The following is a 56,615-nucleotide window of genomic DNA, read 5'->3' as shown; positions in this document are numbered from 1 at the left end:
ACGTGCTACGACCCCACGATCCACCAAACCAACAGCAAGACCAGAAACACGGACAGCGCACCCCAGCCTGCCTAGAGGTTGACTCAGGGAACTCATGCCTCCTCCCTGTGGAGGTGCGTGAGCTTGTCCGGGTTGGCCACGACGTAGATGCCGGACACCCGCTCGCCGTCCGGTGTCAGGTCCAGGACCAGCACGGCGTACGGCTCCTCGTCCTGGAACAGCACCGCCGCGTCGTCGCCGTTGACGCGCCGGTAGCGCAGGTCCAGGTTGCCTCCGCCCGCACCGCCCCGGCGTGCGAACGAGTCGAAGAGCCGGACCGCCTTGTCCCGGCCGTGCACGGGGCGCAGCCCGGCCCGCTTCCGTTTTCCGCCGGCGTCCGTCCACACCGTCACGTCCGGCGCGAGGATCTCCATCAGCGCGGCGATGTCGCCGCCCACCGCGGCCCGCACGAACCGCTCGGTCGCCTCTCGCCGCACCCGCGGATGAGCCTCGTACAGCGGCCGGCGCGCGTGCACATGCTCCCGGGCACGATGCGCCAGCTGCCGTACCGCCGCCGGGCTGCGGTCGATGATCTCCGCGATCTCCGCGTGCGGGTACCCGAACACCTCGTGCAGCACGAACACCGCGCGCTCCAGCGGCGTCAACGACTCCAGGACGACCAGCATCGCCAGCGAAACGGACTCGGTGCGCAGGGCCGGGTCGTCGGCGCCGGCCCCCTCGCCGTCCGCGACCAGCGGCTCGGGCAGCCACGGGCCGACGTACGTCTCCTGGCGGCGGCTGATCGCGGCCCGCCGGGCCAGCGCGTGGTTCACCGCGATCCGCACGAGGTACGCCCGCGGGTTGGTGATGCCGTCCAGCGGTGCGCCCCCGCCGCGCGCCGTCCACGACAGCCAGGTCTCCTGCAGGACGTCCTCGGTGTCGGCGACGCTGCCGAGCATGTTGTAGACGACGCCGAACATCAGCTCACGGTGCCGGACGAAGACGCCGGTCGCCTCGTCGGTGACGGATGCGGGGATGTCGGACATACGGGGGCCTCCCAGTGCGCGCTCACTACTGCGAGGCCTGGTGGGGGCAGGAGTGTGACATCCCCCGATCGAATGTGACCTACGTCTCGGGGATTCCGTGTGAGCGGACCGGTGCTCGCGAGAGCGTTCCGCACTCCCTCGGTACCGTCGTACATCACACTTGACCTGCGGGTATTTACGGTTAAGTACCCGAGCGGTACCGTGAGGGCATGCCAGCTCTCAACGTGGAGTTCAGCGACCGCGAGCTAGAGGACCTGCGGCAGATCGCCAAGGAACGCGGTACGTCGATGAAGGCGCTCGTGCGCGAGGCCGCCGCGGCCGACATAGCCCGGCACCGGGCGCTGCAGGAGGGCGCCGAGGCGTTCCGCCGGTTCTTCGCGTCGCACGCGGACGAGTTCGCGGCCGCCTTTCCCGACGACGAGCCGCCCGCCAAGGGCGAGGGACGGGCCGCCTGACCGATGGCACCTGTCATTCATATCGACGTGCCCTGGCTGCTCCAGCGTCACGAAGAGGTCCTGCCGGACCAGCCCACGATCAACGACTTCTCCGCGTTGGTCGCCGCCGTCGCCCGCCATCGCGTGGATCCGCCCCGCCTGGGTGTCGACTCCGACCCGGCCTGGCGGGCCGCCGCGCTGCTGCACACCCTCGCCCTGCTCAAGCCGCTTCCCTCGGCCAACGCGCGCTTCGCCTGTGCCTCCGCGGTGGCCTACATGTTCGTCAGCGGCGTCGGCATCGACCCGCCCTACGGCGCCCTCGTCGATCTCGCCCGCGACCTGATCTCCGGCAAGGTCGACGTGTACAGCGCGGCAGACCGGCTGCGCTCCTGGCAGATCTGAGGCCCGACGGCGCTCCGGCGCGTGCGTGCGTTTCACATGGGGCGCATGGAATGCCGAAACGTGGTGCGGCTACGGCGTGTTGCCGTCGTATCTGACCTTCTTTCAATGGGCCGGATGTTGCCCAAGTGCCTTGTTGGCCACGAGCGTGCTGTGCAAGGGTGAACTACCCGTGGGGGGTGGGAAAAGACCGGGGCTCATTCGTGCCGTGGAGAACCGGGACGGATGGACGTTGGTGAATTCGCGCTCCCCACGCTCGCGCCGAAAAGGTACACACCAGACCGCTCCTCCTTTTCGGCACCAGGCCTTCTGAGTCACATGCGCGTGGGAAGGATTCCGTTCAGTGCTCACCCCCCACCCCCCTCGCCCCCCTTACCCGCCGCCCGGCGGAGTTCCCGAGGAATCCGACGAAGGTCTCGCCGCACGGCTGCGGGGCCGTACGGACTCCGAGGCCGCTCCGTCCGTCGCGCTGCTCATGGCGCGGCACTGGCAACCCGGTCGCGAATACGCGGTGATCTGTCTCGCCGCTCCGTCGGCTGTCGCCGACATGGTCACCGCCGCCGCCTTCCACCAGGTCCTCGACCGTCTGGCGCTGGGCGAACCCGCCGTCGCGCTGCGGCCCCGGCTGCTCGTCGCCGTCCGGGACACGGTCCGGCAGTGGTCGTCCGAGGGCCGAATAGCGGGCGTTCTGCCGGAACTGGCGAAACCCGCCGGTGGTCGCGGTATGCGTACGGCGAAGTCGATGACGCCCGAAAATCGAAAGCTCGCCGATCGGTCGTTCCAGGCGCTTCCGGGACTTGCCCGCTGCCTGCTCTGGCATACCGAGGTCGAGGCCGAGCCGCTAAGCGTCCCGGCCGGTCTGTTGGGCATGGATGCCGTTACCGCGTCGGCCGCTCTCGAACAGGCGCGTGATAAATTCCGCGAAGGTTGTGTACATGCCCATCGGGAACTCGCGCCGACGAAGGATTGCCGGTTCTACAACCGCCTCCTCGACGTCCCGATTCGCCGGGGCGGGGCCCTTCTGCCGGATGTCCAGCAGCATCTGACGGAGTGCCGCTACTGCCGTAACGCCGCCGAACAACTGAGTCATTTCGAGGGCGGGTTGGGCGTGCTGATCGCCGAGGCGGTGCTCGGGTGGGGCGCGCGCCGCTATCTGGACACCCGTCCGGGCCGTGCGCGGTCCGACGGGCCCCGCACGCGCGGCTCCGCCCGGCACGGCGCCGGACGACGACGCCTCCTGTCGCGCATCCCCGTGCAGGTCCGCAGACCCGCCGGCGGACCGCGCTCCTCGCGGACGCTGCTGACGGGCGTGGGGCTGGCTTCCGCCGGGCTGATCGCCGCCATGCTCGCCGCCGGTCTGCTGTCGGACGACGACGGGGTCGACCCGGCCGCCTCGGCCACCGGTGGCGGCACCGAAACCCAGGTGCCGCCCGCGGTTTCCTCCGCACCGCCCGGCACCGCCCAGCTCCCCACCGCACCGCTTCAGTCCAGGCTGCGCAATGCCGACGCGGAGCTGTGCCTCGACATCCGGGGCGAGCCGAAGGCCGGGGCCGGGACCGAGCTGGCCGAGTGCTCGGCCGACGACACCCAGCAGTGGTCGTACGAGAAGGACGGCCTGCTGCGCAGTGTGGCGGACCCCGAACTGTGCCTCGACTCGCACGCCGACGCCGGTGTGGTGATCCTCGGGGAGTGTGCCGACGACGACGCGAAGCGGGCCGACGACGTGCGCTACGACCTCACCGTGCAGGGCGAGTTGCTGCCCCGCTGGGACGACCAGCTCGCCCTCGCGGCCACCACACCTGACGCGGGCGCCGACATCGTCGTCAAGGTCCGCGACGGCTCTGACGCGCAGCGCTGGCTCACCGATCCGGTGTCGTCGGCGAGCCCGGGCTCGTTGTCGAGCGGGGAGACCGGGACGCCGGCGGCGCGGGCCGTGGGGTTGGATCGGGAGGAGACGTAGGCGTGGACCGGGACCGGCAGGCGGCTTGGCTCGTGGGTGGCTTGTCCGGGACCGGCCCGCATCGGCCTAGTTCACGACATCCCGTGGTGCTCCGCCCGACAGGAAGGCGGTCACGTTCTCGACCGCGGCCAGCGCGATCCGGACCAGGGTCTCGCGGGTGACGCCACCGGCGTGCGGGGAGAGCACCACGTTCGGGGCGCGGAGGAGGCGCAGGGCCGGGGTGGGTGGTTCGGGGTCGAAGACGTCGATGCCCGCTCCGGCCAGGGCGCCCTTCTCCAGCGCGTCCGCGAGGGCGTCCTGGTCGATCAGGGCGCCTCGCGCGGTGTTGATCACGAACGCCGCCGGCTTGAGCAGCGCCAGCCGTTCGGCGTTCAGCAGATGCCGGGTATCGTCGGTGAGCGGGGTGTGCAGGGAGATGTAGTCGGCGGCGCTCAGCAGTTCGTCGAGCGGCACGTGTCGGGCGCCGCCGTACTCGGCCTCCGTCTCCGGCGGCAGCCGGTGTCGTCCGGCGTAGACGACGCTCATGTCGAAGGCGACCGCGCGGCGGGCGACCTGCCGTCCGATCTGGCCCAGGCCGATGATGCCGAGCGTCTTGCCGCACAGCTCGGTCAGCGAGTGCTGGAGACGGGGGAGTGCCCAGTCGGCCTCGACGAGCGCGGTGTGGGCGGGGACGAGTTGCTTGGCCATGGCGAGCATGAGCGCGAAGGTCTGCTCGGCCACGTTCTGTGCCTCGGCGCCGCTGGAGCCGATGTTGCACACCCGCACTCCGCGCTCGCGTGCCGCGTCCACGTCGACGTAGTCGAATCCGTGGCTGGCGCACTGCACCAGCTCCAACTCTGGTGCTCCGGTGAGGTGTTCGGCGGTCACGGGCGCGAGCGCGGTGATGACGACGTGGGCGGAGCGCAGGGCGGCCGGGTCCTCGTCGACCGCCTCGACGACGGTGACGTTCGCGCCCTCGGGAAAGAGGGTGGCCAGTCCGGCTCCGATGCCACGGCCGCCCACGTGGGGCGAGATGACGGCGAGGACGTTCTTCGGGGTGGTCATGCGGATTCCTCGATGAGGTCGGCGGGCCCGATCGTGGCAGGGGTGGCGTGCCCGGACAGGGCGAGGGTGAGGTCGAGTTCGGCGAGCAGACAGCGGATGACGTGCTCGACACCCGCCTGCCCGTCGAGGCCGAGCCCATAGGCGTACGGCCGTCCGACGAGTACCGCCCGCGCGCCGAGGGCGAGCGCCTTGAAGACGTCGTCCCCGGTACGGATCCCGCTGTCGAACAGCACCGTCAGCCGGTCGCCGACCGCCTCCACGACCCGGGGCAGGGCGTCGGCCGCCCCGATGGATCCGGCGACCTGGCGGCCGCCGTGATTGGAGACGACGACCCCGTCCATCCCGGCGTCGGCGGCCGCGCGGGCGTCGTCCGGGTGCAGGATGCCCTTCAGGACGATCGGGCCGTCCCAGTTCTCCCGCAGGAACGCCAGGTCGGGCCAGGTCTTGGCGGGGTCCGCGAACATGCCGACGAAGTGCATGACGGCCGCGTTCGGATCCTCGTGCACCGGCTTGGCCAGACCGGCCTGGAAGGCCGGGTCGGAGAAGTAGTTGGCGGTCCCCACGCCGTGCAGGAACGGCAGATAGGCCTTGTCGAGGTCGCGTGGCCGCCAGGCCAGCATCGGCGTGTCCAGCGTGACGACGAGCGCGGTGAACCCGGCCGCCTTCGCCCGGCGCAGGAAACTCCGGGCCACCTCCGGGTCCTTGGGCCAGTACAGCTGGAACCAGCGCTCGGCGTCCCCCATCGCCTCCGCGACCTGCTCCATGGGTGTGCTGGACGCCGACGACAGGATGAACGGCACGCCCTGCGCGGCGGCGGCTCGGGCGGCGGCGCACTCGGCGTCCGGGTGCATGATCGACAGCACTCCGACCGGCGCCAGTGCCAGGGGAGCGGGCAGGGGGCGGCCCAGCACCTCCACGGACAGATCCCGTTCGTGCACGTCCCGCAGCATGCGCGGCACGATCCGGCGTCGCCCGAGGGCCGCCCGGTTGGCGCGGGCGGTGCTGCCGTCGCCCGCGCTGCCCGCCACATAGCCGACGGGACCGGGACCGAGGCGCTGCTCGGTCAGCTCCTCCAGCCGGGTCAGATCGGTGGGGAGGCGGGGTACGGCGCCCGACATCCCGTTCAGGTAGATCTCGTACTGGAAGTCCGCCCAGTGCTTGCCCATGCGTACGCCCCGCCTCTCGTCACTGAGAACGCGCTGTACGCCGACCATACCGACCGGTAGGCGGGGCAGTGGATCAGAGGGCGGTCGCCGACTCGTGCAGGATGCCGGCCAGTTCGCGAGGCTGGGAGAACATCGGCCAGTGGCCGGTGTCCATGTTCACCAACTCCCAGCGGTCGCTCTTGAGCAGTTCTGCCGCGGCGCCCCATGGTTCCTCGCCGTCGAGGAGGCACTTGACGTAAGTGCCCGGGAGCTCGCTCAACGGGCGTGGTACGACCGCCGGTTCGGTGAGTGTGGCGCCCGGGTGCGGGGTGCAGCCGTCGACGATGCGGGCGATCTGCTCGTCCGTCAGCCCCTGGCCCGAGAAGTCGGCCGCGGTCGGCCGCGGCCAGATGCCTCCGTGCGCCTCGATCGCCGCCCGCACCTCGTCGCTCGGCCAGCCGGACAGGAACGTCTCACCGTCGACGGCGACGTTGGCGTCGACCAGCACCACGTGCCGCAGCCGATCACCGATCCCCTCGGCCGCCTGCCCGACGGGCACGCCCGCGTAACTGTGCCCGACGAGGACGACGTCCCGCAGACCGAGGCGTTCGACCTCCCCCACGATGTCCCGGACATGGGTCTGCTGTCCGGCCGGAACGCCCTGTTTCTCGGCGAGGCCGGACAGCGTGAGCGGATGGACGTCATGCCCGGCCGCGCGCAGTTCGGCGGCCACCTCGTCCCACGCCCACGCCCCGAGCCAAGCACCTGCCACCAGTACGAAGTTGGTCATGCCCGCAACGTAGCGGACGGGTCTGACAACGGCTCCCCGTCGGCCTTCGCGCCCGGGCCGGTGATCGGCGGCACCGGCACCTCGACGGTACGCGCCAGCCGCGCGCCCTCGGGCCCGTACACCGCCCGCGGCTCGGGGAACAGCCGCAGCAGCGCCAGGAACAGCACGGCGGCGACGACCAGGGACAGCGGCAGGCTGATGTCCACGCCGGCGGCGAGATCGCCCAGCGGGCCGACGAACTGGCCCGGGATGTTGGTGAACAGCACGCCGATCAGCGCCGCCACCCACCAGGCGGTCATACCCCGCCAGTTCCAGCCGTGAGCGAACCAGTATCGGCCGCCGCGCTGACGGCGGTTGAAGACCTGGAGGGCGTCGGGGTCGTACCAGCCGCGCCGGGTCCAGTAGCCCAGCATCATCACCACCATCCACGGCGTGGTGCACGTGATGATCACGGTGGCGAAGGTCGAGATCGACCGCACCAGGTCGAGCCCGAACCGCCCGATGAAGATGAACGCGATCGACAGCCCGCCGACCAGCAGCGTCGCCCGCACCCGCGACAGCCGGGGGAACACCGACGAGAAGTCGAGCCCGGTCCCGTACAGCGCCGTCGTGCCCGTCGCCATGCCGCCGATCAGCGCCAGCAGACACACCGGCAGGAAGTACCAGCCCGGCGAGATCGCCAGCAGCCCGCCCACGAAGTCGGGGGCGGCCGGATCGACGTACTCGGGCACCTTCGTGGCGATGATGCTCGCGGTCGCCAGGCCGAACACGAACGGCAGCAGCGTCGCGATCTGCGACAGGAACGCGGCGCCGATCACCTTGCGGCGCGGTGTGCTCGCCGGGATGTAGCGCGACCAGTCCCCGAGGAACGCCCCGAACGAGACGGGGTTGGACAGCACGATCAGGGCCGCCCCGATGAACGACGGCCAGAACAGCGACCGGGTCGCCGCGTCCGCGGAGTCCGTGAAGACACCCGCGTACGACGGATCGAAGTCGCCGGCGAACGCGATCGCGCCGAGCAGGAACAGCAGGCCGGCCGACGGCACGGCGACCTTGTTGACGAACAGCATGAGACGGAAGCCGTAGACACAGACCGCGAGGACCAGGCCGGCGAACAGGGCGTACGCGACGACGTACGAGAGGTTGCCGCGGGTCAGACCGAAGAGCCGGTGCGCGCCGCCGACCAGGGCGTCGCCCGAGCTCCACACCGAGATCGAGAAGAACGCGACGGCCGTCAGCAGGGAGAGGAAGGAGCCGACGACGCGGCCGTGCACTCCGAGGTGCGCGGAGGACGAGACGGCGTTGTTGGTGCCGTTGACCGGGCCGAACACCGCCATCGGGCAGAGGATCAGCGCGCCCATGACGACCCCGAGCAGCGTGGCCGCGAGGCCCTGCCAGAAGGAGAGGCCGAACAGGATCGGGAAGGCGCCGAGGACACAGGTGGAGAAGGTGTTGGCGCCGCCGAAGGCGAGGCGGAAGAGATCGAGCGGGGTCGCGGTGCGCTCGGCGTCGGGGATGCGGTCGACGCCGTGGGTCTCCACCTCGGTCAAGGAGGGAGCGGGGGAGGAGACGGGGGAGAGGCGTTGGGGCTCGGGGGACACAGGGGCTCCAGCGGGGGCGGGGCGGTGGAGCGCGTTGTGGCGCGGCGGGGGTGACGGCCGGTGCCTGCCGCTGGGGTGTGCGGGCAGCGCGGATGCCGTCCTCTCGGGGATCTGCAGACGGTATGGCGGGGCGCACGATCCGCACCAGAGGACGGTTCATCCACCTTCGGTGCCCTGAGTGGACGAAACCTCCATCACTCATGGTCCGTGGGCGAGTCCTCCGGCTCCGCGTCCGGTCCCTGTGCCCGCACCCGCTGGACGTTCTCCAGGGACTCGCACAGCTCGGTGAGCCAGTCGTCCGTGTGCCGCTGGACCAGGCGTACGCACCAGGCGAGGGCGTCGCTGCGGCTGCGGGCGACCCCGCCGGCGATCAGGGTGTCGAGGACCTGGCGCTCGGGCTGACGCAGCCGGGTCATCACCGGTGCGGCGATGTGGGTGAACAGGGCGCGCTCACCGTCGCACTCCACACCCCAGGACACTTTCCGGCGGAACCTGTGCTCCGCGTCCCGGGCCACCCCGATCCGGGTCTCCCGGGTGCGCTCCCGGAACTCCTGGATCCGGCCCTCCACGGCCGCCTCCCGCTCGGCGGCCGAGGCGTCCTCGGCCAGGTGGGGAGCGGGGATGCGGCCGATCACGGTGATCTCCTCGCGGTCGACCGTCACCTCGGTCAGTTCCTCGAAGAGGTCGTCCGGCAGGCGACCGGCGAACCAGCCGCGCAGCTTCTCTCGTTGGTCGCTGGTAATCATGTAATCACGATTACTCCGCTGCTTCATGAACACAAGGGCCGGGCCGCGAGTCAGCCGAGAGCTCAATCGGAGGGCCCAACCGGAATGTTTCAGGCCTATTAATCAGCGTGCGCAATCCGGCCACTCGGCGAGTTGGAACGATCAAGAACCGCCAAGTTTCGGCGTTGGAACGTTCGAAGTCCGTTACTTCACGCCACTGATTCAATACGCAAGGTTACTGAAACCCGTGGTGTCGATGTGAGTTTCGGCGGCGGACTCGGCAGACTCCCGCTCGTCGCTCCGGCACCGATCGCGCCGGAGCCGGCACACCCTCATCTCGAGCGGAAGGATGCACACAATGCGGAACACCGCGCGCTGGGCAGCGACCCTCGGCCTTACGGCCACCGCCGTCTGCGGACCCCTCACCGGATCCGCCCTGGCCGGCCAGGACGCCGCCCCCGCCTCGCTCTACGCCCCCTCGGCCCTGGTGCTCACCCTGGCCCACGGCGACAGCGCCACCATGACCACGCCGGTGCGCGCGGTCACCCTGAGCTGTTCCCCGACGGCCTCCGGCACGCACCCGGACGCCATGTCGGCCTGTGGTGAACTGCGGGGTGTGGGCGGGGACTTCGATGCGCTGAGAGCCAGGGAGGGCGTGCTGTGCACCAAGCAGTACGACCCCGTGATCGTCACGGTCGACGGCGTCTGGCAGGGCAAGCGCGTCTCCTATGAGCGCACCTTCTCCAACGAGTGCGTGAAGGGCTCCTACGGGACGAGCCTCTTCGCGTTCTAAGGGACCGGGATCGCACGGCCCCGTGCAGTTCGGCACAGACGCGCGGATGGGGAGTGTGCGTCCTGCCGTGGGGCCCCCGCGATCTCGCACCGGGGGTCGGCCGGGCGGAGTGGGGCCGCCCGGTCGACACCTCGGAACACTACGGAGTATCACCGTCTTCCCCCGGGACACCGGACAAGGGTGCGAAGCGGCCCAGTAGACCCGCACCGCGCAGCAGCCGCAGTATCCGCGGCGCGTCGGAGACGATCCGGAGGCGACCGCCCCGCTCTCTGACCCGCGTTTCGGCCCGGCACAGTACGCGCAGTCCCGAGCAGTCGAAGAAGTCCACCCACCGCAGATCGACGAGCACGTCCGGCTCGGGCCGCGCCGTCGCCGCGTCCAGATGCTCGGCGACGAACACCGCGGTCGCCAGATCGATCTCGCCCACGACCTCGACCACGGTGAACGGACCGCATCTGCGGGTGCGGGCATGGGCGTTCGCCGGGGGCGGCACGCGGCGGAGGGGATCCGCGGCCAGGTCCTCGGTCGGATAGGGGGCGCGGTCGTCGGCGTCCGGCGTCATGTCCGCTCCACCTCGGCAGGGGGGCATTTGATCCGGGTAGTTACCCGGTGATGAGGGTGGGCATCCCCGCCGCGCCGCGCGCAAGATCTGGTTCACTCGACTTGGTGAATTTTGCCCAAGAAGATTGACCCTTCACCCCTTTCGTCTCTCGCTGGTTTGTCCGGCCGGCCGGCACTCGGTCCCGCGGATGTGACGTTTCCCATTGCGCCGCCCGTCCGGCCCCGTGAGTCTCTCCTGGAACAAGCGTCCGAAGAACTGTTATCAGCGGCTCATCGATCGATCTCCCATGCGGATGGACAGCTTCGTTCGGCGTCGAGGACAGGGAAGTTTTTGATGGGTACAGAGCGCACGACGGAACTGGCGGCACTGGTCACCGCGGCCCGAAGCGGTGACCAGGAGGCTCAGGACGCCCTGGTCGGTGCGTACCTCCCGCTGGTCTACAACATCGTGGGAAGGGCTCTGAACGGCTCCGTCGACGTCGACGACGTCGTGCAGGAAACCATGCTGCGCGCCCTCGACGCGCTCGGCGGGCTGCGCACTCCCGAGAGCTTCCGCTCCTGGCTCGTGGCGATCGCGATGAACCAGGTGCGGGCCCACTGGCAGGACCGCCAGTCGGCCCCCGGCGCCGTCGAGGAGGCCGAGCGGCTCGCGGATCCGGGCGCCGACTTCGTGGACCTGACCATGGTGCGCCTGCAGTTGTCCGGCCAGCGCCAGGAGACCGCACGTGCGACACGCTGGCTGGAGCCCGACGACCGAGGACTGCTGTCCCTCTGGTGGCTGGAGTGCGCCGGCCAGCTGACCCGGGCCGAGGTCGCGGCCGCTCTACAACTGTCACCGCAGCACACGGCGGTAAGGGTGCAGCGGATGAAGGCGCAGCTGGAGGCGGCCCGCGTCGTGGTGCGGGCCCTCGACTCCCGGCCCCGATGCCAGGAACTGCAAGGCCTGCTGGCCTCCTGGGACGGCCGGCCCTCGGCGCTGTGGCGCAAGCGAATAGCCAGGCATGCCCGTGATTGCGTGCAATGTTCCGGTTTGTGGGCCGGGTTGATGCCTGCCGAGGGGCTCCTGGCCGGTCTCGCACTGGTCGCCGCGGCGCCCGCGCTGCTGGACAGGGTGCTGTCCGCCGCCGACGATATGGCCGTCGTCGGCTCGGCCTCCCGGCTGAACTCGTCCGCGGGCCACACCGGATCGGGCCGGAACGCCGGGCACCGTGCCGCGGGTGGCCGGGCGGCCTCCCGCAGCGAGGCCCGTCGGCGTCGGCGCTTCCGGCGCCGGGCCATCGGAGGCGCCGTCGTGGCGGCCTGCGTCGCGAGCGGCGGCCTCTGGTACCTCGACAGGGACCCCGGTAGCGGGACCGGGGAGCCGACCGCCGCGTCGGCCGCCGGCGCCCCCGAAGTGGACCTTTCGGACGTCAGCCCCATCGAGACCTCCCCGTCGCCGTCCAAGTCTCCGTCGCCGTCCGCGTCGCCGACGAAGAAGCCGCGCCCTTCCAAGAGCCCCAAACCCACAAAGAAGGCCTCGCCGACTCCACGGCCGACCCCCAAGCCGACCCGGACCGCGTCCAGCACGCCGCAGTCGCAGCCGGTCCCGACCGACACCGTCGGGCAGGTGGTCGCGCTGGTGAACAAGGAGCGGTCGGCCGCCGGGTGCGGCCCGCTCGCCGAGGACGCACTGCTGAACAAGGCCGCGCAGGGCCACTCCGAGGACATGGCCGCCCGCGGCTTCTTCGACCACACCAACCCGGACGGCGAGGACCCCGGACAGCGGATCACCGAAGCGGGCTACCGCTGGTCCACCTACGGGGAGAACATCGCCCAGGGCCAGCAGACGCCGGAGGCGGTGATGGAGTCCTGGATGAACAGCCCCGGCCACCGCGCCAACATTCTCAACTGCTCGTTCAAGGACATCGGCGTGGGCATCCACGACGGCTCCGGCGGCCCCTGGTGGACGCAGAACTTCGGCGCCAAGCTCTGACGTCGCGGTCGGCTCCGTGCCCGGGCTTGGACGTCTGAGTGTGATCAGTTCGCCGCGGCGGGGGCGCAGCTGCTGCCCGCTGTCGGGAGTCTCAGCTCCGTGAGGTAGTCGTCCACGGCATCACGTGTGCAGTCGCTGCGCCCGTAGAGGCTGTGTCCGGCGCCCTCGTAGGGGAGCAGGACGGTCGTCCCGCGGGTCTGCCGGTGGACGTTGGCCGCCCACGCGAAATGATTCGCCGGGTCGTGCCGCGAATGCAGCATGAGGATCTTGGGCGCCTGGGTGATGCGCAGGCGGTGCTGCGGGTTGTTCACCTCGTCGGGCCAGCCGACGCAGCCGGCCACCGCGTCGTGCACGCGAGGCGTCCCGCGCATGTGCGGTGCGGCCCGTAGTTCGGCCTGGGTCAGCCTGGCGTACTGCGCGTAGTTCTTCGGCCGGATGCGCCAGTCCTGACAGAAGACCGCGTGGAACGGTTGCGCCGTCGTCGGCGGACCCGCCTGCTGGGATTCCTCCGGGCTCGGCCGCTCGTTCGGCTTCTGCGCGTCGAGACCGGCCACATAGGTGGCCAGTTCGTCCCAGTTCGGGCCGTAGTACGTCTTGAAGGCGAACAGGGTGATGTCGTTCGCGGTGAGAGTCAGTCCCGGCCTCTCGGGGTCGTCTATCTCCCCCCGGTCCGCGCGCGCCAGCAAGCCGTCCCACACGGCGGTCACGTCCCGGCCGTGCAGTGCGCAGGAGCTCGTGCGGTCGCACCACTTCACGAACTGGTGGAACGAGTCCTCGGCGGTTTCCGCGGAGGAGACGAGGAACTCCCGCGTACCGAGGCTGTGGTCGATGTTCGCGGTGAGGGCCATGGACCGGATCCGGTCGCCGTACTCCTCCGCGTACTGCTCGCCGATCAGCGTGCCGTAGGAGTGGCCGAAGTAGTTGATCTTCTCCTCGCCCAGCGCCTCGCGCAGCGCGTCCATGTCGTGGACCACGCTCAGGGTGTCGGCGTGGTCGAAGAGGGGACCGGTGTGCCGACGGCAGTCCTCGCGCAGCGCGCGGTTGTACTCGGCGAGCCGCTCGAACTGCCCTTGGTCGCGGGGGTAGGCCGACGGCCGTTGGGCCAGCAGTTTCGTGGAGCACCGCACCGGATTGCTGCCCCCCACACCCCGAGGGTCGAAGCCGACGATGTCGAACTTCGCCTGGATCTCTGCGCTGAAGTGGGACTTGGCGCGCCCCACCGCGAAGTTCACCCCCGAGTCGCCCGGTCCACCCGGGTTGACCAGCAGCACACCGACCCGGCGATCCGGTTCGGTCGCCTTGCGCCGGGCCACCGCGAGATCGAACGTGCCGCCCGACGGGCGAGCCCGGTCGACGGGCAGGCGCAGGGTCCCGCATTCCGCCGTGGCGTCCTGGGCGCACGGCTTCCAGTCGATCGCCCGTGGCGCCGGGCTGCCGCCGGGAGGGCCGGCATCCGCCGCCTCCGCTCCCGCCGTCGGCAATCCGGCGAGTAATCCTGTGACGAGCACTCCGGTGAGTGCCCTGACGAGCGGTTGCATGAAGTCCCTTCCGAGGCGCCTGCGAAACGGATCACGGGGGTGACCGCATGATCGACGGTCGCAGTGGTCCGAGGGCGCTCACAACCGTGCGGAGCGGGAATCAGGGAAGGCACAGGGGCGTGATCAGGGCCGCGGTAAGGGCTGCGCCTCAGGGGTTGCCGACCGAACCCCTGAGGCGTCCCGGAACCGGCGGCCCCAGCCTGCCCGGTCACGCCATCTGACGCCGAACCAACTCGTGCAGCCGTCCGCCCGTGTCCGCGAGGAGCTGCGCGGGCGGACCCTGCTGGGCGACCTTGCCGTCCTCCATGACGATCACGCGGTCGGCGTCCAGCACCGTCGACAGGCGGTGCGCGATGACGATGCGGGTGGCGTTGAGGGCCCTGGTCGACTCGATGACCGTGCGCTGGGTCTCGTTGTCCAGGGCGCTGGTCGCCTCGTCGAAGAACAGGATGCGCGGGCGGCGGATCAACGCCTGGGCGATCATCAGGCGTTGCCGCTGGCCGCCGGAGATCGCACCGCTGCCCGAGACGATGGTGTGCAGCCCCATCGGCATCCGCTTGATGTCCTCGGCGAGGCCCGCCATCTCGGCCGCCGCCATCGCCTCCTCCGGCGTGTACGGCTCGGTGCCGCAGATGACGTCCAGGATGGACCCGGTGAACGGCTGCGCGTGCTGGAGCACCACGCCGCACTGCCGCCGCACGGCCGACTGGTCGAGCGCCGCCAGGTCCTGGCCGTCGTAGAGGACGCTGCCGGACACCGGCTTGTCGAAGCCGATCAGCAGGCGCAGCAGCGTCGACTTGCCGCAGCCGCTGGGGCCGACGATCGCCACGAACTCGCCCGGGCGTACGTCGAAGGACACGTCGTCGAGGATCAGGGGACCGTCGTCCGAGTACCGGAAGGACAGGCGGCGCGCCTCGATCGCCCCGGTCAGCGGGCCGGGCCGGGTGCTCGCCGAGCGCACCTCGGGCGTCGCCTCCAGCACCGGCTTGATCTCCTCGAACAGCGGCAGCGCGGCCACCACCGACACGAACGCGCCGGTCAGCTGGGTGACCGAGGTCAGCAGCATCGTCACCGACGTGTTGAAGGTGAGGAACGCGGCCGCCGACATCGACCCGCGCGCGGGGCCCGCGAGCAGCATGAACATCAGCAGCGTGCACAACGGCAGGTACACCGCGCCCAGCACCGTGGTGAGGTTCTTGATCCGCCCCACCTTCTGCTGCAGCTCGCGGCTGCGCGCGAACCGGTCCGCCCAGGCCGCGTACGCGTAGTTCTCGGCCGCCGCGACGCGCAGTTTCGGCAGTCCGCGCAGGGTCTGGAACGCCTGGTTGTTGAGCTTGTTGCTGAGCACCACCAGCCGCCGCTGCCAGCGCACCTGCCACAGTCCCAGCCCCAGGAACACGGCCGCGATGACGACGAGCATGCCGATCGCCGCGAGCGCCATCGGCACGCTGTACCAGAACAGCAGCGCCAGGTTCATCGCGCCCACCGTCACCGACTGCGCGACGACGGGGCCGACTCCGGCCATCAGGCGGCGGATCGCGCTGATGCCCATGGCCTGGCTCGCCAGTTCACCGGTCGAGCGCTCGGTGAAGAACTTCGTGGGCAGCCGCAGCAGCCGGTCCCACAGGGCCGGTTGGAGGGTCGCCTCGATACGGCCCTCCAGCCGCAGGATCGTCAGGTTCTGCAGCAGCATGAACGCCGCGGCCACCACACTGCTGATCATCACGGCCAGACAGAACTGCACGATCAGCCCGGTCTGCGCCTTCGGCACGAACTCGCCGAGCACCTTGCCGGTCGCGATCGGCACCAGCGCGCCGATCGCGACGGTCACCAGGCCGCTGATCATGAGGTTCGTCAGATCGCCGCCGGTGCCCCGCATGCTGAACCGCAGCAGCCTCAGCGGGCTGGGCGCGCGGTCGGGCAGCGGTCGGTAGAACATCACCGCCCGCGGCTCGAACTCCTCCGCGTTGGCCTTCTCGATCGGCGTCTCCCGGCCGGTCGCCGGATGGACGGCGACATAGCCGCCGCGCCGCCACAGCAGCGCCACGGGCGCGCCCGAGAGCGCGCGGTGGCCCACCAGCGGTCCCACGTTGTCCCGCCACCACCGCCCGTCCAGCCGTACGGCCCGGGTGCGCACGCGTGACGCGATGGCCACCCGCTCGACCGGGTCGAGCCGGTCGCTCTCGGTGCCGCTCTGCGCGGGCTCGGCCAGTGTGATCCCGGCCGCCTCGGCGACCAGCTTGCAGGCGGCGTAACTCGCGTCCGCGTCGGCGGCCGTCGTGCGCTTGTCGCTGCGCTTGCCGATGGACGCCAGCAGCGTCCGGTCGGCCTGGGCGCGCACCGCCTCGCCGGCCTTGATGCCCTCAGCCGTGCGCGACTCGTGGGTGCGCTCCAGCTGTTCGATCCAGCGGTCCAGCGTGGTCAGCAGGCGGTACTGCTGGTCGACCATGGACTGCCAGACCGCCGGGTCCATCAGCAGGTCGGCGGCCGCCTCCGCGCCGTACACCGAGCCGTACTGCACACTGCCCGGCGGCACCTGCATCCAGAAGACGTCGTCGTCGGTCACCTCGGCGGCCGACCCCTCGGTCGCCATCGGTGCCTGGAAGAGGATGGACAGGCTGCGGCCGACGCCGAGCGCGAGGGCGTATTCCAGGGGGCTGGTCTGCGGTGGCACGTACTGCGGGTTGCCGTACTCGTCGTAGGACCACGTCTGCGTGTTCGCGGGCTGGTACAGCTCGCGCAGCCCGATGCGGTGCACGACGCAGTCCCTCAGCGGGCGCGCCACCAGCGTGTGCTGAGGTCCCGCGACCGGGCCGAGGAGCAGCGAGCCCGCCTCCAGCCGGCCCAGGTGGTGCCAGTGGCCCTGCTGCCCGGCGTCGACCGCGAACAGGTCCACGGCGCCGGACGCGACCAGCCACAGCACCTGAGGCCCTTCGAGGTCCAGGCGGTTGAATCCGGCGCAGTCGATGCGCGTGCCCATCTGACCGAGCGCGTTGAGGACGAGGTCACCCTCGTGGACGGAGGTCATCTCACCGCTCCTTGACCAGTGCCGCGTACGCGCCGCCGCGCGCGACGAGGTCCTCGTGCCGCCCGCGTTCGACGATCGTGCCGTGCTGGAGTACGACGATCTCGTCGCTGTCGCGCACGGTGCTGAGCCGGTGCGCGATCACCACACAGGCACAGCCGCGCTTCCGCAGGTTGTCCATCACGACCAGCTCGGTCTCGGCGTCCAGCGCGCTCGTCACCTCGTCCAGCACCAGGATGCTGGGGCGGCGCACCAAGGCCCGGGCGATCTCCAGGCGCTGGCGCTGACCTCCGGAGAAGTTGCGGCCGTCCTGCTCGACCTTGCTGTGGATGCCGCCGGGGCGGCGCATGACCACGTCGTAGAGCGCGGCGTCCCGCAGCGCGTCCACCACCGCGTCGTCCGGGATGGACGGGTCCCACAGCGCCACGTTGTCGCGGACCGTGCCCTCGAAGAGGAACACCTCCTGGTCGACGAAGGAGACGGAGGCCGCGAGGGCGCCGCGCGGGATGTCCTCGATGCGCTGGTCGTCGATGCGGATGACGCCCTCCCACGGGGCGTACAGACCTGAGATCAGCCTCGACACCGTGGACTTGCCGCTTCCCGAGCCGCCGACCAGCGCGACCTGCTGGCCCGGACCCACCGTCAGGTCGAAGCCGGTGAGGAGGGGCTTGTCGAGGGGGCTGTAGCCGAAGGTGATGTTCTGCAACTCGACATGGCCGTGCAGCCGGCGCGTCGAATCGCCCGCGCCGGGACGGCCGTAGAGCGGGTCCGCCTCGAAGTTCTCCACGTCCTTCAGGCGGGCCACGTCGGCGGCGAAGTCCTGGATGCGGCCCGCAACGCCGTTGAGTCGGGTGATCGGGGCGGTGAAGCGGGTGACCAGGGCCTGGAAGGCGACCAGCAGGCCGACCGAGATGCCGCCCTCGACCGCGCGCATGCCGCCGATCCAGAGGATGAGCGCGCTGTTGAGCGAGGCCAGCGTGGGCGCGACCACGCCCAGCCAGGCGCTCGGCACGCCGAGGCGCTGCTGCTCCTCGAGCGTGGTGGCGTGCTGTCCGGCCCACTTGCGGAAGTAGCCGTCCTCGCCGCCGGTCGCCTTCATCGTCTCGATCAGCTGGAGGCCGGTGTAGGCGGTGTTGGTGAGCCGGGCGTTGTCCGCGCGGAGTTTCGCGGTACGGGTGGCGCGCAGGCGGATGACGACCCGCATCGCGACGACGTTCAGCAGGGCGACGCCGATGCCGACGAAGGTCAGCTGGGGGTCGTAGGTGTAGAGGAGGAGCGCGTAGAGGACGACGACCACCGCGTCCACGCCCGCCGCCGCGAGGTCACGGGCGAGTGTCTCGGCGACGGCGTCGTTCGACTGGAGGCGCTGCACCAGGTCGGCCGGGCTGCGCTGGGAGAAGAACGTCACCGGCAGCCGCAGCAGATGGCGCAGGAAGCGGGCGCTGGAGAGGGTCGAGGAGATGATGCGGCCGCGCAGGAGGTTGGTCTGTTGCAGCCAGGTCAGCACGACCGTGAGCGCGACGCAGGTCCCCATCGACGCGAACAGCACGCTCAGCAGGGAGGTCTGGCCGCCGATGAGGAACATGTCGATGTAGGTGCGGCTCAGCGCGGGCACCGCCGCGCCGACCACCACCAGCAGCAGGCTCGCCAGGACGGCGGCGGGCATCGTGCCCGCGGTGCCGCGCAGGCGGGCGGGCATCGCGCCGAGGATGCCCGGTTTACGCCCGCCCTTGCTGAAGTCCTCCCCGGGCTCCATGACCAGGACGACGCCGGTGAAGCTGCCGTCGAAGTCCTCCATGGGCACGAAGCGGCGGCCCTTGGCGGGGTCGTTGATGTACACGCCCCGGCGGCCGAAGCGGCGGCCCATACCGTCGTAGACGACGTAGTGGTTGAACTCCCAGAACAGGATGGCCGGCGTCTTCACCTCGGCGAGCGCGGCCGTGTCCATCTGCATGCCCTTGGCGGTCAGGCCGTAAGAGCGGGCCGCCTTGAGCAGGTTGCTGGCGCGCGAGCCGTCGCGGGAGACACCGCACGCGATGCGCAGCTCCTCCAGCGGGACATGGCGGCCGTAGTGGCCGAGCACCATCGCGAGGGAGGCGGCGCCGCACTCCACGGCCTCCATCTGGAGCACGGTGGGCGTGCGGACGGTCTTCGCCCTCCCCTTGGGCACGGGGCGTTTCGGCGGTGCGGCGCGGCGCCGGCTGCGGGACTCCTGGGCGGGGCTCACGGCAGCAGCCAATCGACGGGACGCTGGTCGGTCAGCCGGATCGAGCCCGAGGCCAGGGTCATCGAGGTGAGGTCGAACGGCGGCCCGTCGGCGGACGACCACTCGTAGCCGCTTTTCGTGCTCGACTTCCGGTCCAGCTTCACCGTCACGGCGACCGGCCTGCCGTCCTTGGTGAACTGCTCGCCCAGCTGCTGGTCCCCGAGGAACGCGGCGATCTGCTGCGCCGACTGCGCGGAGCGGTCCACCGACTTCACATGACCGCGCAGGACGCCGTACTCCTGGGTGGGCACCGAGGAGACCGTGAGGTCCACGGCGGCCTTGTCGGGGATGGAGGCCGCGTTCTCGGCGGGCACGTACACCGTGGCGTACAGCGGGTCCTTGGCGTGGGCGACCTTCTCGACCGCGGCGACGTTCGCGCCGGTGGAGATGATCTGCCCGATGGTGGCGGCGAGCGCGGTGACCCGGCCCGCGGCGACCGTGCGGACGGTCGTCTCGCCCTGCGCGGTACGGACCTTCAGGACGGGGGAGTTCGCCGGGAGCCGCTCGCCCTGCTTCGCGAGGACCGCGGTGACCTGCCCGGCGACCGGGCTCTGCAGGATGTAGCTGCCCTGGCCGTGCGTGAGGATGGCGGGCGCGCTGACCGTGGAGGTGACCGAGCCGGTCACCGCCCACACGGAGGCGGCGGCCATGACGACCACGGTCACGGCGAGGACCAGCCAGCCCTGGGGGCGGGCGAAGCGCACCGGAAGGTCGAGCTCCTCCGGTGACTGGAGCTTGGCGAGGGCCTGTTGGCGGAACTGCAAGGAACTTCCCTCACCCGTAGAAGAGGTCGTTACAGCACGGGAGAATCCCGGAACCGCCGGCTGCGGCTCCGGGACTCAATGGCGCAAAGGCGCGATCAGAGACCGGCGACCAGGTTCTGGACCGGGGCGGTGTTCAGGCCCGTGGTGCCCTCGACGGTGCCGACGACGGTGTCCACCAGGGCGGAAACCGGGGCGATGCCGTTCACCGCGTCAAGGGCGCCGTTCACGGCGTTGACCTGCAGGCCGCCGGAGACGTTGTCGAGCTCGGCGTCGGAGATCTCGACGGTCGCAACCTGGGGGGTGGAGTTCATGATGGAACTTCCCTTCCTAATGGGTATTTCACAAGGGGGAGCGGCCCCCTCTGGGGACAGATGACGGCCGCGACCGCGAGCGCCCGGCGTCCGTTTCCGGAAGCCGTTCGCGGCCCCCGCGGTGCGATGGATCAAAGCACGCTGCGGGTACGGGCTTCCAATCAACCAACGCCCTCACCAGGGCACTTGAGCCCCAGACCTATCGATCCGTGCAGATACGGGCACGTCTCGTCGGCGACTTCTTCACATGCGTCACAGCATCGGCTCAGGCGAGCTGTTGCATCCGCTCCCGGGAGCTCGGGCCGACGCGGCGGCGAATCCGACACTCCGGCCCCAAGGGGGTGACTGTCGGTAGCCCCCTGTGGAGAACCCCGGCGCACGGTGACTTCGTTGAGTATTGAATGTGCAGATTCGCTGAAGCCGGGATTCCGCTCGGCATTCTCAACCGACCGTTACTGATCGGTAGCGGATCGTGTCAGCCCAGAAGTGCGTACACGGTGCTCGCACGGGCGGCGATTTCCCCCGAGCCTTCGTCGGTCATCGTGATGTCCGCGAACGCCATACGGCGCCCCAGTTTGGTCACGACCGCTTCGATCAGGACATCCGAACCGACCACCGCGCGCTGAAAAGACGTCGATTGCTGCACCGTCGTCATCGGCCCGTACGCCCCGCGCGCCGCCGACACGGCGATCACGGTCGCGGTGTCGGCGGCGGCCATCAACGCCTGCCCCGACAGGGCGCCGCCCTCTCGGGCCAGCGTGTCCGACCAGGGCATTCGCAGGATGGCGCGGTGGTCCTCCACCGCCTGGACGGACAGGCCGAGTTGGAGCACCCAGGGGGCGAAATTGGCGGAGAGGATCTTGTCGGCTTCGGCGGTGGTCATCGTCATATGGGGGATTCTTCCCGCCGCCGGAGCTTCGGGCGCGGTCCTTGGCCGATTCGGTGGTGCGAACGGAGCGCGCGCAAACGGAATTGAACGCCCCGGGCGACCCCTGCGTACCAACTGCCAACCAGGCGCCCCGAACAGCTGCCGCGGATACGGCGGCACAGACCCCGTCCCCCCAGGAGGTCGAGAAGTTTGAGTCACAAGCGAATTCCGAAGCGCAAGGCCGCGATAGCCGCGGGCAGCGTGGTGGCGCTCGGAGCGGCCGCGATCCTGTTGCCGAACGCCAACGCGTCCCAGGACGGCGCGTCGGACGCGGCCGCGGCCCCCAAGACCCTGAAGGCGGCGGACGCCTCGGATCTCGCCTCGCAGCTCGCAGGAATGCTCGGCGACGCCTTCGCCGGTTCGTACTACGACGCCGAGAGTCAGCAGCTCGTCGTCAACGTGGTGAACGGCGACGACAACAACGTCATCGTCCAGGCCAAGAAGGCGGGCGCGAAGGTCCGCGAGGTCGAGAACAGCCTGGACGAGCTCGAGTCGGGCGCGCAGACCCTGAAGTCCGAGGCGACCATCCCGGGCACCGCGTGGGCCGTCGACCCCAGAACGAACAAGATCCTCGTCACCGCCGACAGCACCGTCACCGGCGACAACTGGGACCAGCTGGAGTCCACCGTCCAGAGCCTCGGCTCGGGCATGGCGACCATCAAGAAGTCGGCCGGCACCTTCAAGACGTTCCTCTCCGGCGGCGACGCCATCTTCGCCGGCGGCTCGCGCTGCTCCGCGGGCTTCAACGTCACCGCGGGCGACGGCAGCCCCGCGTTCCTGACCGCCGGTCACTGCACGCTCGCCGGCAACGAGTGGTCGGACGCCGAGGGCGGCCAGCCGATCGCCACCGTCGATCAGTCCACCTTCCCCGGCGACGGCGACTTCGCGCTGGTCAAGTACGACGACCCGGCGACCCAGGCGCCGAGCGAGGTCAACCTCGGCGACCAGACCGTCGCGATCAGCCAGGCCGCGGACGCCGAGGTCGGCCTCCAGGTCTTCCGGATGGGCAGCACGACCGGGCTGAACGACGGTCAGGTCACGGGTCTCGACGCCACCGTGAACTACCCGGAGGGCACGGTCACCGGGCTCATCCAGACCAACGTCTGCGCCGAGCCCGGCGACAGCGGCGGCTCCCTGTTCACCCAGGACGGCCTCGCGATCGGCCTCACCTCCGGCGGCAGCGGTGACTGCACGGTCGGCGGCGAGACCTTCTTCCAGCCGGTGACGACCGCACTGGAGGCGGTCGGCGCGACCCTCGGCGGCGACGCCGCGGGCGGCGCGGGCGCGGGCGAGGAGGCCGGGGCCGGCGAGGAAGCGGGCGCCGGTGAGGAAGCCGGGGCCGGTGAAGAGGCCGGCGCGAGTGAAGAGGCCGGAGCCGGTGAGGAGGCCGGAGCCGGTGAAGAGGTCGGCAACGGGAACGCCGACGGCACGGGCAACGGCCTCGGCGAGATCATCGGCAACGGCGTCGGCAACAACTGACGCATTGACACCGACGCAGTGACACCGACGCACGGATCCGAGTGATCCGGGCACACTCCGAGTGATGCGGACGAATGTGGTCCGGCCCTCCGGCGGGAGGGCCGGACCGCTCCGTGTCGGGGCGGGCATCCGTCCTCCGCCCCCACGGCACCCGTGGTCCTCCGCCCGTGAGCCTTCCGCCACCACGCCCGTCAGCACTCCGTCGGCACCACAACCGTCAGCCCCGAGCCCGCAGCAACAGCAACGCCACGTCGTCGACCCGCTCGCGCACCGATCCGCTGTGCCGGACGAGCAGATCCGCCAGCTCGTCGAGCGGGCGCTCCCCGGCCTCGGTGAGCACCTGGCCCAGATCGGCGAGCGCGTCCTCGATGTCGACGCCGGGGGATTCGATCAGTCCGTCCGTGTAGAGGACGAGCACACCGCCGGGTGCGAGGTCGACCTCCGTCGTGGGATAGGCGGGCGAGCCGTCGATGCCCAGCAGCGGCCCACCCGCGAGGTCGAGCACCCGCACCCGTCCGTCCGGCCTTCTCAGCAGCGGCGGCGGATGCCCGGCGCGGGCCATCACCGCCCGCCCGTGCGCCGGGTCGAGGCGCAGGTACAGACAGCTGGCGAACAGGTCGGAACCGAGGTCGAGCAGCAGCCGGTTGGTGCTGCGCATGACCTCTTCAGGCGCCTGACCGACGGTCGTGTACGCCCGTACCGCGGTACGGATCTGGCCCATCAGGCCGGCCGCGGTGACGTTGTGGCCCTGCACGTCCCCGATCACCGCCGCCGTCAGGCCCTCTTCCGTCGGCACCAGGTCGTAGAAGTCGCCGCCGATCTCCATGCCCTGGGTGGCGGGCAGATAGCGCGCGGCCGCCTCGATGCCGGGCAGCTCCGGGAGCGAGTGGGGGAGCAGGGCCGCCTGCAGACCGTGCGCCAACTGGTGCTTGGCGTCATACAGCTGGGCCCGCTCCAGCGCCTGCGCGATCAGCCCGCCCAGGCTGGTCAGGACCGCCCGCTCGTCCGCCGGGAAGGGATGCGGCTCGGCGTAGGCGAACACACAGGTGCCGACCGGTCGGCCGGAGGCGATCAGCGGCAGATACGCCCAGGCCGCGAAGCCGTCGGGGGTCGCGTGCCGCGCCGGATACAGCCGCTCCAACTCCTGCTGCGAATCGAAGAACGCGGGCACCCCGGTGGTGAGGGCGTGGGCCCCCGGCGTCCGCTCGGTCAACGGCATCCCGTCGAACCGCTCCACGATCTGCGGATCCGGATAGCCGCGGTGACCGAGCACATGCAGCCGGCCCGCCTGCGACCCCAGCACGACCAGTGCCTGGCTGCCGACGGCCGGGACGATCTCGTCCGCGACGAGCTGCACCACGTCCTGCACGCCGGCCGCCTCGGTGAGCGCACCGGCCAGGCTCAGCACCTGCGAGATCGTCACCAGCCGGGCCGGCGTGTCGTTCGGCCGTGGTTCGCTGCGGCCCATCTCGGCCACCGCGCGGGCCCGGCTGATGCGCACGCTCAGGCCGGTCGTGCTCGGATACATGCGGAACGACAGCCAGTCCCCGGGCGGTCGCAGCGCCACGAACGACGTGGTGTGCTGGCTCATCAGGGCCGCCCGGTAACGGTCCTCGTACACCGGGTCGTTCAGCCAGGGCACCGTCGCCCACAGCTGGTTGCCGAGCAGCCGGTTGACCGGAAGGCCGATCAGCTCGGCCGCCGCCGGGTTGGCGAAGCTGATCCGGCCGTGCAGATCGAGCGAGCACAGCCCGTACGGCAGCCGCGACACCATGCGTGCCGCCTCCACCGTGCCGAGCGTGCCGGCGGGGCCGCTGAACGCGGGCCCGGCGACCAGGTCGGGCTCGGGCAGCGGAGGGCGGCTGTCCTCCATGGCCCGCTCCAGCCGCACCGCGAGCCGCCGGCAGGCGGCCGTCAGATGTTCCCGCTCCCGGTCCGACAACTCGGGGGGATGCGAACCGGGCCAGGTCACGAAGATCGCCCCGTAGGCGGTCGTCTCGGTGGCCACGGGCAGCGCGGCGAGCGCGAACGGATACGGCAGGACGACGGCGATACGGGGATACCTCGCCGCCATGTCCTCCTCGCCCCCGACCCAGACGAGCCGCCGCTCCCGCACCGCCTCGGCCACCGGGATCGGCGCGCTCAGCCCGACCCGCTCCCACGGCGCCGCGAACGCCCGGGGCAGGCCCGCCATCACCGCCATCTCCAGTACGGGCTCGTCGGCCGCCAGCAGATACACGGCACCGGAGTGCGCGTGCACCTCGTCCATCATCGAGGCCAGCGCCAGTGACAGCAGCGGCCGGCCGACCCGCGTCCGTGCGGCCGCCGGCGCCTGGGCGGACGTCTGCCCGTCGGGCACGCCGACCACCTCCTCGCACGGGCGCGTCCCGGAGGCGACCCGGGCCGCTCACGCGAGCCGGGCCCCAGGGCTCAAATCTCCCCCCTCACGGCCCTTCCCGCACGGCGAGCGGGGGGCGGGGTGCGGGTGAGCGTGAGGTGCGGCGCGGGCTGGCGCGCGGTGCGGGAGGGGGTGCGGGTGCGATGGGGGTGCCGGAAGGGCGGGCGGTGGGGCGCAGGGGAGTGTGCGTTGAGGCGCCGGGTGAGCAGGCGGTGGGGTGCCCCGCGAGCGCGGGTGGGCGCCGGCCCGCGCCGGTGCCGGAGCAGGCGCGGGTGCGGTGGGGTGTCGGAAGAGCGGGCGGTGGGTGCGGGCGAGGGTCAGGTGGGACGCCGGTGGAGCGGGCGGTGGCGTGCCCCGCGAGCGCGGTTGGGCGCCGCCCCGCGCCGGCGGGACTCCCGCTCCGGCGCACTGGTGCCCGCGCCGCGGCGGATGCCGCCGTTTACCCCCTCGCTCCCAGCCCATGCCCCCGCATTCGAAGCGCGGCCCAGCGTACGGGCGCCGCGCGTGCGCCCCCGCGCACCCTGATGGCCGGTTCTCCGCGCCCGGCGGCGGTGCCGAGCATGAACAATTGGGCACGCGCTCTCAGCACGGAACCGGTGTACGGCGAGCCGAAGGGACGGGAAGTGATCCGGGTGCTTCTGGTGCATGACGAGTGTCTGGTCAGATCGGTCCTGGCGGATTGGCTCCGCCGGGAACCGGACCTAGGGGTGTTCGACGCCTCGTGGCACGGTGCCCCCGGCCGTCTGCGATCCGTACGTCCGGATGTCTGCGCGGCCGACCTCGACTGCTCGGACACCTACGGCATCCCGCCCCTCGGTGAGCTCTGCGCGCGCGAGGCGGGCCGGACACCGCCACGGCTGCTCGTGCTCGCCGGCGCCAACAGGCCGGGCCTGCTGAAACGGGCCGCCGAGGCCGGGGCGCTCGGCTACGTCGACAAGGAGAGTTCGCCGGAGAAACTCGTGCACGGGATCCGGCGCGTCGCCCAGGGGGAACGTTTCGTCGACGACTCGCTGGGCTTCGGTTTCCTCAAGGCCGCCGAGATGCCGCTGACCAGACGGGAGCTGAGCGTGTTATCCCTCGCCGCCGAGGGAGCCTCGGTGGCGGAGATCGCGGGGAGCCTGCACCTGTCCCACGGGACCGTGCGCAACTACATGGCCGCCATCACCCGCAAGACCGGTGCCCGCAACCGCGTCGACGCGATCCGGATCTCGCAGGGCGAGGGCTGGCTGTGACGGCGCGGGCGTCCAGCCGCCCACGAGATCACGGTACGTCGGCGAGCGGCGCAGGAGTTCGTCGTGTGTGCCGTACGCCGTGTGCGGGCCGTCCATGACCAGGACCCGGTCGGCGCGGCGGGCCGAGCCGATGCGGTGCGCGACGACCACCAGAGTGCCGCCCGGCCGGTCCGCGAAGGCCCGTTCCGCGCGTTGCTCGGCCCGGGCGTCCAGGTGGCAGGTCGCCTCGTCGAGCAGGGCGAGCGGGGCGCGGGACAGGTAGGCCCGGGTCAGGGCGATCAGCTGCCGCTCGCCCGCCGAGAGCGCCGCCGGATCGATCGTCGCGGTCGGCCCGCCGAGCGCTTCGAGCAACGGGAGGAGCCCCACGGCCTCCGCCGCGCCGAGCAGCTCCGCCTCGGGTACGGGGGTCTGCCGCAGCAGCCCGAGGTTCTCGGCGAGCGTGCCGGTGAACACGTACGCCTCCTGCGGGATCAGCACCCGCAGCGCGGCGGCCTCGGGGCCGGGCACCGGGTGCCCGCGGAGCCGAACGGTGCCGCTGCGCGGTTCCACCATCCCGGCGACCAGCGCGGCGAGCGTGGACTTCCCGATGCCGCTCGGACCTACGACGGCCAGGTGGGCGCCGGGTGGGAGGGTGAGGTCCAGGTCGTCGATGACGGGGGTCGCGCAGGGGCCGTAGGCGAAGGTGACGGAGGTGAGGGAGAGGGCCGGCGGGTTGGACGGTTCGCGCTCGTCCTCAGCCCTGCCCTCGGCCCCAGCCTCGCGCTGGGGCTTGGCCCCGGCCCACCCCCCGGCACCTGTTTCGGCCTCAGCCTCGGTCCTGGCCACTGTTTCAGCCTCGGCACCGCAGGTCGCCTCCCGCATCAGCCGCTGCAACACCACCACCAGCCGCGACCCACTCGTGCCCAGCCCGTGGACCAGGTTGTGCAGGGCCGGCAGCAAGGACTGGGTCACGTAGGCGAGGGCGCCCACCAGCGCTCCGGCGGTGACGCCGTGGTCGAGGAGCCAGGGTGCGCAGGCGAGGAGCAGCACGATGGGGAGCCGGCCGCCGAGCGCCAGTGACACCACGCGCAGGACACCCCAGCGGGCGAGGGCGTCGGCGGCCCGCTGCTCGGCGTCGACGCAGGTCCGCGTGCCGGCGGCGACCCGCTCCTCCGCCCCGGCCGCCGTGATGTCCCGCAGCCCTGGGCAGACGGCACCCAGCCGGTCGGCCAGCGCCTCGTCGGCGGCGAGGAACGCCTCCTGGCGGCGGGCCAGCGGCCGCAGCGTCACCGTGAACAGGCCCAGCCCCGCGGCGAGCGGAGGCCCGACGACGAGGAGGAGCAGCGGGTGGAGGGACGCCAGGCCCACGACCGCACCGACCGCGGTGAACACGAACGAACGCGACACCATCACCAGCCCGGCGAAGGTGTCCCGCGCGATCTCGACCTGCTGGGTCAGCCCGGACAGCGATCCCGCGTCCCCCTCCCGCACCCCGCGTGAGACGACCCGCGTGACCAGCCGGTCCCTGAGCGGCTCGGCCAGCGCCGCGACCGCGTCGTACACCCGCACGGTGCCGTACGCCGCGACGAGCACAGCCAGTCCGGCCACGCCGAGCCAGGCGAGTCCGGTCCCGATCCGCCCGGCCAGGAACCCCGCGTCCAGGCCACGGGCGAGCGCGAATCCGGTGAGGAAGGTCTGCCCGGTCTCCAGAACCGACCAGCCACCCAGCCGCAGCACGACCCGCCACCGGTCCCGCAGGAAGCGGAGGCCACGCCGGTGAACGCCCTCGGTCATGCCCGCTCCTCGCCCGCGAACACCGCCCGGTACTCCGGTATCCCCCAGAGCTCCTCGTGCCGCCCCACCGCCCGCACCCGCCCTCCATCCAGCCAGGCCACCGCGTCCGCGCGGGCGGCGGTCGTGGCGCGGTGGGCGATCAGGAGTCGGGTGCCGTCGTGCCGGCCGCCGTTCACGAGGGCCGCCGTGATGCGGGCCTCGGTCACCGTGTCGAGGCTGGAGAGGGCGTCGTCGAGGATCAGCAGGCGGCCGCCGTGGGCGAATGCCCGGGCGAGGCCGAGGCGTTGGGACTCCCCGCCGGAGCGTGGGGCGGCGGAGACGGGGGTGGCGTATCCCTGGGGCAGGCGGCGCACGAAGTCGTCCGCGTGGGCCGTGCGGGACGCCTCCCGGACGCGGGCGGGGGAGGGGGACGACAGCGCGAGGCCGATCTCCTCCTCGACCGTGCCGCCCAGCAGGGCGGGGCGCTCGAAGGCGTGGCCGACGGCACGGCGCAACGCGTCGTGGGTGAGGTCACGCAACGGCACTCCGTCGAGCCGCACCTCTCCGGCGTCCGGCTCGGCCAGCCGTCCGGCGACCGCGGCGAGCAGCGACTTGCCGGCGCCCGACCGGCCCACGACGGCCAGGGTCGTCCCGCCGGGCACGACGAGGTCGACGCCGTCGAGCACGGCACGCCCGCCGCGCCGGGCGGTCACCCCGCGCAGCTCCAGCCGGCCCGGACCGGGCGGAAGTCCGCGCTCGCCGTAGCCGGGGGCGGGCTCCGCCAGAACCTCGTGGAGGCGTTCCGTCGCCGCACGCGCCCGGGCCAGCCCGGCGAGCTGCCCGACCAGCACTCCGACCCCGGTGGCCAGGACCGCGTACCGGGAGGCCGCGAGCACCTCGCCGACCGTCAGCCGGTGCCGGGCCAGCAGGACCCCGGCCACGGCGACTACGCCGAGCTGGAGCAGCGGGGCCACGGCCACCGACCGGCCCGCGGCCCGCCCCTGCACCCGCCACATGCGGTGCCCGGCCTCGGACAGTTCGGGCAGCGGACGCAGGATCCGGGCCGTCTCCCGGTCGGCCGCACCCGCCGCCTCGATGGTGCGGTGCCCGCGGACGGCTTCCGAGAGCGCCTGCGCGATCCGCCCCTGCGCCTTCTGGTAGCGGGCCACGCAGTCCCTGGTGTCGCGGGCGAGGGCGCGCAGCAGCAGCGCCAGCACAGGTGCTCCGGCCAGCAGTACGGCCGCGAGCCACGGGTCGATCAGGGCGAGGGCCACGATGCCGCCGACCGGTCCGGCGAGCGCGGCGAGCAGGGCCGCGCGGCCGGTCGGTGCCGTGCCGGCCTGGGCGGCGTTGCCGACGAGGCGGGCGACGAGGTCTCCGGGGCCGAAGCGGGCGGCGGCGCGCGGGCCCACGGCCAGGACGTGCCGGGTCAGGCGGCGGCGCAGCCAGGCGGTGGTGCGGGCGTCGAGTGTGCCGTGCAGCACGGTCTCGCAGGCGTCGAGCAGGGCGAGCAGCAGGACGATCCCGGCGCAGTACAGCACCCACCGGGTCGCCGGGGCCCGGGTCAGCAACAGGTCCAGGGTGTGGCCCAGCGCGGCGGGCAGCAGCAGGCCGGCGCCGGTCGCGGCCGTGCTCACCAGGCACAGGGCCAGAGTGCGGACGGGTGCCGGGCCGAGCGGTCCGGTCAGCGTCCTGGTGGCTTCCGTCATACGGCTGCGGCCTCTCCGGTCCGTGCCGGACCCCGGGCGGCCCCTCCCTCGCGGGAGCGGACCGCCCGGGGCCTTGGACGCACGGCGTCGGTCAGAGACAGAGCGTCAGGCTCGCGGCGCTGACGCAGGACAGCAGGCTGAGGGTGCTGGCGCCGCCGCCCTCGGTGCGGTCCTCGGACTCCATCGCCTGCAGGTCGAGAAGTGCCATGACGTTTCCTTCCTTCGTTGTCGTCCACCCGTGGGGACGGGGTTGGGTCACGGCTCCGTCAGGTCGCGGAACCGCGCTGTGGGGGCCGCCCTGGCGGCGGCAGGAACGGCAGGTGCGCGGTGGCCGTGTCGTCGAGGGCCGCGCCGAGCGCGAGCAGGCACCCTGCCGTTCCGGTGCCCAGGTCCATCGACAGCCGCATCATCTGGTGACCGGGGAAGGCCAGTTGGCCCTGGTAGTCCATCGCGAACCAGCCGAGCCCGGCGATCTGCCCGGCGAGCCGTTCGGCGGTCGCTCCGGGCGCGTCGGTGCGGGCCAGGTGCAGGATCATCCCGGCACGGCCCTGGAAGAGGCCGGGCTGCACATAGAAACGGCTGGTGGCGGCGGTGAGAATGCCGGCGCGGGCCCGCTCGAACTTGCCGTCGGGGTCGTCGCCCCGGGCGAGGTAGTCGTCCAGGACCATCCCGATGCCCGCGCTGCCGTCACCGAGGTAGGGCATCGTCCGCCAGCCCTCGTCGACCTCCAACGAGCCGCTCGGGTGCGTCACGCAGCACTCCAGGTCCCGGCGGAGCGCGACTCCGGCCGCCGCCAACAGTCGCGGCTCGCCGGTCCGTTCGTACTGACGCAGCAGGAACAGCGCGGGGCCGCTCGCACCCCGCAACAGCCCGGCCCGGCGCCGCTTGGGCGTGTCCGGAAGCGGCTGCGCGAGTCGTCGTACGAGGATGTCGGCGACCTCGGCGGCCCGGTCCCGCAGCTCCGTCTCGCCGGTCGTGTGCGCCAACTCGCCGAGGACCAGGCCCAGTCCGGCCAGACCGCCGTGCAGGTCGGAGGACAGGTTCTGCCACCGTTCCCGGAGGATCCCCTGGATCAGGTCCAGGGCGCGCTGTCGGTGGCCGAGCCGGTCCAGGACGTGCGCGACGCCCGCGAGACCGTCGTACAGCCCGAGCGGTGTGCCCGTCGGCGGCGGTGCGGTGCGGGCCAGGAGCCAGCGTTCGCCCTCCTCGTAGCGCTCGGCGCCGACCGCGTCCAGCGCGTACAGCACCCCCGCCGCACCGTGTGCCAGGCCGAGGCCGCCGCCGTCGGAGAACTGCGTGATGTCGCCGGGGAAGAGCCGGTCCTCGCGCTCGGGGGTCGCCGAGGCGAGGAGCGCCTTGACCATGGAGTCGCGGCTGTACGGCCAGTCCCCGGGCTCCACGTACGACGGTGCCCGCACCGGGGCGCCCCGCGTGATCTCCGCGACCGCCTCGTCCAGGAACTCCCGCGGCACGTCCGGGAACTCACGTGAGATCACCTCGGCGAGGTGGGCCGCCTTGCCCCGGTCGACCACGAACAATGTGGTCACCGGCAGGAACAGGGCGAGCCGCAGACACGCCAGCGCGTAGCGGTCCACGTCGGCGCCGGTGCGGTCCGGCGGGGCGAAGAAGCCAGGATGGGCCACCACCTGCCGGCCCTGCTCGGAGATCGGCGCCGCCGCCTCGAAGTCGAGCAGGGACACCGACTCCTCGTCCGGGCCGACCATGATGTTGAAGACGTGCAGGTCGTTGAAGGCGATCCCGCGCGCGTGCACGGCCTCCACCGCCCGCTGCACCGCCTCGTGGATGCGCACCGCCCAAGCCGTGTACTCGGCCACCGCCTTCGGGTCGGGGTCGGGGGTGAGCAGTGGATGCCGCTCGGCGAAGAACGAGTTCAGCGGGCGGCCCTCGAGGAAGTCCATGACGAGGAACCGGTGGTCGCCGAGCGTGAACCAGTCCCGCACCTCCGGCACGACCCCCGTCCCCGCCGCCTGCTCCAGCGCGGCCTTCTCCCGCTCCAGACGCGCGATCGCGTCCGCCCCGTCGGCGGCCAGCCCCGCGTGCGGCCGCCCCTCCTTCAGCACGACCCGGCGACCGTCCCGGGTGTCGGTGCCCGCGTACACCCCGCCGCCGTTGGAGAAGTGCAGCGCCTTCTCGATGCGGTACGGCAGTTCGCCCACCGTCGTCGTGTTGCGTGCCGTCAGATGCGGCTCCAGGAAGGCCGGCAGCGTCACCCACTCCGGCACCTGGAAGGACGGCGCCCGCCGGTCCGGCACCCGCTTCCCGTCGCCGTCCAGCACCGCCGGCACGAGCGAGCCGCGCTCGTCGACGACGAAGGTGCGCGCGAAAGCGCCGTAGCGGACATAGAGCGGGCCGTCGTACCACCGCAGATCAGTGAGGATGTACGGCCCCTCGAAGCCCTCCAGGAGCCGGCCGAGCTCGCGCAGCACGACGTGCAGCTGCTCCTCGTCGGCCGGGTAGATCGTGACGAACTTGCCGCTGGAGTCACGTGCGGCGTACTTGGTGTTGCGCAGGTGCACCAGGTGCGGGCCGGGCACGAACTTGAACGGGATGCGGCGCGGAACGCAGTAGTCCCACACGATCGCGGCGATCCGCTCCGCGTTCGCCCGGGTGGCGGAGGCGTGGATCTTCCAGCCCTGGGCCGGGCCGGGCAGGGGTGCCCCGTCCGTGCCGAGCGGCGTGAGCGCCAGCCAGTCCCCGATCCGCGCCGCGTCCCAGCAGTCCGGGACCTCGCGCCGCGCCGCCTCGTACAGGCGCTCGGTGTCCCGCGTGTCCGCGGGCATGTGCTCCGGCGACTCGTAGAAATGCCGGTCGGCGAGCGCGTACACCTCGTACCGCTTGTCCATGCCTCCCCCTCCGTGGCCAACGCCGAGACTTCCAGCGGGCCGGCGGGCACGGACAGTCATGCCTGTCATGAGATCGCCGTGCGGAACGCATGCGTCAAGAAATGTTCGGAGAGTTTCGATCGCGGCCCTCGTCAACGCTCCATCGAACGGTCACAAGGGCTGCGCAGGTGGCCCACAAGCGCTGTAATGGCGGACGTGGTCACTGAGGGCGCTGCGGGACGCAGGACGAGGCGTCCGCGTGTCGAGGCCGCCCTGAAGGCGCTTTCTGCCGAGCCGGACTCGCCCGAGCGGCTGCGCCGGGTCCTGGAGCAGGCGCTCGTCTTCGGCGGAGCCGCCTTCGCCGCCGTGTACACGCCGAGTGCGGACGGCGAGCTGCTGTGCCTGGTCGAGTCCGCCGGTGTGCCCCGGACCCTGTACGGCCTGCGCGACGGCTACGCCCTGACCGGACACTCGCCGGTCGCCGCCGCCCATCGCACCGGCCGACCCGACTGGCGCGGACCGGAGGAGCTCGCCGACTCCGCGGACTCGCGACGCGCGCCGCCCGGGGACTTCCACCTGGGAGCCCTCCCCACCCGCGGCGACAGCGGCTGCCTGCTGGCCGTGACCGAGAACCCCGGCGGCTTCGACACCGACGACCGCACGTGCCTGGAGCTGATCGCCGCGGCCGTAGCCTTCCCCGGCCGGCCTCCGGTCCCCGAGGCCGGCGAGCTTGCGGCGGGCGCGTTCAGCCTCGCCATGGACACCGGCCGCGTCGAGGTCGGCGACGACATCCTGGCGCTCTTCGGTCTCGACCCGGCCGACTTCGACGGCAAGGTCGAGACCCTGCTCGGCCGGACCGTGCCCGAGGACCTGCCGTCGCTGATGTCCGTCGTCGAGGCCGACCACATGTCCATCGGCGACCGCGAGCTCGAGTTCCGCATCCTGCAGCCGGCCGGCCCGCCCAGGTGGCTCAGGCTGCGCGGCCGCCTGGTGCCCGGCGGCGAGGGCCACCCGGCCCGCCTCGTCGGCACCGTCGCCGACGCCTCCACCCTGCGCGCCGAGGTCACCGACGTGGCCCGCGTCCAGCGCCTCGCCGCCGCCCTGGCCACTGCCGGGACCGTCCGCGACGTCAGCCACGCCGTGGTCACCGCCCTGCGCAAGCCGCTGCGCGCCGACCGCATCGCGCTGGCCGAGCTGGAGAACGACCGGCTCGTCGTCACCGTCCTCGACCCGCCCGAACCCGAGTCCTGGCCCGAGCTGTGGCGCCAGGAATGGCGTACCGAATGGCCCGACGCCCCCGTGCGCGCCATGCCCACCCTCGCCGCCGCCCTGCGCGAGGGCCGTGCCCGGATCTGGCCGGCCGGCACCCCGCTGGAGCCCGCCCTCGCCGATGTCGGCCCCGGCGGACTGGCCGTGCTGCCGCTGCCCGCCGGGGGCCGGATGGCCGGGGCCTGCGTGATCGGCTGGGACGCCCCGCACGAGTTCGGCCCGGACGAGCGCGCCCTGCTCACCGCCTCCGCCGGCCTCGCGGGCCAGGCCCTGCTGCGCGCCCACGCCTTCGACGCCGAGCACGAACTCGTCGGCATGCTCCAGCGCCAGCTCCTGCCGCGCCGCCTGCCCCGGCTGCCCGGCGCGGAGGCCGTCGCCCGCTATCTGCCCACCACGGCAGGGCTGGAGGTCGGCGGCGACTGGTACGACGTGATCCCCCTGCCCGACAACCACGTGGCCCTCGTCATCGGCGACGTCCAGGGGCACAGCGCGGCCGCCGCCACCCTCATGGGCCAGATGCGCACCGCCCTGCGCGCCTATGCCGCCGAGGGACATCCGCCGGACGTGGTCGTCCACCACGCCAACCGTCTCCTCATGGACATGGAGACCGACCTCTTCGCCACCTGCGCCTACGTCGACGTCGATCTGGAGGAGGGCTCCGCCTGGTGCGTGCGCGCCGGACACCTCCCGCCCGTGCTGCGTCACCCGGACGGCACCATCGAGATCGCCGAGGCGGAGGGCGGCCCGCCGCTCGGCGTGCTGCGGCAGGCCGACTTCCCGATGAGCCCGCTGCCGCTGCGGCCCGGCACGGTCATCGCGCTGGCCACCGACGGCCTCGTCGAGTCGGCCGACGCCGACATCGACGTCGGCATGGACCGGCTCGCTCAGGAACTCGCCCGCTCCGACCCCGCCCGTCTCGGCCTCGTCGCCGACGCCCTGCTCGTGGGTGCGCGCCGCAGCGACGACATCGCCCTGCTCCTCCTGCGCTACGACGGCATGGCCGTGCGCCCGCTGCGCGAGACCTGGACGGTCTGGCGGGTCCCGCAGGCCGTCGGCCACGCCCGCCGCTTCACCCGGCGCACCCTGCGTGCCTGGGGCGTGCCACCGCGGGACATGGACGCCGTTCTGCTCGTGGTCTCCGAACTCGTCACCAACGCCCTGGTGCACACCGACGGCCGGGTCCGCCTCGACCTCACCCTCGTCAACCACCGGATGCGCGTCGCCGTCGCCGACGCCTCACCGCGCACCCCGGTCAAGCCCACCAGCATCAGCTGGGAGGCCACCGGCGGCCGTGGCGTCCTCCTGGTCGAGGCCGTGTCGGCGGCCTGGGGAACGGTGCCGGTCAGTGGCGGAAAACAGGTGTGGAGCGAGATCCCGTTGGGCGGGTGACGCCGGATTCCGGTGAACTCCCGGGGGTGCGGCGGTTACGAACAAGCCAATCCCGACCCCGTCAAATCGGCGAGATCCGGGCTATGGTGAAGCAGATGAAGGCTCTCGTGCTGTCCGGCGGCGCCGGTACACGCCTGCGGCCGATCACGCACACTTCGGCCAAACAGCTCGTGCCGGTGGCCAACAAGGCCGTGCTCTTCTACGGTCTGGAATCCATCGCCGAGGCCGGGATCACCGACGTCGGTGTGATCGTCGGCGACACCGCCGCGGAGATCCAGGACGCCGTCGGCGACGGCACCAGATTCGGCCTGGACATCACCTACATCCCACAGGAACGTCCGCTGGGACTGGCCCACGCCGTCCTCATCGCCCGTGACTACCTCGGCGACGACGACTTCGTGATGTACCTGGGCGACAACTTCATCGTCGGCGGAATCACCGACCTCGTCGACGAGTTCCGCGGCAACCGCCCCGACGCCCAGATCCTGCTCACCCGCGTCCAGGACCCGCGCGCCTTCGGCGTCGCCGAACTCGACGACCTCGGCCAGGTCATCGGCCTGGAGGAGAAACCGGAGCATCCCCGGAGCGACCTGGCCCTGGTCGGCGTCTATCTGTTCACACCGGTGATCCATGAAGCGGTCCGAGCCATCACGCCGTCCCGGCGCGGCGAGTTGGAGATCACCCACGCCATCCAGCATCTGATCGACTCCCGCGCCGACGTGCGCTGCACGGTCATCAAGGGCTACTGGAAGGACACCGGGAACGTCGCCGACATGCTGGAGGTGAACCGGACCGTCCTGGAAGGCCTCGCGCGCCGCATAGACGGTGACGTCGACGACGCCTCTGAGACCGTCGGACGGGTGGTCGTCGAGGAGGGGGCGCGCATCGTCAACTCGCGCATCGTGGGCCCCGCAGTCGTCGGCGCGGGCACCGTCGTGGCGGACTCCTACGTCGGCCCCTTCACCTCCATCGCGGAGAACTGCCGTATCACCGACAGCGAGTTGGAGTTCTCGATCGTGCTGCGGGACGCCTCCATCGACGGCGTGGGCCGGATCGAGTCCTCGCTCATCGGACGGCACGCCGAGGTCACCCCGGCACCCAGCGTTCCCAGCGCCCACCGCCTCGTCCTCGGAGACCACAGCAAGGTGCAGATCCACACATGAATCTCCTCGTCACCGGCGCCGCCGGCTTCATCGGCTCGACGTACGTCCGCACCCTGCTCGCCCGCGACGCACCCACCGCCCCCGACGCGCCGCGGATCACCGTGCTGGACAAGCTCACCTACGCGGGCACCCTGGACAACCTCGAACTCGGCCATCCCCGCCTGGAGTTCGTGCGCGGAGACATCCGGGACGCCGGACTGGTCGACAAACTGATGGCCGAGGCCGACCAGGTCGTGCACTTCGCCGCCGAGTCCCATGTGGACCGCTCCATCGCCGGTGCCGGCGACTTCGTCCTCACCAACGTGGTCGGCACCCAGACCCTGCTGGACGCGGCCCTGCGCTACCGCGTCGAACCCTTCGTGCACATATCGACGGACGAGGTCTACGGTTCCATCGCGACGGGTTCGGCGACCGAGGAGGACCGCCTGAGCCCCAGCTCGCCCTACTCCGCCTCCAAGGCCTCCTCCGACCTGCTCGCCCTCGCCTACCACCGCACCCACGGCCTGGACGTGCGCGTCACGCGCTGTTCCAACAACTACGGCCCGCACCAGTTCCCCGAGAAGGTCGTCCCGCTGTTCATCACCAACCTTCTCGACGGCGAGCGGGTTCCCCTCTACGGCGAGGGCCTCAACGTCCGCGACTGGCTGCACGTCGACGACCACTGCCATGGCGTCGACCTCGTCCGCACCGAGGGCCGCCCTGGAGAGGTCTACAACATCGGCGGCGGCACGGAGTTGAGCAACAAGGACCTCACCGCGCTGTTGCTCCAGGCCTGTGGCGCCGGCTGGGACCGGGTGGAGCACGTCGAGGACCGCAAGGGCCACGACCTGCGCTACTCCGTGGACTGGACGAAGGCCCGCACGGAACTCGGCTACCGCCCCCGCCACGACTTCGCGTCGGGCCTGGCCGCCACCGTCGACTGGTACCGCGAGCACCGCGACTGGTGGGAGCCCCTCAAGCGCCGTGCGGGTGAGGGGCACGGATGAGGTGGCTGGTCACCGGAGCGGGCGGCATGCTCGGCCGTGACATGGTCGACGAACTCCTCGGCCGTGGCGAGCAGGTGACCGGCCTCGACCATGCCGCCCTCGACATCACGAGCCCTGAGGCCGTCGATCGCCTCATCGCCGCCCACCTGCCCGAGCTGGTCGTCAACTGCGCCGCGTACACGGCCGTGGACGACGCCGAGCACGACGAGGGACGGGCCATGCGCGTCAACGGCGACGGCCCGCGTGTGCTGGCCCGGGCCTGTGCGGCCTACGGCGCCCGTCTGATCCATCTCTCCACCGACTACGTCTTCGCCGGGGACGCCCGCAACCCCTACTCCGAGCACGATCCTCCCGGCCCCCGTACCGCCTACGGCCGCACCAAACTGGCAGGGGAGCGGGGTGTGCTGGACGAACTCCCGGCCGCGAGCGCGGTGGTGCGGACCGCCTGGCTCTACGGCGTCCACGGCCGGAGTTTCGTCCGCACCATGATCGAGCTCGAGGCCCGCCGCGACACCGTGGACGTCGTGAACGACCAGCGTGGCCAGCCCACATGGAGCGCCGACGTCGCCGCGCTCGTCGCCGACCTGGGCTCGCGCGTAGGCCATGATGCGACCGGCGTCCTGCACGCCACCAACTCCGGCGAGGCCACCTGGTACGACCTGGCCCGCGAGGTGTTCCGGCTCCTCGGCGCCGACCCCGACCGGGTGCGCCCCGTCACGAGCGAGGCCTTTCCCCGGCCCGCGCCCCGCCCGGCGTACAGCGTCCTCTCGCCCGGCCGTCGGCGGCGGCTCGGCTTCCCGCCACCGCGCGACTGGCGCACCGCCCTGCACGAAGCACTGCCCCGGATCCGCAAGGAGACCCTTCGTGAAACGCCATGAGTTCCTCAAGGAACTGCACAAGGTCAGCGGCAACCGCAACTACCTGGAGATCGGCGTCAACGACGGCCGCAGCCTCCGGCTCTCCCGCGTCCCCACCATCGCCGTCGACCCCGCCTTCAAGGTCGTCACGGAGATCCGCTGCGACGTCCACCTCGTCAAGGCCACCAGCGACGACTTCTTCGCCCGGCACGATCCGCTGATCCACCTCAAGGGCGGCCGTCATCCACTGCGCAACCTGCGCCGTGGCCGCGGTCCGCTGGCGTACTGGCGGCGTACCGTCCTCGACCTGTCGTTCATCGACGGCATGCATCTGTTCGAGTACGCGCTGCGGGACTTCATGAACATCGAGCGGCACTCGGACTGGACGAGTGTGATCGTGTTCGACGACATGCTGCCGCGCAACGTCGACGAGGCGGCGCGGGATCGGCACACCGGGGCGTGGACCGGGGACGTGTACAAGATCGCCGAGATTCTGGGCCGTTACCGCCCTGACCTGGTGACGGTTCCTGTCGACACCCAGCCGACCGGGCAGTTGGTCGTCTTCGGGGCCGATCGTCGCAACACGGTGCTGCGCGATCGGTACGACGAGATCGTTGCCGAGTACGAGGTGCCTGATCCGCAGAAGGTGCCCGAGACGATTCTGGACCGGGCGGGGGCGGTCGCGCCGGAGGTGTTGCTGGGGGCGAGTTTCTGGCGGCCGTTGGCGCGGGCTCGCCGGGTGGGCGTCGGGAGGGCGCGGGGGTGGGAGCCGTTGCGGGCGGCGGTCGAAGGGGTGACCGGCAACCGTGTGTAGTGCCACGCGTGTTCAGGGCGTTGCCGAGCCGCCTTTGGTGCGCAACTGCTCGTAGCGGGCTCTGCAGGTCTCGTACGACGGCAGCAGCCCGGCCCTCCGCGCCTGCGCCAGCGACGGTGCCTGCGCGTCCTTGGGTGACAGCACGGGCGTGATGTGATCGGGCCAGGCGATGCCCAGCTCCGGGTCGAGCGGATGCACTCCGTGTTCGCGCTCCGGGGCGTAGCCCGTCGAGCACAGGTAGGCCACCGTGGCGTCGTCGGTGAGTGCCATGAAGGCGTGGCCGAGGCCCTCCGCGAGGAACAGGGCGTGGTGGTCGGCGTCGTCGAGGCGCAGTGCCTCCCAGCGGCCGAAGGTGGGGGAGCCCACGCGGATGTCGACGACCACGTCGAGGACGGCGCCGCGCAGACAGGTCACGTACTTGGCCTGGCCGGGCGGCAGGTCGGAGAAGTGCACCCCGCGCAGCACGCCCCATCGGGAGACCGAGCAGTTGGCCTGGGCCAGGGACAGGTCGTAGCCGGTGGCCTCGCGGAACTCCTCGCCCCGGTACCACTCGTGGAAGCTGCCCCGGTCGTCCGGGAAGACCTTGGGCTCGAGCGCCCAGGCGCCTTCGATGCCGAGGGATCGCATTGCCGTCACCTCCTGTGGGCCCGGGCCCGGGCCCGGGACCGGGCCTTGAGCCGGGTCGCCGTCCGGCCCAGGGCCGTACCCAGCCGGCGCCCCGCCCTGCGGACCAGCCGGCGTAGTGCGCTCGCACGGGGAGCCCGCACCACGCGGACTCCGCCGACCCCCGCGCGCAGGGCGAACGGCAGGGTGAGGAAGCGCGGCCCGGGTGTGCCGAGTGCCGCCCGCCAGGTCGCCCCGCGCAGCTCGCCCAGGGGCAGCGTGGCTTCCAGCAGGGCCCCGGATCCGTGCGGGGACAGCGTGGCGGGCACGTCGCGGGCGGTGCCGGCCGCGGTGAGCCGGAGCGTCACCTCGGTGCCGTCGCCGGGGACGTGGAGGGGGAGAGGGGCGTGCAGCCGGTCGCCGGAGAGCTTGATGTCGTCCGGTGCGAGGGTGCCCAGGCCGACGCGGTGGGTGGCGCGGTCGACGTCCACGGCGAGGTTCGCGTGCGGTGAGGTCCAGTACGGCAGGACCACATGGCCGCCGGCCACACCGGCGTACAGGGCGGGGCGGGCCTCGCTCGGGGCCGGGCCGAGGCGGCATTCCTTCGTCCAGCCGCCCAGCTTGACGCGGACGAAGGCGTCCCACAGGCCGGCGCGGGGGAGCGTGGCCGGGTCCACGGCGGCGGTGGCGCGCAGCACCAGGCGGACGCGGCCGTTCCCGGCCGGTACCTCCTCCCGGGTGAACTCCACCGGCTGGAAGTACTGGGCCGCACTGGCGCGCTCGCGCAGCAGCAGGTCCGCGGTGGCCTTGCCGAACCGGGCCACGGTGTCGGCGCCCACCCACGCGATGGCCGCGGCGAGGTCCTCGGGCGGGCCGTCGAGCGGCGTACGGTCCGTCCCGGCGGGGAACGTCATCGGCTCGTCGGCGGACGCGTACTCGGCACGGAAACCGACCCTCAGCGTGCCGTTCTCCCACACCACGGTCTCGGGGTCGGCCCTGAGGGCGACGTCGGCCTCCCACTCGGCGAAGGCCTCGACGTCGTCGTACCGGTCCGCCGCGATCAGCGCGGCCACGACCTGCTGCGTAGGCTGCAGACCGGCCGCGACGCCGGGTCCGAAGCGCTCCACGGCGACCTGGTGGGTCTCCTCGAACAGCTCCCGGCGCCAGTCCGCCGGCATGGTGAGGAAACGCCGCCCGCGCATCCGCTCGACCATCTCCACTCGCAGCCAGCGCCGGAACAGGCGGTCGCGCAGCGGTCCCGGCTCGGTGTACCGCTCGACGACGTCCAGGGCCTCCCGGAGGTTCTTGAAGTAGCCGCCGGGGTCGAAGCGCTGGAATCCGGCGTTCGAGGCGTCGTCGCGGCGTACGTGGTAGTAGCAGACGTAGTCGCTGAGCACGCTGACGTTGCTCGCGCGCAGATACGCCTCGGTGACGAAGACGTGGTCCTCCAGGCGCCGCCTGCCCTCGGGGAAGCGCAGGCCGATGTCGTCGAGGAAGGCGCGGCGGAACATCTTGTGCGGGGTGAGGCTGTCGATCAGCGGCGCGTTCTCGACGGTGGCGCGCGGGTGGTTGCGGCGGAACAGCTCCACCGGCACCCCGCGTCCCTTGCCGGCCATCTTGCCGACCACGACATCGGCGGCGTTGGCCACGCCGTAGTCGTACATCCGCTCCAGGGCCTGGTCGCCGAGGTAGTCGTCGTTGTCGACGAACATCACGTACTCGCCCCTGGCGGCGGCGACACCGACGTTGCGGGGCTTGCCCGACCAGCCGGAGTTCTCCTGGTGGACGACGGTCACCCGGGGCTCCGTGGCGGCGAGCGCGTCCAGCCGGGCGGGCGTGTCGTCGGTGGAGCCGTCGTCGACGAAGATCACTTCGTACTCGTCCGGCGGCAGCGTCTGTCCGAGCAGCGAGGCGACGCAGTCCTCGATATAGACCCCGGGGTTGTACACGGGAACGACGACGCTGACCTTGACCGGCATCCGGGTCCGAGCCCCCTAGGGGTCGCTGTGCGTTAACGTCAGATTCTGGCGCTCGTGGCCAAATCCTAACCCTGTCACCGGTTTTGTCCACCGCTCAACCATGGCGATCCCGCACGGCGATCTTCCCCGCCGGTAGCCTGACGGCGTGCGCCTGCTGCTGATGTCCGACACCCACCTGCCCAAGCGCGCCAAAGCCCTGCCCGATGAGCTGCTCGCCGAACTCCCGCGCGCCGACGTCGTGTTCCACGCGGGGGACTGGGTCGACGCGGCCACGCTCGACCTGCTGGAGAGCCGCTGCGCCCGGCTCGTCGGCGTCTACGGCAACAACGACGGACCGGACCTGCGCGCCCGGCTCCCCGAGGTGGCGTACGCCGACCTCGGCGGCCTGCGTTTCGGCGTGGTCCACGAGACCGGCCCCGCCCAGGGGCGCGAGGCGCGCTGCGCCGCCCGCTTCCCCGGCCTGGACGTCCTGGTCTTCGGGCACAGCCACATCCCCTGGGACACCACCGCCCCGTCAGGCCTGCGCCTGCTCAACCCCGGATCCCCGACGGACCGCCGCCGACAGCCCCACTGCACCTTCATGACCGCGACCGTGGGAGAGGGCAGGCTCACGGACGTGGAGCTGCACCGGCTGCCCCGGCGCTGACGGCCGGGCAATAAGATCCGGGCCGCTCCGTCTGCGCGTGGAAGCGGCCCGGTCGCATGTTATGCGCTGTCATGGACCTCCTTCCCGCTCAGAGGCTCTGTCCGGGGGCACGTATGCCTCCGTTGAGCCGTGACTACCCCTTCGCGGCCGCCTTACACACCGGATCGGGGTCATTTTCGTCCCCCGTGTCACCACCGCCGCCCCCGAGCCACCACCAGCACCCCCCGTACCACCGCCACCACTGCCGCACCCTTCGCCACCGGCTTCGCGCCGGCCGTACGGAGCACGTCGAGCGGCTCGCAGCGGCTGCCCGGTGCCCTGGCCGTGCGTACCCCCGGCCGTACGTCACGGTGATCGATGGATGGCGCCCGCCGTGGCCGTCAGCGGGACGCCCGTGCCGCCCCACCGCAGCGCGACGATCTCGGCGGCGACCGACACGGCGACCTCCTCGGGCGTACGGGCCCCGAGGTCCAGGCCCACCGGCGAGCGCAGCCGGGCCAATTCGCCCTCGGCGAGCCCGGCTTCGGCCAGCCGCCTCATCCGGTCGTCGTGCGTACGGCGGCTGCCCATCGCCCCGATGTACGCCGCCGGGCGCCGCAGCGCCTCCTCCAGCAGCGGCACGTCGAACTTCGGGTCGTGGGTGAGAACGCAGATCACCGTGCGCTCGTCGGTGTCGGTGCCGCTCAGATAGCGGTGCGGCCAGTCGACGATCACCTCGACGCCCTCCGGGAAGCGTTTCGGCGAGGCGAAGACCGGGCGGGCGTCGCACACGGTGACCCGGTAGCCGAGGAAGTCGCCGATCCGGGCCACCGCGGCCGCGTAGTCGATCGCGCCGAAGACCAGCATGCGGGGCGGCGGGGCGAAGGAGTGCAGGAAGACGGTGACCGCGTCCTCACGGCGCTCGCCGCGCGGGCCGTAGTGCCTCAGGCCCGTGGCGCCCAGGGCGAGTTCGCCACGCGCGTCTGCGGTGACCGCCGCGTCCAGGCCGGGCGTGCCGAGCGTGCCCGCGACGCGGTCCGGCCACACGGCGAGCGTCGCCCCGCGCCGCGCGGGCCCGTCGGTCACCGTCGCCACGGTCACCGGACGGCCCGCCGCGACCGACTCCGCGACCTCGCCGAACGTCGGATCGCCGTCGGGCGTCACGGGCCGCACCAGCACGGTGATCTCGCCGCCGCAGGTGAGCCCGACCGCGAACGCGTCCTCGTCGCTGTACCCGAAGGTCTCCAGCCGTGCCTCACCGCTCGCCACGACCTCCTGAGCGAGCTCGAAGACGGCTCCTTCGACACAGCCACCGGACACGCTGCCCACGACCTCGTCGTCGGGTCCGACGGCCATCGCGGCACCGGGATCGCGCGGGGCGCTGCGGCTCGTGGCGACCACCGTGGCGAGCCCGAACGGCGCCCCGGCCGCGTACCAGCCGCCGATCACCGGGAGAATGTCACGCATCGTTTGAGCACCTCCCGGCGAGCCTAACAGGCAGCGCTCTGACCGGCGCTCTCGCGCCGGCGCGGGTCGTTGAGGATTAATCCATTGCCTGTGCGGGGTCCGTCCTGGTGCACTGCACGTGATCCGACCGGCACGCGAGGAGGAGCCTCAATGCGCACTGCGTTCATGTCCACCGCGGAAGAAACCACCCCCACGTCAAAGGACATGACGCTTCGTGCACTTGCTCAACCTCGGAATCCTCGCCCATGTCGACGCCGGTAAGACCAGCCTGACCGAGCGCCTGCTGCACTCGGCCGGCGTGATCGACGAGATCGGCAGCGTCGACGCCGGGAACACCCAGACCGATTCCCTCGCGCTGGAGCGGCAGCGCGGCATCACCATCAAGTCCGCCGTCGTCTCCTTCGCGCTCGACGACGTGACGGTCAACCTCATCGACACCCCGGGCCACCCGGACTTCATCGCCGAGGTGGAGCGAGTGCTGGGTGTGCTCGACGGCGCGGTGCTGGTCGTCTCGGCCGTCGAGGGCGTTCAGCCGCAGACGCGGATCCTCATGCGCACGCTGCAGCGGCTGCGCATCCCCACACTCGTCTTCGTCAACAAGATCGACCGACGCGGGGCGCGCGGCGACGCCGTCCTGCGGGCCGTCTCCGAACGGCTGACGGCGGCCGTCGTCCCGATGGGGACGACCGACGCCCTCGGCACCCGCGACGCCCGCTTCGTCCCCGGCCTGGCAGCGTCGGCACTCGACGTCCTCGCCGACCACGACGACGAACTGCTGACCGCGTACCTCGAGGACACGGTCTCGTACGACGATCTGCGCACCGCTCTCGCCGCCCAGACCCGGCAGGCGCTGGTCCACCCCGTGTACTTCGGCTCCGCCGTCACAGGCGCGGGCGTCGAGGCGCTGGTCGACGGGATCAGAGAGCTGCTGCCGGTCGCGGACGGCGACCCCGACGGGCCGGTCTCGGGGACCGTCTTCAAGGTGGAGCGGGGCCCGGCGGGGGAGAAGGTCGCCTACGCGCGCATGTTCTCGGGGACGCTGCGCACCCGCGACCGGATCTGTTTCGGCGCCGTGGACGAATCGAGCGAGGGCGGCTCCCGATCCGAGGGCCGGATCACCGCGATCAGCGTTTTCGACCAGGGCACGGACAGCAGGGACGACCTGGTGGCGGCGGGCCGGATCGCCAAGCTGTGGGGCATGGCCGACATCAGGATCGGCGACGCGATCGGCGAGACCCGCAAGGCGCACGGGCACTTCTTCGCGCCGCCCACGCTCGAGACGATCGTCGCCCCGGCCGGCGGCACGGACCGGCGGGCCCTGCACCGCGCCCTCACCCGTCTGGCCGAGCAGGACCCGCTCATCGACCTGCGCCACGACGAGGTACGTCAGGAGACCTTCGTCTCCCTCTACGGGGAGGTGCAGAAGGAGGTCATCCAGGCCACCCTCGCCGACGACTTCGGCCTCGACGTCACCTTCCACGAGACGACACCGCTGTGCATCGAGCGGCCGGTCGGCTCGGGCGCGGCGGTCGAGTTCAACAAGAAGGACGCGAATCCCTTCCTCGCGACGATCGGCCTGCGCGTCGACCCCGCGCCGGCCGGGTCCGGCGTGGCGTTCCGCCTCGAGGTGGAGCTCGGCTCCATGCCGTACGCCTTCTTCAAGGCCGTCGAGGACACCGTCCGCGAAACGCTCGGCCAGGGCCTGCACGGCTGGAAGATCCCCGACTGCACGGTCACCATGACCCACTCCGGCTACTCGCCCCGGCAGAGCCACGCCCACCAGGGCTTCGACAAGAGCATGTCCAGCACCGGCTACGACTTCCGCGGCCTGACCCCGCTGGTCCTGACCGAGGCCCTGCGCCGGGCGGGCACCCAGGTGCACGAGCCGATGCACCGCTTCCGCCTCGAGACCCCGACCGACACCTTGGCCGCCCTGCTGCCGGTGCTGGCCAGGCTGCGCGCGGTACCGCAGACCACCCAGACCCGCGGTGTCACCTGCTCGCTGGAGGGCTCGGTGCCCGCGGCCCATGTGCACGAACTGGAGCAGCAGCTGCCGGGGCTGACGCGCGGCGAGGGCGAGCTGGAGAGTTCCTTCGACCACTACGCGCCCGCCCCGCGCGGCACGGTCCCGGAGCGCCGGCGTACCGACCTCAATCCGCTGAACCGTAGGGAGTACCTGTTGAACCTGACGCGCAGAGTGGGCAACTGAGCTGAAAGGCACCGGACTTACTCATGGGTCAGAAGGTATTGACGGTGTCCTGATATCACCGGACTGTAGTGGACATGCCGAACATTCGGACGCGTCTCATGGTTGTCCTGGTCGTCCTCTTCGGATCCCTGCCGGTGGCGGGCCTCACTCCCGCCACCGCCGCCACCCTCCCCGACTCCCTCTGGTTCGACGAAACGCCCCTCACCGTGCAGAACGGCCGCTTCGTCGACGGGAACGGCCGCGAGGTCGTGCTGCGCGGCTACAACGTCTCCGGCGAGACGAAACTGAAGGAGAACAACGGTCTGCCGTTCGCCTCGACCGCCGACGCGAAGAAGTCCGCGACCGCGCTCAGGGCGCTGGGCGGCGGCAACTCGGTGCGCTTCCTGCTCTCCTGGGCCTACGCGGAGCCCGTGCGCGGCCAGGTGGACACCGCCTACCTGGCGAAGGCCACCGAGCAGATACGCGCGTTCCTGGACGCCGGGATCCGCGTGTACCCCGACTTCCACCAGGACCTCTACTCTCGCTGGCTGTTCGACCCGGACAGCTGGTACACCGGCGACGGCGCCCCCAAGTGGGCGGTCGACCTCGGTGACTATCCCGACGAATACTGCGGGATCTGCCCGTTCTGGGGCCAGAACATCACCTCCAACGAGGCCGTGAAGCAGTCGACGTACGACTTCTGGCACAACGAGTACGGCCTCCAGGACGCCTTCCTCGACACCGCCCGGAAGACGATGATTTACGTCAAGCAGAACCTCACCGCCGCCCAGTTCGCGGGCATCGTCGGGTTCGACCCGTGGAACGAGCCGCACGCGGGGACCTACGAGCCCGGCCAGACCAGCCGGACGTGGGAGAAGGACGTGCTGTGGCCCTTCTACGTCAAGTTCCGCGCCCGCATGGACGCGGCGGGCTGGCAGACCAAGCCGGCCTTCGTCGAGCCGAACCTCTTCTGGAACGCCAACCTCGACTTCCAGAAGGAGGAGGGCGGACTCCTGGACGCGGGCACGCTCGGCCCGCGCTACGTCTTCAACACCCACTTCTACGACCAGAAGGCCATCTCCGGCGTCTTCATGTGGGGCAAGGCGGCCGACGGCCAGTACGTGGGCGACTTCGGGACCGTCCGCGACCGCGCCTCCGCCACCGGGACGACCGCCATCATCAGCGAGTTCGGGCACCCGCTCACCGGCTCCGTCTCCGACAAGGCGCCGACGGTGTACAAGGCGATGTACCAGGCCCTCGACTCCCGGGTGAAGGGGGCGAGTTGGTGGTCCGCCCCGTCCGGCTCCGGACCCGTCCTTTCGGGCTCCCAGTGGCAGTGGGACATCTACAACGGCCGCCACCACGAGCTGATGAACGACAACCCGGACAAGGCGCAGACCGACGGCGACGCCTGGAACGGTGAGGACCTGTCCGCCGTACGCCTCGACGACTCGGGCACGCCGGTGCTGCGCCAGGACGCCCGACTCCTCGACCGGATCTATCCGAGCGCCACGTCCGGTTCGACGGTCGCCTTCACCTACGAGGACCGCTCCCGGGACGGCTCGACGACCCTGACCTGGAACCCGGTGCCGAGCTCGCTGCCGAACGTCGCGCAGCTGGTGGGCTCGGGCCAGTACGGGCTGCTGGTATGGCGCTCGAACAGCGGCACGGCGCCGACCGAGCTGCACCTCCCGGCGTCCTTCCCGAACGGGTCCACGACGGTCGTCTCCGACCTGGGCACGGTGTACTCGCCGCCGTCGTACAACTCGACGACACCGGTCGGCGCGGCCGCGGAACCCGGCGGCACGGGCAGCCGCCGCCTGCTGCTCACCGACACCGACTCCGGCGTCCTGCACTACGCGCTGGTGACCAACGGGGCGACCGCACCCTCGACCGCCCTGCTGAACGCCGCACGGTCCGAACTCTCCGCGTGGGCCGCGCAGAACGCCGGATAAGCACCGCCGTTTGACCCTCCCCTTACGTCAGGCTGCACGCTGTACCCGACGAAAGGGCAGGTGAATGAGCTACTCCGTGGGGCAGGTCTCGGCCTTCGCCGGGGTGACCGTGCGCACGCTGCACCACTACGACCGGGCGGGACTCCTCTCGCCCAGTGGCCGCAGCGGCGCCGGTTACCGGCTGTACGGCGACGCCGACCTGGTCAGGCTCCAGCAGATCCTCTTCTACCGCGAACTGGGCTTCTCCCTCGACGAGATCGCCGAGATCCTGAAGGATCCGCAGGCGAACGCCCTGGAACATCTCCGGGCGCGGCTGCGGCAGTTGGGCGAGGAGATCGGCCGGCTCCAGCGGCTGGCCGACGTGGCCGAGCAGGCCATAGAGGTACAGCGGACGGGCGTCGAACTGACACCCGAGGACCGCTTCGAGGTCTTCGGGGAGATCGACTTCGACCTCAGTTACGCCACCGAGGCCCAGCTCAAGTGGCAGCACTCGGCCGGGCACCAGGAGTCGATGGCCCGCGCCGCGGCCCACACCAAGGAGGACTGGCGGCAGCTCATGGGCGAGGCCGCCGCCTGGCGCGTGGAACTGCTCGCGGCCTTCGACGAGCGGGAGCCCGCCGACGGCGACCGGGCCATGGATCTCGCGGAGGAGCACCGGCTGCACATCGCCCGCTGGTTCACCAGCTGTCCGCCCGACATGCACCGGCGCATCGCGGACGACTTCGCCGCCGATCCGCGCGCCTTCGCGCTCGTCGTACCGCCGTCGCAGCAGCGGCCGGGCCTCGCCGCCTATCTCTGCAAGGCCGTCCACGCGAACGCGGCCCGCCGGGCGCACCGTGAGGAGGACGGATGAGGATCCTGATCGCCGCCGCCGGATCGCGAGGTGACGTGGCTCCGTACACGGGCCTGGGAGCGGGCCTGCGCGAGGCCGGGCACGACGTCACCCTGGCGACAACGGACGCCTTCGCGCCCCTTGTACGAGAGGCCGGCCTGGAGTTCAGAAGTCTGCCCAGCCGCCCGCAGGCCCAGGGCGCAGTCGCGAGCAGACGTGAACTGATGCGCACCGCCGCCGCGTTCGTCACCGAACTCGGTCAGGGATTCGCCGACGCGGTGGACCCGGGCACGGAACTGCTCCTGCTGTCGGCCACCACGGCTCCGCTCGGCTGGCATGTGGCCGAGGCCCTGGGCATCCGGACCCTCGGCGCCCACCTCCAGCCGACCGCTCCCACCGGCGACTTCCCGCCCAACGTCATGGGCACCTGCTCCCTCGGCCGCCTCGGCAACCGCGCCGCCGGGCGCTTCGCGCTGCGCATGGCCGACCGCGTCTACACCGAGGCCGTCACCGAGCTGCGCCGCCGCCTGGACCTGCCACCGCTGGCTCCGTCCGAGATGCGCCGCCGACAGGAGCGGGCGCACCGGCCCGTCCTGCACGGCTTCAGTACGGCGCTGGTGCCGCGCCCGTCCGACTGGCGCGCGGAACTCGACGTCGTCGGCACGTGGTGGCCGTACGTCGGCCCGGACCGTCGGCTGCCCGGCGAGGTGGAGGACTTCCTCGCGGTGGGAGCGCGCCCGGTGTTCATCGGCTTCGGCAGCATGGCTGCCGGGCACGGCGAGCGGCTGAGCGAGATCGCCGTCCGGGCGCTGCGCCGGGCCGGGCTGCGCGGCATCGTGCAGTCGGGCAGCGCCGGGCTCGCGGCCGACGGCGACGACGTCCTGACCATCGGCGACGTGCCGCACACGCTGCTGTTCCCGAGGGTGGCCGCGGTGGTCCATCACGCCGGGGCGGGCACCTCGGCGGCGGCCCTGCGCGCCGGAGCCCCCGCGATCCCGGTGCCGGTGACGGCGGACCAGCCGTTCTGGGCCGGACGGCTGGCGTCGATCGGCGCGGCCACCGCACCGATCCCCTTCGCGTCCCTCACCGCCGAGCGGCTCGCCGACGCGCTCGCGCAGACCGTACGGCGGCAGACGTACGCCCGTGCGGCCTCGGTCGCCGCGCGGCACATGGCGACCGAGGACGGGGTGGGCACGGTGCTGAAGGCCCTGGGCTGATCAACCGGCCGACGGACTCGTCCAGTCGGCCGGGACATGGGCCAGCCGGACCCGCTGCGGGTGGTCGCCGACCGGGACGGAGACCTGCTTGCGGCCGGTGGCGAAGTCGATGGCCGTGACCTGGTCGGTGCCGCTCTCGGAGACCACGCAGGACTTGCCGTCGCCGCTGACCGTGGCCCAGTAGGGCTTGGAGGCGGTGACCAGCGGGCCCTCCTGGAGGGTGGTGCGGTTGACCACGGTGGCGTAGTCGTCCATCGTGCCCGCGACGCACAGCTTGCTGCCGTCGGGGCTCATCGAAATGCCGTGGTGGCGTGAGTCGTTGACGAACGTGGTGCGGTCGTCGCTGGTCGCCGGGTTCTTCGGCAGGGTCTTCGTGCGGGTGATCTTGTCCGTGGCCAGGTCGTACTCGAAGAAGCCGTTGAAGAACGACACCTGGAAGTACAGCTTCGACTCGTCCGGCGAGAACACGGCCGGCCGCACCGCGTCGGAGTAGTCGGTCAGCCCGATCGCGTCCAGGCGCGGGCGCATGTCGATGACCTTGACCTGCTGGTACGTCGTCGCGTCGACGACCGTGATGCGCCGGTCGCCCTTCGTCCAGTCCAGCCACGGGGCGTCGGTCTGCGTGTTCACGTCGCCGATCGCCATGTTGTAGATGTACTTGCCGTCCTGGGTGAAGACGTTCTCGTGCGGCTTGTCGCCGGTCGCGAATTTGCCCAGCTCCTTGCCCGTGACGATGTCCAGCACATGCACGGTGTTGGAGGTCGAGGCCGACACCGCGACCCGCTTGCCGTCGGGAGAGACCGCCATGTGGTCGGCGCGGTAACCGGACACGGAGAAACGCCAGTTGATGTCGCCGGACGCGAGGTCGATGGACACGACGTCGGCGAAGCTCGGCCGGGAGACGACCATCGCCGTGCCGTCGGGCGTGGAGTACATGTCGTCGACGAACTGGTCGTGGCCCTCGCCGACGCTGTTGCGGATCGCCATGAAGTAGATCCACTTGATCGGATCGGCGTTGATCTCCGCCATCCGCGCGTCCTTGTCGGGAATGACATTGACACGGCCGATCTTCGCGAAGTCACCGGAGGACTTGATGACGTCGGCGGTGCCGTCCCAGTTGTTGCCCACGAACATCACCTCACGCAGGGCGGCGGAGGAGTCGGCGGCGGTGGCGATGGCCGCCGGGGCGGTGACGGTCAGGGCGAGGGCGGCGGCTACGGAGCTCAGGTGCCTGGGTCTGATGGCAGGCATGACTGCTCCCTTCCTCTCGGTGGGCGTCATGAGCGGGGCATGCCAAAAAGCGGAGCGCTGGGATCTGAACACAACTGGTTTCAGAGTCAACTTACTGAAAAGTAAGGAAGGGGGGCCCTTCTCCACAAGACCGCGGACACGACAAAATTGGCCGTCGGGTCGGCGAGGTGCTGGGAGGACAGTGTGGCGGGCAGGCTCAAGGCGCCCACCGGCCGCTACGGCGGCAAGTCGGCCGAGGAACGACAGGCCGAGCGGCGGCGCCGCTTCCTGGACGCGGCGCTGCAGTTGTTCGGCGACAGCCCCGGTTACCGGGGTACGACGGTCGCGGCGCTGAGCGAGGCCGCGGGGCTGTCGACCCGTCAGTTCTACGAGGAGTTCCGCAGCCTGGAGGACGTATTGGCCGCCCTCCACCTCCAGGTCAACGGCTGGTCGGAGGAGGCCGTCCTGGCGGTGGCGGCCAAGGCGGGGGACCTGCCGCTCGCCGAACGCGCCACCGCGATCTTCCGCGCGTACGCCGCGAACGTCACCGCCGACCCGCGCCGCATCCGCATCACCTTCGTCGAGATCGTCGGCGTCAGCCCACGCCTGGAGGAGCAGCGCCTGGCCCGCCGCGCCCGGTGGATCGACCTCGTCTGCGCCGAGGTTGCGGCGGCCGTCGCCCGCGGGGAGGCGGCGCCCCGCGACTACCGCCTCGCCGTGACCGCGTTCATCGGCAGCGTCAACGGCCTGCTGCACGACTGGAGCGCGGGGTGGGTGGACGCGACCCTCGACGAGGTCGTCGACGAACTCGTCAGGCTGCTCCTGGGCATTCTGCAGCCGGCGGATCCGCGGGTGGCCGGGGCCTGAGGTCGTCTCCGGGGCGGTGGGGACCGCCCGGGTCAGCCGGCTGAACGGGGCTTCAGCCGAGCCGGTTCACGGCATCCAGGACCGGAGCCACCCCGTCCTCGGCCCGCAGCCCCTCGGCCAGAGACCGGGCACGTCGAGCGTAGGACGGATCGCCGGTCGCCTGCCGTAGGGCCGTCGCCAGTGCGCCGGCCGAGAACCGCCGCAGCGGCACGGCCCCGGGTGCCACGCCGAGCGCGACCAGGCGGCCGGCCCAGAACCCTTCGTCGAACTGGATCGGCACGGGAACGGCCGGCACCCCGGCGCGCAGTCCGGCCGCGGTCGTGCCCGCACCGCAGTGGTGGACCACGGCGGCCATGCGCGGGAACAGCGCGGAGTGCGGTACGTCGTCGATGGTCAGGACGTCGTTCCCGGTGGCCTCCAGCCCGCCCCACCCCCGCTGGATGACCCCGCGCAGACCGGCCCGCCGCAGCGCGCCCACTACCTCCGCGCTCAGCCCGGCCGGATCGGGCACGGTGGCGCTGCCCAGGCCAACGAAAACCGGCGGTGGACCCGAGTCCAGGAAGTCCAGTAGCCCGGCGGGGAGTTGAGCCTCGCCGTCGTACGGCCACCAGTAACCCGCCACTTGCAGGTCCGGGCACCAGTCACGTGGCCGCGGCACCACCAGGGGGCTGAAGCCGTGCAGTGTCCGTCCCCTTCGGGAGCCGCGCGTTGCGTGTCGAGGCAGCCCGAGCCTCGCCCGCGCATCCGGTACGGCCGCCGAGAAGACGCGCTCGACGGCCAGGTTCACGCCGTGCCCGGCGACGCGGTTGCCGAGGCCTCCCCAGGAACGGCCGCCGAGCATCGGTGGCCCGAACTCCCTGGTGGGAGCGAGTGGTTGCAGCGGGAGCTCGATGCTCGGCAGTGCGAGGCCCTCGGCGATGGCCTGCCCCAGCGGTGCGGTGGAGGCCGCCAGCAGCAGGACGTCGCCGGCCCGCGCGGCCGTCAGCATCTCGTCCGTCATCCGCCCCGCCAGGGCACGCGCCATCTCCATCACGCGCACGAGCTTGCCCACGCCGGTCGCGCTCCGGTGCAGGCGCTGTCCGCGCGCGGACTCCAGCTCCGCCCGCGGATCCACCGGCAGCGGATGGAAGCGGACGCCCGACCCTGCCACGAGCCGTTCGAAGCGGCCGTGCGTGACCAGGGTGACCTCGTGTCCGGCCCGGGACAGAGCGTGCCCGAGGCCGGTGTAAGGGGCCACATCGCCCCGGGAGCCCGCCGTCATGATCACTACGCGCACCATCCCAGTATGGCGGCGCCGGCGGTCCGGTGTGCCAACCGACCGGGGGACAGGGCGACTTCAGGTCTGCCCCGTGCGTTGACTTCACCCCCGCGTGGCTCTACTTTCGGCGCCACGCGTTCGGTGTTCCGAATTGTGTTCGAAATATCGAATCCATCGGCCTCCCTCCCGCACTTAGGAGCCGCATGTATCCCCCACCTCGAATGAATCCCGTACGCCGCCTCAGATCCGCGGTCCTACGCGCCCTCGTCCTGGCGCTCGCGGCGTCGGCGGCCCTGCTGTTCGCGGAGCCCGCCCCGGCCCGGGCGGCGACGACGAACCGCCACATAGCGGTGCCCACCGCGCCCATGGGCTGGGCGTCCTGGAACGCGTTCGCCGCGAAGGTCGACCACAACGTCATCAAGCGGCAGGTCGACGCGTTCGTGGCGGCGGGTCTGCCGGAGGCCGGCTACGAGTACATCAACATCGACGAGGGCTGGTGGCAGGGCACCCGGGACAGTGCCGGCAACATCACCGTCGACGAGGCGGAGTGGCCCGGCGGCATGAAGGCCATCGCCGACTACATCCACAGCAAGGGCCTCAAGGCCGGTATCTACACCGACGCCGGCAAGGACGGCTGCGGCTACTACTTCCCGACCGGCCGCCCGGCCGCGCCCGGCTCGGGCAGCGAGGGCCACTACGAGCAGGACATGCTCCAGTTCTCGCGCTGGGGCTTCGACTTCGTGAAGGTCGACTGGTGCGGCGGTGACGCCGAGGGCCTCGACCCGAAGACGACCTACCAGGCGATCAGCGACGCGGTGGCCGCCGCGACCGCCACCACCGGCCGCCCGCTCGCCCTCTCCCTGTGCAACTGGGGCTACTCCAACCCCTGGAACTGGGCCCCGGGCATGGGCCCGATGTGGCGCACGAACACGGACATCTTCTTCCACGGCGGCACACCGTCGTACGGCAACGTCCTGACCGCCTTCGACCGCAACATCCACCCCACGGCCCAGCACACGGGCTACTACAACGACCCCGACATGATGGTCGTCGGCATGACGGGCCTGACCGCCGCCCAAAGCCGCAGCCACATGAGCCTGTGGGCGATCTCCGGCGCCCCGCTCCTAGCCGGCCTCGACCTCACCACCCTCACCGCCGAGACGACGAGCATCCTCACCAACCCCGAGGTCATCGCCGTCGACCAGGACCCGCGCGGCCTCCAGGGCGTCAGGGTCGCCGAGGACACCTCCGGCCTCCAGGTCTACGGCAAGGTCCTGACCGGCAGCGGCAACCGTGCCGTCGTCCTGCTCAACCGCACCTCGTCCACCCAGAACATGACCGTTCGCTGGTCCGACCTCGGCCTGACGAACGCCTCCGCGACCGTCCGCGACCTGTGGGCCCGCCAGAACGTCGCCACCACCGGCACCAGTTACACCACCAGCGTCCCGGCGGGCGGTTCCGTGCTGCTCACCGTCACCGGCGGCACCGAGCAGTCCACGAGCACCTACAACGGCACGTCGAGCTTCTCCGGGGTGGCCGCCGAAAGCGCCGGTCTGAAGACGGTCGAGGTCTCCTACACCAACAACACCTCCACCGCCCGGACCGCCACTCTCACCGTCAACGGCCAGACCTCCACCAAGGTCTCCTTCCCGCCGACCGGCTCGAGCCCCGGCAACATCGCCGTCAACGTCTCCCTCTTCAAGGGCGACACCAACACGATCTCCTTCTCCGGCGCTCCGACGCTCGAAGGCATCGTCGTACGACCGCTGCCCGGCAGGAACGGCACGCTGATCACGGGGACCGGGTCCGGCCGTTGCGCGGACATCAACGACAACACCATCGCCAACGGCACCGACGCCCAACTGTGGGACTGCAACGGCGGCCAGAACCAGGTGTGGCAGTACCACAGCACCCGCAAGGAACTGGTGGTGTACGGCAACAAGTGCCTCGACGCCTACAACCGCGGCACCACCAACGGCACCAGGGTCGTCATCTGGGACTGCAACGGCCAGAACAACCAGAAGTGGAACCTCAACGGCGACGGCACCATCACCAACGTCAACGCCGGGCTCTGCCTCGACGCCTACGGCGCGGCCACGGCCAACGGCACGAAGCTGGTGCTGTGGGCCTGCAACGGGCAGAACAACCAGAAGTGGACGGTGAGTTAGCGCGCGCCTAGGCGAGGCACGCGACCAGGACGGCGAACGCCACGGCGCAGGTCAGCAGCCAGCCGGCCAGCAGACGGCGCCGCAGCTCGCGGTACACGGCCTCGTACTCGTCCCGCAGTCTCCCGGCACGCTCCGCCGTGTGCTGCCAGGAGCCGCGGGCGAGTGCGAGGTACTCCGCCTCGAACCGCCGCTCCACCTCGTCCCGCTGAGCATCCGTCAGCCAGTGCAGCGGTGCGCTGAAACGGGCGGCGGCCGTTCGGCCTTCCTCGCGGGTCGCGGCGAGCAGCAGATGCCCCTCGATGTCGTTGAGGAACTTGTCCGTGATGCTCACAGCGTGGTCAACTCCCTCTCCGGCGCGGGGGTGTGATGGAGGTCGAACGCCGGAGATTCGGAACGGATCTGCGGCAGGGTGAGGAAGTTGTGGCGCGGCGGTGGGCAGGACGTGGCCCATTCCAGCGAGCGGCCGTAGCCCCACGGGTCGTCGGCCGCCACCTTCTTGCCGTACTTCGCGGTCTTCCAGACGTTGTAGAAGAACGGCAGCAGGGAAGCCCCGAGCACGAACGAGAAGACGGTCGACAGTGAGTTGAGCGGCGTCAGTCCCTCCACCGCCAGATAGTCCGGAATCCGGCGCTGCATTCCGTTCACACCCAGCCAGTGCTGGACGAGGAACGTGCCGTGGAAGCCGATGAACAGCGTCCAGAAGGTCATCTTGCCCAGGCGCTCGTCGAGCATCCTGCCGGTGAACTTCGGCCACCAGAAGTGGAATCCGGCGAACATCGCGAACACCACCGTGCCGAAGATGACGTAGTGGAAATGGGCGACGACGAAATAGGTGTCGGACGTCGGGAAGTCCAGCGGCGGTGAGGCGAGCATGACGCCGGTCAGACCGCCGAAGACGAAGGTGACCAGGAAGCCGAAGGCCCAGAGCATGGGTGTCTCGAAACTCAGCGAGCCGTTCCACATGGTGCCGATCCAGTTGAAGAACTTCACGCCGGTGGGTACGGCGATGAGGAACGTCATGAAGGCGAAGAACGGGAGGAGTACGCCGCCTGTG

General features: G+C 71.5%; 43 protein-coding genes and 1 pseudogene. 19 read left to right on the top strand and 25 right to left on the bottom strand.

The features are described 5' to 3' along the window. Positions 1–92: 92 nt before the first annotated feature. Positions 93–1,025, bottom strand: a complete 933-nt coding sequence (gene sigJ / locus IF78_RS0137785; RefSeq protein ID WP_031487114.1) for an RNA polymerase sigma factor SigJ — start codon at positions 1,023–1,025, stop codon at positions 93–95. Between the two features lie 209 nt (positions 1,026–1,234). On the opposite strand from sigJ, the gene IF78_RS0137780 reads away from it, so the two are divergent. From IF78_RS0137780 to IF78_RS0137770, 3 genes are all read left to right on the top strand, one after another. Next, entirely contained in the window at positions 1,235–1,480 is a 246-nt protein-coding gene (locus tag IF78_RS0137780) for a hypothetical protein (RefSeq protein WP_004979459.1), read from the top strand. A 3-nt stretch (positions 1,481–1,483) separates the two neighbouring features. Next, the gene (locus IF78_RS0137775) at positions 1,484–1,861 is read left to right on the top strand and encodes a hypothetical protein (protein WP_031487113.1); all 378 of its coding nucleotides are present in this window, start codon (positions 1,484–1,486) and stop codon (positions 1,859–1,861) included. Positions 1,862–2,201: 340 nt separating this feature from the next. Beyond that, on the top strand, positions 2,202–3,818 hold the full coding sequence (locus IF78_RS0137770) for an RICIN domain-containing protein (RefSeq protein ID WP_031498682.1): 1,617 nt from the start codon (positions 2,202–2,204) through the stop codon (positions 3,816–3,818). Between the two features lie 66 nt (positions 3,819–3,884). Here the strand turns inward: IF78_RS0137770 and IF78_RS0137765 are convergent, their stop codons facing one another. The 5 genes from IF78_RS0137765 to IF78_RS0137745 form a co-directional block, all read right to left on the bottom strand. Continuing rightward, complete coding sequence (locus IF78_RS0137765; protein ID WP_031487111.1) at positions 3,885–4,862, bottom strand: 2-hydroxyacid dehydrogenase; 978 nt, start codon at positions 4,860–4,862, stop codon at positions 3,885–3,887. After that, on the bottom strand, positions 4,859–6,028 hold the full coding sequence (locus tag IF78_RS0137760) for a lactate 2-monooxygenase (RefSeq protein ID WP_031487110.1): 1,170 nt from the start codon (positions 6,026–6,028) through the stop codon (positions 4,859–4,861). The genes IF78_RS0137765 and IF78_RS0137760 overlap by 4 nt, the downstream gene beginning before the upstream one ends. A 73-nt stretch (positions 6,029–6,101) precedes the next feature. Beyond that, on the bottom strand, positions 6,102–6,797 hold the full coding sequence (locus IF78_RS0137755; RefSeq protein ID WP_031487109.1) for an alpha/beta fold hydrolase: 696 nt from the start codon (positions 6,795–6,797) through the stop codon (positions 6,102–6,104). Continuing rightward, a complete protein-coding gene (locus IF78_RS0137750; RefSeq protein ID WP_425314641.1) occupies positions 6,794–8,338 on the bottom strand; it encodes a purine-cytosine permease family protein in 1,545 nt (514 codons plus the stop codon). The genes IF78_RS0137755 and IF78_RS0137750 overlap by 4 nt, the downstream gene beginning before the upstream one ends. Positions 8,339–8,592: 254 nt before the next feature. Further along, the gene (locus IF78_RS0137745) at positions 8,593–9,144 is read right to left on the bottom strand and encodes a hypothetical protein (RefSeq protein WP_031487107.1); all 552 of its coding nucleotides are present in this window, start codon (positions 9,142–9,144) and stop codon (positions 8,593–8,595) included. Positions 9,145–9,481: 337 nt separating this feature from the next. On the opposite strand from IF78_RS0137745, the gene IF78_RS0137735 reads away from it, so the two are divergent. Then, complete coding sequence (locus IF78_RS0137735) at positions 9,482–9,916, top strand: protease inhibitor (protein ID WP_031487106.1); 435 nt, start codon at positions 9,482–9,484, stop codon at positions 9,914–9,916. Positions 9,917–10,055: 139 nt separating this feature from the next. Here IF78_RS0137735 and IF78_RS0137730 read toward each other — a convergent pair whose 3' ends face one another. After that, entirely contained in the window at positions 10,056–10,478 is a 423-nt protein-coding gene (locus IF78_RS0137730) for an STAS domain-containing protein (RefSeq protein ID WP_031487105.1), read from the bottom strand. Positions 10,479–10,811: 333 nt separating this feature from the next. On the opposite strand from IF78_RS0137730, the gene IF78_RS0137725 reads away from it, so the two are divergent. After that, entirely contained in the window at positions 10,812–12,449 is a 1,638-nt protein-coding gene (locus tag IF78_RS0137725; RefSeq protein WP_031487104.1) for a sigma-70 family RNA polymerase sigma factor, read from the top strand. A gap of 44 nt (positions 12,450–12,493) precedes the next feature. On the opposite strand, the gene IF78_RS0137720 is transcribed toward IF78_RS0137725, so the two are convergent. The 6 genes from IF78_RS0137720 to IF78_RS0137695 form a co-directional block, all read right to left on the bottom strand. After that, positions 12,494–13,987: an alpha/beta fold hydrolase gene (locus IF78_RS0137720; RefSeq protein ID WP_031487103.1), complete on the bottom strand. Its 1,494-nt coding sequence runs from the start codon at positions 13,985–13,987 to the stop codon at positions 12,494–12,496. Between the two features lie 208 nt (positions 13,988–14,195). Then, the gene (locus tag IF78_RS0137715; protein WP_031487102.1) at positions 14,196–17,015 is read right to left on the bottom strand and encodes an NHLP bacteriocin export ABC transporter permease/ATPase subunit; all 2,820 of its coding nucleotides are present in this window, start codon (positions 17,013–17,015) and stop codon (positions 14,196–14,198) included. Between the two features lies 1 nt (position 17,016). After that, positions 17,017–19,239: an NHLP family bacteriocin export ABC transporter peptidase/permease/ATPase subunit gene (locus IF78_RS0137710; RefSeq protein WP_031487101.1), complete on the bottom strand. Its 2,223-nt coding sequence runs from the start codon at positions 19,237–19,239 to the stop codon at positions 17,017–17,019. Further along, positions 19,236–20,042, bottom strand: a complete 807-nt coding sequence (locus tag IF78_RS0137705) for an HlyD family efflux transporter periplasmic adaptor subunit (RefSeq protein WP_031487100.1) — start codon at positions 20,040–20,042, stop codon at positions 19,236–19,238. The genes IF78_RS0137710 and IF78_RS0137705 overlap by 4 nt, the downstream gene beginning before the upstream one ends. A gap of 95 nt (positions 20,043–20,137) precedes the next feature. Continuing rightward, on the bottom strand, positions 20,138–20,353 hold the full coding sequence (locus IF78_RS0137700) for a hypothetical protein (protein WP_031487099.1): 216 nt from the start codon (positions 20,351–20,353) through the stop codon (positions 20,138–20,140). A gap of 475 nt (positions 20,354–20,828) precedes the next feature. Continuing rightward, positions 20,829–21,242 (bottom strand): PaaI family thioesterase, encoded by a 414-nt coding sequence (locus IF78_RS0137695; protein WP_031487098.1) that lies wholly within the window; start codon positions 21,240–21,242, stop codon positions 20,829–20,831. A 189-nt stretch (positions 21,243–21,431) separates the two neighbouring features. Between IF78_RS0137695 and IF78_RS0137690 the strand changes: the two genes are divergently transcribed. Continuing rightward, complete coding sequence (locus IF78_RS0137690; protein WP_031487097.1) at positions 21,432–22,760, top strand: S1 family peptidase; 1,329 nt, start codon at positions 21,432–21,434, stop codon at positions 22,758–22,760. A 217-nt stretch (positions 22,761–22,977) separates the two neighbouring features. Here IF78_RS0137690 and IF78_RS0137685 read toward each other — a convergent pair whose 3' ends face one another. After that, positions 22,978–25,128, bottom strand: coding sequence for a SpoIIE family protein phosphatase (locus tag IF78_RS0137685; RefSeq protein ID WP_031487096.1), 2,151 nt, complete (start codon positions 25,126–25,128; stop codon positions 22,978–22,980). Positions 25,129–25,301: 173 nt separating this feature from the next. Between IF78_RS0137685 and IF78_RS50720 the strand changes: the two are divergent. Further along, a pseudogene (locus IF78_RS50720) lies at positions 25,302–26,306 on the top strand (response regulator transcription factor); the annotation flags it as partial. Here IF78_RS50720 and IF78_RS50715 read toward each other — a convergent pair. From IF78_RS50715 to lanKC, 4 genes are all read right to left on the bottom strand, one after another. Then, on the bottom strand, positions 26,229–28,163 hold the full coding sequence (locus IF78_RS50715) for an ATP-binding cassette domain-containing protein (protein ID WP_031487095.1): 1,935 nt from the start codon (positions 28,161–28,163) through the stop codon (positions 26,229–26,231). The pseudogene IF78_RS50720 and the gene IF78_RS50715 overlap by 78 nt on opposite strands. Further along, complete coding sequence (locus IF78_RS0137675; protein ID WP_031487094.1) at positions 28,160–29,851, bottom strand: ABC transporter ATP-binding protein; 1,692 nt, start codon at positions 29,849–29,851, stop codon at positions 28,160–28,162. Before IF78_RS0137675 ends, IF78_RS50715 begins: the two co-directional genes overlap by 4 nt. A gap of 91 nt (positions 29,852–29,942) precedes the next feature. Further along, on the bottom strand, positions 29,943–30,059 hold the full coding sequence (locus IF78_RS0137670; protein ID WP_031487093.1) for a SapB/AmfS family lanthipeptide: 117 nt from the start codon (positions 30,057–30,059) through the stop codon (positions 29,943–29,945). Between the two features lie 58 nt (positions 30,060–30,117). Beyond that, positions 30,118–32,715, bottom strand: coding sequence for a class III lanthionine synthetase LanKC (lanKC, locus tag IF78_RS0137665; RefSeq protein ID WP_031487092.1), 2,598 nt, complete (start codon positions 32,713–32,715; stop codon positions 30,118–30,120). 186 nt (positions 32,716–32,901) lie between these two features. Here lanKC and IF78_RS0137660 point away from each other — a divergent pair, with 186 nt between their 5' ends. From IF78_RS0137660 to IF78_RS0137640, 5 genes are all read left to right on the top strand, one after another. Then, positions 32,902–35,352 (top strand): SpoIIE family protein phosphatase, encoded by a 2,451-nt coding sequence (locus IF78_RS0137660; protein ID WP_031487091.1) that lies wholly within the window; start codon positions 32,902–32,904, stop codon positions 35,350–35,352. Positions 35,353–35,447: 95 nt separating this feature from the next. After that, on the top strand, positions 35,448–36,515 hold the full coding sequence (locus IF78_RS0137655; protein WP_031487090.1) for a glucose-1-phosphate thymidylyltransferase: 1,068 nt from the start codon (positions 35,448–35,450) through the stop codon (positions 36,513–36,515). Then, complete coding sequence (rfbB, locus tag IF78_RS0137650) at positions 36,512–37,501, top strand: dTDP-glucose 4,6-dehydratase (RefSeq protein WP_031487089.1); 990 nt, start codon at positions 36,512–36,514, stop codon at positions 37,499–37,501. Before IF78_RS0137655 ends, rfbB begins: the two co-directional genes overlap by 4 nt. After that, positions 37,498–38,379 carry a dTDP-4-dehydrorhamnose reductase gene (gene rfbD, locus IF78_RS0137645; RefSeq protein ID WP_031487088.1) on the top strand — a complete coding sequence of 294 codons (882 nt, stop codon included), beginning with the start codon at positions 37,498–37,500 and terminating at the stop codon, positions 38,377–38,379. The genes rfbB and rfbD overlap by 4 nt, the downstream gene beginning before the upstream one ends. Beyond that, positions 38,366–39,172 carry a class I SAM-dependent methyltransferase gene (locus tag IF78_RS0137640; protein WP_031487087.1) on the top strand — a complete coding sequence of 269 codons (807 nt, stop codon included), beginning with the start codon at positions 38,366–38,368 and terminating at the stop codon, positions 39,170–39,172. The genes rfbD and IF78_RS0137640 overlap by 14 nt, the downstream gene beginning before the upstream one ends. 12 nt (positions 39,173–39,184) lie before the next feature. Here the strand turns inward: IF78_RS0137640 and rfbC are convergent, their stop codons facing one another. Both rfbC and IF78_RS0137630 read right to left on the bottom strand, forming a co-directional pair. Then, entirely contained in the window at positions 39,185–39,799 is a 615-nt protein-coding gene (gene rfbC, locus IF78_RS0137635) for a dTDP-4-dehydrorhamnose 3,5-epimerase (protein ID WP_031487086.1), read from the bottom strand. A gap of 5 nt (positions 39,800–39,804) precedes the next feature. Next, the gene (locus tag IF78_RS0137630; protein WP_031487085.1) at positions 39,805–41,754 is read right to left on the bottom strand and encodes a glycosyltransferase family 2 protein; all 1,950 of its coding nucleotides are present in this window, start codon (positions 41,752–41,754) and stop codon (positions 39,805–39,807) included. A 145-nt stretch (positions 41,755–41,899) separates the two neighbouring features. Between IF78_RS0137630 and IF78_RS0137625 the strand changes: the two genes are divergently transcribed. Continuing rightward, on the top strand, positions 41,900–42,400 hold the full coding sequence (locus tag IF78_RS0137625) for a metallophosphoesterase family protein (RefSeq protein ID WP_031487084.1): 501 nt from the start codon (positions 41,900–41,902) through the stop codon (positions 42,398–42,400). 345 nt (positions 42,401–42,745) lie between these two features. Here the strand turns inward: IF78_RS0137625 and IF78_RS0137620 are convergent, their stop codons facing one another. Next, complete coding sequence (locus tag IF78_RS0137620) at positions 42,746–43,846, bottom strand: XdhC family protein (protein ID WP_031487083.1); 1,101 nt, start codon at positions 43,844–43,846, stop codon at positions 42,746–42,748. A gap of 214 nt (positions 43,847–44,060) precedes the next feature. Between IF78_RS0137620 and IF78_RS0137615 the strand changes: the two genes are divergently transcribed. From IF78_RS0137615 to IF78_RS0137600, 4 genes are all read left to right on the top strand, one after another. Beyond that, the gene (locus IF78_RS0137615; RefSeq protein ID WP_031487082.1) at positions 44,061–46,055 is read left to right on the top strand and encodes an elongation factor G; all 1,995 of its coding nucleotides are present in this window, start codon (positions 44,061–44,063) and stop codon (positions 46,053–46,055) included. Between the two features lie 74 nt (positions 46,056–46,129). Further along, complete coding sequence (locus tag IF78_RS0137610) at positions 46,130–47,989, top strand: cellulase family glycosylhydrolase (protein WP_037642194.1); 1,860 nt, start codon at positions 46,130–46,132, stop codon at positions 47,987–47,989. A 64-nt stretch (positions 47,990–48,053) separates the two neighbouring features. Beyond that, the gene (locus IF78_RS0137605; RefSeq protein WP_031487080.1) at positions 48,054–48,842 is read left to right on the top strand and encodes a MerR family transcriptional regulator; all 789 of its coding nucleotides are present in this window, start codon (positions 48,054–48,056) and stop codon (positions 48,840–48,842) included. After that, positions 48,839–50,038, top strand: coding sequence for a glycosyltransferase (locus IF78_RS0137600; RefSeq protein ID WP_031487079.1), 1,200 nt, complete (start codon positions 48,839–48,841; stop codon positions 50,036–50,038). Before IF78_RS0137605 ends, IF78_RS0137600 begins: the two co-directional genes overlap by 4 nt. On the opposite strand, the gene IF78_RS0137595 is transcribed toward IF78_RS0137600, so the two are convergent. Then, a complete protein-coding gene (locus IF78_RS0137595) occupies positions 50,039–51,289 on the bottom strand; it encodes a YncE family protein (protein ID WP_031487078.1) in 1,251 nt (416 codons plus the stop codon). A gap of 183 nt (positions 51,290–51,472) precedes the next feature. Between IF78_RS0137595 and IF78_RS0137590 the strand changes: the two genes are divergently transcribed. Next, positions 51,473–52,135 carry a TetR/AcrR family transcriptional regulator gene (locus IF78_RS0137590; RefSeq protein ID WP_031487077.1) on the top strand — a complete coding sequence of 221 codons (663 nt, stop codon included), beginning with the start codon at positions 51,473–51,475 and terminating at the stop codon, positions 52,133–52,135. 52 nt (positions 52,136–52,187) lie between these two features. Here IF78_RS0137590 and IF78_RS0137585 read toward each other — a convergent pair whose 3' ends face one another. Next, positions 52,188–53,396, bottom strand: coding sequence for a glycosyltransferase (locus IF78_RS0137585; protein WP_031487076.1), 1,209 nt, complete (start codon positions 53,394–53,396; stop codon positions 52,188–52,190). Positions 53,397–53,596: 200 nt separating this feature from the next. Here IF78_RS0137585 and IF78_RS0137580 point away from each other — a divergent pair, with 200 nt between their 5' ends. Then, on the top strand, positions 53,597–55,561 hold the full coding sequence (locus tag IF78_RS0137580) for an RICIN domain-containing protein (protein WP_031487075.1): 1,965 nt from the start codon (positions 53,597–53,599) through the stop codon (positions 55,559–55,561). A gap of 7 nt (positions 55,562–55,568) precedes the next feature. Here IF78_RS0137580 and IF78_RS0137575 read toward each other — a convergent pair whose 3' ends face one another. Both IF78_RS0137575 and IF78_RS0137570 read right to left on the bottom strand, forming a co-directional pair. Next, positions 55,569–55,892, bottom strand: coding sequence for a hypothetical protein (locus IF78_RS0137575; protein WP_031487074.1), 324 nt, complete (start codon positions 55,890–55,892; stop codon positions 55,569–55,571). Beyond that, a partial coding sequence (locus IF78_RS0137570; protein WP_037642181.1) for a cytochrome c oxidase subunit I occupies positions 55,889–56,615 on the bottom strand: 727 nt, incomplete at its 5' end. The genes IF78_RS0137570 and IF78_RS0137575, both read right to left, overlap by 4 nt.

This window comes from Streptomyces bicolor (assembly GCF_000719285.1).
Lineage (GTDB): Bacteria > Actinomycetota > Actinomycetes > Streptomycetales > Streptomycetaceae > Streptomyces > Streptomyces bicolor.
This window is presented reverse-complemented; position numbering and strand designations above follow the sequence as displayed.

Excerpts from the sequence above, each read along its gene's own strand:
- sigJ (WP_031487114.1), bottom strand. The coding sequence starts at position 1,025 with ATGTCCGACATCCCCGCATCCGTCACCGACGAGGCGACCGGCGTCTTC.
- IF78_RS0137780 (WP_004979459.1), top strand. The coding sequence starts at position 1,235 with ATGCCAGCTCTCAACGTGGAGTTCAGCGACCGCGAGCTAGAGGACCTG.
- IF78_RS0137775 (WP_031487113.1), top strand. The coding sequence starts at position 1,484 with ATGGCACCTGTCATTCATATCGACGTGCCCTGGCTGCTCCAGCGTCAC.
- IF78_RS0137765 (WP_031487111.1), bottom strand. The coding sequence starts at position 4,862 with ATGACCACCCCGAAGAACGTCCTCGCCGTCATCTCGCCCCACGTGGGC.
- IF78_RS0137760 (WP_031487110.1), bottom strand. The coding sequence starts at position 6,028 with ATGGGCAAGCACTGGGCGGACTTCCAGTACGAGATCTACCTGAACGGG.
- IF78_RS0137755 (WP_031487109.1), bottom strand. The coding sequence starts at position 6,797 with ATGACCAACTTCGTACTGGTGGCAGGTGCTTGGCTCGGGGCGTGGGCG.
- IF78_RS0137745 (WP_031487107.1), bottom strand. The coding sequence starts at position 9,144 with ATGATTACCAGCGACCAACGAGAGAAGCTGCGCGGCTGGTTCGCCGGT.
- IF78_RS0137735 (WP_031487106.1), top strand. The coding sequence starts at position 9,482 with ATGCGGAACACCGCGCGCTGGGCAGCGACCCTCGGCCTTACGGCCACC.
- IF78_RS0137730 (WP_031487105.1), bottom strand. The coding sequence starts at position 10,478 with ATGACGCCGGACGCCGACGACCGCGCCCCCTATCCGACCGAGGACCTG.
- IF78_RS0137725 (WP_031487104.1), top strand. The coding sequence starts at position 10,812 with ATGGGTACAGAGCGCACGACGGAACTGGCGGCACTGGTCACCGCGGCC.
- IF78_RS0137720 (WP_031487103.1), bottom strand. The coding sequence starts at position 13,987 with ATGCAACCGCTCGTCAGGGCACTCACCGGAGTGCTCGTCACAGGATTA.
- IF78_RS0137715 (WP_031487102.1), bottom strand. The coding sequence starts at position 17,015 with ATGACCTCCGTCCACGAGGGTGACCTCGTCCTCAACGCGCTCGGTCAG.
- IF78_RS0137700 (WP_031487099.1), bottom strand. The coding sequence starts at position 20,353 with ATGAACTCCACCCCCCAGGTTGCGACCGTCGAGATCTCCGACGCCGAG.
- IF78_RS0137695 (WP_031487098.1), bottom strand. The coding sequence starts at position 21,242 with ATGACGATGACCACCGCCGAAGCCGACAAGATCCTCTCCGCCAATTTC.
- IF78_RS50715 (WP_031487095.1), bottom strand. The coding sequence starts at position 28,163 with ATGACCGAGGGCGTTCACCGGCGTGGCCTCCGCTTCCTGCGGGACCGG.
- IF78_RS0137675 (WP_031487094.1), bottom strand. The coding sequence starts at position 29,851 with ATGACGGAAGCCACCAGGACGCTGACCGGACCGCTCGGCCCGGCACCC.
- IF78_RS0137670 (WP_031487093.1), bottom strand. The coding sequence starts at position 30,059 with ATGGCACTTCTCGACCTGCAGGCGATGGAGTCCGAGGACCGCACCGAG.
- lanKC (WP_031487092.1), bottom strand. The coding sequence starts at position 32,715 with ATGGACAAGCGGTACGAGGTGTACGCGCTCGCCGACCGGCATTTCTAC.
- IF78_RS0137660 (WP_031487091.1), top strand. The coding sequence starts at position 32,902 with ATGGCGGACGTGGTCACTGAGGGCGCTGCGGGACGCAGGACGAGGCGT.
- IF78_RS0137655 (WP_031487090.1), top strand. The coding sequence starts at position 35,448 with ATGAAGGCTCTCGTGCTGTCCGGCGGCGCCGGTACACGCCTGCGGCCG.
- rfbB (WP_031487089.1), top strand. The coding sequence starts at position 36,512 with ATGAATCTCCTCGTCACCGGCGCCGCCGGCTTCATCGGCTCGACGTAC.
- rfbD (WP_031487088.1), top strand. The coding sequence starts at position 37,498 with ATGAGGTGGCTGGTCACCGGAGCGGGCGGCATGCTCGGCCGTGACATG.
- rfbC (WP_031487086.1), bottom strand. The coding sequence starts at position 39,799 with ATGCGATCCCTCGGCATCGAAGGCGCCTGGGCGCTCGAGCCCAAGGTC.
- IF78_RS0137630 (WP_031487085.1), bottom strand. The coding sequence starts at position 41,754 with ATGCCGGTCAAGGTCAGCGTCGTCGTTCCCGTGTACAACCCCGGGGTC.
- IF78_RS0137620 (WP_031487083.1), bottom strand. The coding sequence starts at position 43,846 with ATGCGTGACATTCTCCCGGTGATCGGCGGCTGGTACGCGGCCGGGGCG.
- IF78_RS0137610 (WP_037642194.1), top strand. The coding sequence starts at position 46,130 with ATGCCGAACATTCGGACGCGTCTCATGGTTGTCCTGGTCGTCCTCTTC.
- IF78_RS0137605 (WP_031487080.1), top strand. The coding sequence starts at position 48,054 with ATGAGCTACTCCGTGGGGCAGGTCTCGGCCTTCGCCGGGGTGACCGTG.
- IF78_RS0137600 (WP_031487079.1), top strand. The coding sequence starts at position 48,839 with ATGAGGATCCTGATCGCCGCCGCCGGATCGCGAGGTGACGTGGCTCCG.
- IF78_RS0137595 (WP_031487078.1), bottom strand. The coding sequence starts at position 51,289 with ATGCCTGCCATCAGACCCAGGCACCTGAGCTCCGTAGCCGCCGCCCTC.
- IF78_RS0137585 (WP_031487076.1), bottom strand. The coding sequence starts at position 53,396 with ATGACGGCGGGCTCCCGGGGCGATGTGGCCCCTTACACCGGCCTCGGG.
- IF78_RS0137580 (WP_031487075.1), top strand. The coding sequence starts at position 53,597 with ATGTATCCCCCACCTCGAATGAATCCCGTACGCCGCCTCAGATCCGCG.